The organism is Zavarzinia sp. (genome assembly GCF_041650655.1).
In the GTDB taxonomy this organism is placed as follows: Bacteria; Pseudomonadota; Alphaproteobacteria; order Zavarziniales; family Zavarziniaceae; genus Zavarzinia.
The window spans coordinates 1-53,745 of record NZ_JBAZKR010000017.1; the positions used below are offsets into that span (position 1 = coordinate 1).

General features: G+C 66.7%; 52 protein-coding genes. 18 read left to right on the forward strand and 34 right to left on the reverse strand.

The window, feature by feature from the left end:
- Positions 1 to 890 (forward strand): sterol desaturase family protein (locus WC493_RS05600; RefSeq protein WP_373063393.1); only part of this gene is annotated, 890 nt, incomplete at its 5' end.
- Here the strand turns inward: WC493_RS05600 and WC493_RS05605 are convergent.
- Positions 868 to 1,683 (reverse strand): SDR family NAD(P)-dependent oxidoreductase, encoded by an 816-nt coding sequence (locus WC493_RS05605; RefSeq protein ID WP_373063395.1) that lies wholly within the window; start codon positions 1,681 to 1,683, stop codon positions 868 to 870. The genes WC493_RS05600 and WC493_RS05605 overlap by 23 nt on opposite strands.
- Before the next feature lie 216 nt (positions 1,684 to 1,899).
- Here WC493_RS05605 and WC493_RS05610 point away from each other — a divergent pair, with 216 nt between their 5' ends.
- The gene (locus WC493_RS05610) at positions 1,900 to 3,663 is read left to right on the forward strand and encodes a methyl-accepting chemotaxis protein (RefSeq protein WP_373063397.1); all 1,764 of its coding nucleotides are present in this window, start codon (positions 1,900 to 1,902) and stop codon (positions 3,661 to 3,663) included.
- A gap of 78 nt (positions 3,664 to 3,741) precedes the next feature.
- On the opposite strand, the gene WC493_RS05615 is transcribed toward WC493_RS05610, so the two are convergent.
- The 3 genes from WC493_RS05615 to WC493_RS05625 form a co-directional block, all read right to left on the reverse strand.
- Positions 3,742 to 4,785, reverse strand: coding sequence for a DUF2278 family protein (locus tag WC493_RS05615; RefSeq protein ID WP_373063399.1), 1,044 nt, complete (start codon positions 4,783 to 4,785; stop codon positions 3,742 to 3,744).
- A gap of 4 nt (positions 4,786 to 4,789) precedes the next feature.
- Positions 4,790 to 6,802 (reverse strand): hypothetical protein, encoded by a 2,013-nt coding sequence (locus tag WC493_RS05620; protein WP_373063406.1) that lies wholly within the window; start codon positions 6,800 to 6,802, stop codon positions 4,790 to 4,792.
- A gap of 235 nt (positions 6,803 to 7,037) precedes the next feature.
- Positions 7,038 to 8,093, reverse strand: coding sequence for an AraC family transcriptional regulator ligand-binding domain-containing protein (locus WC493_RS05625; protein ID WP_373063408.1), 1,056 nt, complete (start codon positions 8,091 to 8,093; stop codon positions 7,038 to 7,040).
- A gap of 137 nt (positions 8,094 to 8,230) precedes the next feature.
- Here WC493_RS05625 and WC493_RS05630 point away from each other — a divergent pair, with 137 nt between their 5' ends.
- Genes WC493_RS05630 through WC493_RS05645 form a run of 4 tightly spaced genes read left to right on the forward strand, consistent with a single transcriptional unit; the run spans position 8,231 to position 11,005 of the window.
- Positions 8,231 to 8,701 carry a 2,4'-dihydroxyacetophenone dioxygenase family protein gene (locus WC493_RS05630; protein ID WP_373063410.1) on the forward strand — a complete coding sequence of 157 codons (471 nt, stop codon included), beginning with the start codon at positions 8,231 to 8,233 and terminating at the stop codon, positions 8,699 to 8,701.
- A 7-nt stretch (positions 8,702 to 8,708) separates the two neighbouring features.
- Positions 8,709 to 9,545: an SDR family NAD(P)-dependent oxidoreductase gene (locus WC493_RS05635; RefSeq protein WP_373063412.1), complete on the forward strand. Its 837-nt coding sequence runs from the start codon at positions 8,709 to 8,711 to the stop codon at positions 9,543 to 9,545.
- Complete coding sequence (locus WC493_RS05640) at positions 9,542 to 10,360, forward strand: alpha/beta fold hydrolase (protein WP_373063414.1); 819 nt, start codon at positions 9,542 to 9,544, stop codon at positions 10,358 to 10,360. The genes WC493_RS05635 and WC493_RS05640 overlap by 4 nt, the downstream gene beginning before the upstream one ends.
- Positions 10,361 to 10,369: 9 nt before the next feature.
- Positions 10,370 to 11,005 carry a hypothetical protein gene (locus tag WC493_RS05645; protein ID WP_373063416.1) on the forward strand — a complete coding sequence of 212 codons (636 nt, stop codon included), beginning with the start codon at positions 10,370 to 10,372 and terminating at the stop codon, positions 11,003 to 11,005.
- Here the strand turns inward: WC493_RS05645 and WC493_RS05650 are convergent.
- Positions 10,995 to 11,810, reverse strand: coding sequence for a class I SAM-dependent methyltransferase (locus WC493_RS05650; RefSeq protein ID WP_373063418.1), 816 nt, complete (start codon positions 11,808 to 11,810; stop codon positions 10,995 to 10,997). The two genes, WC493_RS05645 and WC493_RS05650, sit on opposite strands and share 11 nt — an antisense overlap.
- Positions 11,811 to 11,879: 69 nt before the next feature.
- Between WC493_RS05650 and mazG the strand changes: the two genes are divergently transcribed.
- The gene (mazG, locus tag WC493_RS05655; protein WP_373063420.1) at positions 11,880 to 12,689 is read left to right on the forward strand and encodes a nucleoside triphosphate pyrophosphohydrolase; all 810 of its coding nucleotides are present in this window, start codon (positions 11,880 to 11,882) and stop codon (positions 12,687 to 12,689) included.
- Positions 12,690 to 12,694: 5 nt separating this feature from the next.
- Here the strand turns inward: mazG and hflX are convergent, their stop codons facing one another.
- The 9 genes from hflX to dusB form a co-directional block, all read right to left on the reverse strand.
- Positions 12,695 to 14,038: a GTPase HflX gene (gene hflX, locus WC493_RS05660; protein WP_373063422.1), complete on the reverse strand. Its 1,344-nt coding sequence runs from the start codon at positions 14,036 to 14,038 to the stop codon at positions 12,695 to 12,697.
- A complete protein-coding gene (gene hfq, locus WC493_RS05665) occupies positions 14,035 to 14,289 on the reverse strand; it encodes an RNA chaperone Hfq (RefSeq protein ID WP_373063424.1) in 255 nt (84 codons plus the stop codon). Before hfq ends, hflX begins: the two co-directional genes overlap by 4 nt.
- A gap of 159 nt (positions 14,290 to 14,448) precedes the next feature.
- Positions 14,449 to 15,330, reverse strand: a complete 882-nt coding sequence (locus tag WC493_RS05670; protein WP_373063426.1) for a D-amino-acid transaminase — start codon at positions 15,328 to 15,330, stop codon at positions 14,449 to 14,451.
- 14 nt (positions 15,331 to 15,344) lie between these two features.
- Positions 15,345 to 15,737, reverse strand: a complete 393-nt coding sequence (locus WC493_RS05675) for a GFA family protein (protein WP_373063428.1) — start codon at positions 15,735 to 15,737, stop codon at positions 15,345 to 15,347.
- A gap of 37 nt (positions 15,738 to 15,774) precedes the next feature.
- Positions 15,775 to 17,172 (reverse strand): sigma-54-dependent transcriptional regulator, encoded by a 1,398-nt coding sequence (locus WC493_RS05680; RefSeq protein WP_373063430.1) that lies wholly within the window; start codon positions 17,170 to 17,172, stop codon positions 15,775 to 15,777.
- Positions 17,162 to 19,432, reverse strand: a complete 2,271-nt coding sequence (locus tag WC493_RS05685; RefSeq protein ID WP_373063432.1) for an ATP-binding protein — start codon at positions 19,430 to 19,432, stop codon at positions 17,162 to 17,164. Before WC493_RS05685 ends, WC493_RS05680 begins: the two co-directional genes overlap by 11 nt.
- A gap of 84 nt (positions 19,433 to 19,516) precedes the next feature.
- Positions 19,517 to 20,986 (reverse strand): nitrogen regulation protein NR(I), encoded by a 1,470-nt coding sequence (gene ntrC, locus WC493_RS05690; RefSeq protein ID WP_373063434.1) that lies wholly within the window; start codon positions 20,984 to 20,986, stop codon positions 19,517 to 19,519.
- Between the two features lie 31 nt (positions 20,987 to 21,017).
- A complete protein-coding gene (locus WC493_RS05695; protein ID WP_373063436.1) occupies positions 21,018 to 22,133 on the reverse strand; it encodes a nitrogen regulation protein NR(II) in 1,116 nt (371 codons plus the stop codon).
- Positions 22,133 to 23,137 carry a tRNA dihydrouridine synthase DusB gene (dusB, locus tag WC493_RS05700; RefSeq protein ID WP_373063438.1) on the reverse strand — a complete coding sequence of 335 codons (1,005 nt, stop codon included), beginning with the start codon at positions 23,135 to 23,137 and terminating at the stop codon, positions 22,133 to 22,135. The genes WC493_RS05695 and dusB overlap by 1 nt, the downstream gene beginning before the upstream one ends.
- A 152-nt stretch (positions 23,138 to 23,289) precedes the next feature.
- Between dusB and WC493_RS05705 the strand changes: the two genes are divergently transcribed.
- From WC493_RS05705 to murI, 4 genes are read left to right on the forward strand one after another with little or no spacing between them, the layout of a single operon-like run.
- Positions 23,290 to 24,459 (forward strand): bifunctional 2-C-methyl-D-erythritol 4-phosphate cytidylyltransferase/2-C-methyl-D-erythritol 2,4-cyclodiphosphate synthase, encoded by a 1,170-nt coding sequence (locus WC493_RS05705; protein WP_373063440.1) that lies wholly within the window; start codon positions 23,290 to 23,292, stop codon positions 24,457 to 24,459.
- Positions 24,459 to 24,920 carry a phosphatidylglycerophosphatase A gene (locus WC493_RS05710; protein WP_373063442.1) on the forward strand — a complete coding sequence of 154 codons (462 nt, stop codon included), beginning with the start codon at positions 24,459 to 24,461 and terminating at the stop codon, positions 24,918 to 24,920. Before WC493_RS05705 ends, WC493_RS05710 begins: the two co-directional genes overlap by 1 nt.
- Complete coding sequence (locus WC493_RS05715; RefSeq protein ID WP_373063444.1) at positions 24,914 to 25,432, forward strand: CinA family protein; 519 nt, start codon at positions 24,914 to 24,916, stop codon at positions 25,430 to 25,432. The genes WC493_RS05710 and WC493_RS05715 overlap by 7 nt, the downstream gene beginning before the upstream one ends.
- Positions 25,429 to 26,253, forward strand: a complete 825-nt coding sequence (gene murI, locus WC493_RS05720) for a glutamate racemase (RefSeq protein ID WP_373063446.1) — start codon at positions 25,429 to 25,431, stop codon at positions 26,251 to 26,253. The genes WC493_RS05715 and murI overlap by 4 nt, the downstream gene beginning before the upstream one ends.
- Here murI and WC493_RS05725 read toward each other — a convergent pair.
- On the reverse strand, positions 26,250 to 27,155 hold the full coding sequence (locus tag WC493_RS05725; protein ID WP_373063448.1) for a LysR family transcriptional regulator: 906 nt from the start codon (positions 27,153 to 27,155) through the stop codon (positions 26,250 to 26,252). The two genes, murI and WC493_RS05725, sit on opposite strands and share 4 nt — an antisense overlap.
- Positions 27,156 to 27,259: 104 nt before the next feature.
- Here WC493_RS05725 and WC493_RS05730 point away from each other — a divergent pair, with 104 nt between their 5' ends.
- Together WC493_RS05730 and WC493_RS05735 are read left to right on the forward strand one after the other, a co-directional pair.
- Complete coding sequence (locus WC493_RS05730; RefSeq protein ID WP_373063450.1) at positions 27,260 to 27,877, forward strand: glutathione S-transferase family protein; 618 nt, start codon at positions 27,260 to 27,262, stop codon at positions 27,875 to 27,877.
- A gap of 8 nt (positions 27,878 to 27,885) precedes the next feature.
- Entirely contained in the window at positions 27,886 to 28,848 is a 963-nt protein-coding gene (locus tag WC493_RS05735; RefSeq protein WP_373063452.1) for a pyridoxamine 5'-phosphate oxidase family protein, read from the forward strand.
- Here WC493_RS05735 and WC493_RS05740 read toward each other — a convergent pair.
- Genes WC493_RS05740 through WC493_RS05755 form a run of 4 tightly spaced genes read right to left on the reverse strand, consistent with a single transcriptional unit; the run spans position 28,845 to position 33,214 of the window.
- Entirely contained in the window at positions 28,845 to 29,936 is a 1,092-nt protein-coding gene (locus WC493_RS05740) for a hypothetical protein (RefSeq protein WP_373063454.1), read from the reverse strand. The two genes, WC493_RS05735 and WC493_RS05740, sit on opposite strands and share 4 nt — an antisense overlap.
- Positions 29,936 to 30,544 (reverse strand): 5-bromo-4-chloroindolyl phosphate hydrolysis family protein, encoded by a 609-nt coding sequence (locus WC493_RS05745; RefSeq protein WP_373063456.1) that lies wholly within the window; start codon positions 30,542 to 30,544, stop codon positions 29,936 to 29,938. The genes WC493_RS05740 and WC493_RS05745 overlap by 1 nt, the downstream gene beginning before the upstream one ends.
- 10 nt (positions 30,545 to 30,554) lie before the next feature.
- Positions 30,555 to 32,126, reverse strand: coding sequence for a substrate-binding domain-containing protein (locus WC493_RS05750; protein WP_373063458.1), 1,572 nt, complete (start codon positions 32,124 to 32,126; stop codon positions 30,555 to 30,557).
- A 5-nt stretch (positions 32,127 to 32,131) separates the two neighbouring features.
- The gene (locus WC493_RS05755; RefSeq protein WP_373063460.1) at positions 32,132 to 33,214 is read right to left on the reverse strand and encodes a toxic anion resistance protein; all 1,083 of its coding nucleotides are present in this window, start codon (positions 33,212 to 33,214) and stop codon (positions 32,132 to 32,134) included.
- A 196-nt stretch (positions 33,215 to 33,410) separates the two neighbouring features.
- Between WC493_RS05755 and WC493_RS05760 the strand changes: the two genes are divergently transcribed.
- On the forward strand, positions 33,411 to 35,606 hold the full coding sequence (locus WC493_RS05760) for a phosphocholine-specific phospholipase C (protein ID WP_373063462.1): 2,196 nt from the start codon (positions 33,411 to 33,413) through the stop codon (positions 35,604 to 35,606).
- On the opposite strand, the gene WC493_RS05765 is transcribed toward WC493_RS05760, so the two are convergent.
- The 11 genes from WC493_RS05765 to WC493_RS05815 form a co-directional block, all read right to left on the reverse strand.
- A complete protein-coding gene (locus tag WC493_RS05765) occupies positions 35,585 to 36,055 on the reverse strand; it encodes a type II toxin-antitoxin system RatA family toxin (RefSeq protein ID WP_373063464.1) in 471 nt (156 codons plus the stop codon). The genes WC493_RS05760 and WC493_RS05765 overlap by 22 nt on opposite strands.
- 16 nt (positions 36,056 to 36,071) lie before the next feature.
- A complete protein-coding gene (gene lipA, locus WC493_RS05770; RefSeq protein ID WP_373063466.1) occupies positions 36,072 to 37,013 on the reverse strand; it encodes a lipoyl synthase in 942 nt (313 codons plus the stop codon).
- Positions 37,014 to 37,022: 9 nt separating this feature from the next.
- A complete protein-coding gene (gene lpdA / locus WC493_RS05775; protein WP_373063468.1) occupies positions 37,023 to 38,420 on the reverse strand; it encodes a dihydrolipoyl dehydrogenase in 1,398 nt (465 codons plus the stop codon).
- Positions 38,417 to 39,073, reverse strand: coding sequence for a pYEATS domain-containing protein (locus WC493_RS05780; RefSeq protein ID WP_373063470.1), 657 nt, complete (start codon positions 39,071 to 39,073; stop codon positions 38,417 to 38,419). Before WC493_RS05780 ends, lpdA begins: the two co-directional genes overlap by 4 nt.
- Positions 39,074 to 39,083: 10 nt before the next feature.
- Entirely contained in the window at positions 39,084 to 40,349 is a 1,266-nt protein-coding gene (locus tag WC493_RS05785) for a pyruvate dehydrogenase complex dihydrolipoamide acetyltransferase (RefSeq protein ID WP_373063472.1), read from the reverse strand.
- An 11-nt stretch (positions 40,350 to 40,360) separates the two neighbouring features.
- Complete coding sequence (locus WC493_RS05790) at positions 40,361 to 41,728, reverse strand: pyruvate dehydrogenase complex E1 component subunit beta (protein WP_373063474.1); 1,368 nt, start codon at positions 41,726 to 41,728, stop codon at positions 40,361 to 40,363.
- 19 nt (positions 41,729 to 41,747) lie between these two features.
- A complete protein-coding gene (gene pdhA / locus WC493_RS05795) occupies positions 41,748 to 42,749 on the reverse strand; it encodes a pyruvate dehydrogenase (acetyl-transferring) E1 component subunit alpha (RefSeq protein WP_373063476.1) in 1,002 nt (333 codons plus the stop codon).
- Positions 42,750 to 42,935: 186 nt separating this feature from the next.
- Entirely contained in the window at positions 42,936 to 43,169 is a 234-nt protein-coding gene (locus tag WC493_RS05800; RefSeq protein ID WP_373063478.1) for a hypothetical protein, read from the reverse strand.
- Positions 43,170 to 43,294: 125 nt separating this feature from the next.
- The gene (locus WC493_RS05805; RefSeq protein ID WP_373063480.1) at positions 43,295 to 43,546 is read right to left on the reverse strand and encodes a septum formation initiator family protein; all 252 of its coding nucleotides are present in this window, start codon (positions 43,544 to 43,546) and stop codon (positions 43,295 to 43,297) included.
- Positions 43,547 to 43,708: 162 nt separating this feature from the next.
- Positions 43,709 to 44,881, reverse strand: coding sequence for an acyl-CoA dehydrogenase family protein (locus tag WC493_RS05810; protein WP_373063482.1), 1,173 nt, complete (start codon positions 44,879 to 44,881; stop codon positions 43,709 to 43,711).
- A 70-nt stretch (positions 44,882 to 44,951) separates the two neighbouring features.
- Entirely contained in the window at positions 44,952 to 45,410 is a 459-nt protein-coding gene (locus WC493_RS05815; protein ID WP_373063484.1) for a MarR family winged helix-turn-helix transcriptional regulator, read from the reverse strand.
- 222 nt (positions 45,411 to 45,632) lie between these two features.
- Here WC493_RS05815 and WC493_RS05820 point away from each other — a divergent pair, with 222 nt between their 5' ends.
- Positions 45,633 to 47,048, forward strand: a complete 1,416-nt coding sequence (locus WC493_RS05820) for an MFS transporter (RefSeq protein WP_373063486.1) — start codon at positions 45,633 to 45,635, stop codon at positions 47,046 to 47,048.
- On the opposite strand, the gene WC493_RS05825 is transcribed toward WC493_RS05820, so the two are convergent.
- Complete coding sequence (locus WC493_RS05825; RefSeq protein WP_373063488.1) at positions 46,969 to 47,871, reverse strand: sulfite oxidase heme-binding subunit YedZ; 903 nt, start codon at positions 47,869 to 47,871, stop codon at positions 46,969 to 46,971. The two genes, WC493_RS05820 and WC493_RS05825, sit on opposite strands and share 80 nt — an antisense overlap.
- Before the next feature lie 74 nt (positions 47,872 to 47,945).
- Here WC493_RS05825 and WC493_RS05830 point away from each other — a divergent pair, with 74 nt between their 5' ends.
- From WC493_RS05830 to WC493_RS05840, 3 genes are all read left to right on the forward strand, one after another.
- Complete coding sequence (locus WC493_RS05830; protein WP_373063490.1) at positions 47,946 to 48,890, forward strand: Gfo/Idh/MocA family protein; 945 nt, start codon at positions 47,946 to 47,948, stop codon at positions 48,888 to 48,890.
- Between the two features lie 77 nt (positions 48,891 to 48,967).
- A complete protein-coding gene (locus WC493_RS05835; RefSeq protein WP_373063492.1) occupies positions 48,968 to 49,441 on the forward strand; it encodes a murein L,D-transpeptidase family protein in 474 nt (157 codons plus the stop codon).
- Positions 49,438 to 49,953, forward strand: a complete 516-nt coding sequence (locus WC493_RS05840) for a GNAT family N-acetyltransferase (protein WP_373063494.1) — start codon at positions 49,438 to 49,440, stop codon at positions 49,951 to 49,953. Before WC493_RS05835 ends, WC493_RS05840 begins: the two co-directional genes overlap by 4 nt.
- Here WC493_RS05840 and WC493_RS05845 read toward each other — a convergent pair.
- From WC493_RS05845 to cysS, 3 genes are all read right to left on the reverse strand, one after another.
- Positions 49,944 to 50,810, reverse strand: coding sequence for an RNA methyltransferase (locus WC493_RS05845; RefSeq protein WP_373063496.1), 867 nt, complete (start codon positions 50,808 to 50,810; stop codon positions 49,944 to 49,946). The two genes, WC493_RS05840 and WC493_RS05845, sit on opposite strands and share 10 nt — an antisense overlap.
- The gene (cimA, locus tag WC493_RS05850) at positions 50,807 to 52,474 is read right to left on the reverse strand and encodes a citramalate synthase (RefSeq protein WP_373063500.1); all 1,668 of its coding nucleotides are present in this window, start codon (positions 52,472 to 52,474) and stop codon (positions 50,807 to 50,809) included. Before cimA ends, WC493_RS05845 begins: the two co-directional genes overlap by 4 nt.
- 2 nt (positions 52,475 to 52,476) lie before the next feature.
- A partial coding sequence (gene cysS, locus WC493_RS05855) for a cysteine--tRNA ligase (protein ID WP_373063498.1) occupies positions 52,477 to 53,745 on the reverse strand: 1,269 nt, incomplete at its 5' end.

Sequence of the window (53,745 nt, forward strand, 5' to 3'; positions counted from 1 at the left end):
CAGCGGATTGGAAACAGATCATCCTGATCGGCCTGTCGCCGGTCTTCGTGGCGGCACTCGGCGTCGAATTCTGGGTCATGAAGCGGCGCGGCCGCACCGAGCGCTTCCGTGTGGGCGCGATCCTGACCAATTTCAATGTCGGCGGCGCCTATCAGCTCTTCGAACTGTTCGGCCATGCCTTCGTCTTCATGGCGGCGATGCACTGGATCTGGGACCACCGGATCGCCGACGTGCCGGTGAACGGCTGGACCATCCTGCCGCTCTTCGTGCTGACCGAATTCTGCTACTACTGGTTCCACCGGGCATCGCACCGGATCCGCTGGTTCTGGTGCGCCCATGTGGTGCATCACAGCGAGGAGAGCATGAATCTCTCCACCGCGATGCGCCAGAGCATGCTCTATTCCCTGACCGGCTATTGGCTCTTCTTCGCGCCGCTGATGCTGCTCGGCGTGAGCCCCGAGGTCACCATGGCGATCTATGCCTGCGACCTCGCCTATCAATATTTCGTCCACACCGAAGCGGTGGGCAAGCTGCCGGCCTGGATCGAATATGTCTTCGTGACGCCGTCGCACCACCGCGCCCATCACGGTCGCAATCCGCAATATATCGACCGGAACTATGGCGGTGTGCTGATCGTCTTCGACCGCCTGTTCGGCACCTTCGTCGCGGAGGAGGAGAAGGTCGACTACGGCATCGTGCGGCAGATCCGCTCCAACAACATCCTGACCCTGAACCTCCACGAATTCATCGATATGGTGCGTGATGTGGCGCGTCCCGGACCGCTCTGGCTCCGCCTCAAGCACCTGTGGGCGCCGCCCGAATGGCAGCGCCCGGTGCCCGCCCCGGCCATGGAGGAGCAGGGAGCCGTCAGTTCAACTGCCGGCCGATGATCTTCCAGTAGCCGACCGGGAACAGGCGTTCGATGAAGCCCGCGGCCTTGGCGTCGTTGCCGACCAGCACCCGGGGCTGACGCTTCTCGACCGCACGGACGATGATTTCGCCCGCCTGCTCGGGCGGCATCTTCAGGAAGGTCTGGAACTTCTTCTGCTGGAGGTCGGCCTCGGCCTTGTCGATGGCCGCGGCGATACGGGCGTTCTTGGCGATCGAGGTGGCGATGCCGCCCGGATGCACCACGGTGACGCCGATCTTCGCGCCCTCCATCTCCAGTTCGTGGCGGAGAGAGTTGGAAAAGCCGCGCACGGCGAATTTGCTGGCCGAATAGGCGGTCTGGCCGGGCGGCGCGATCAGGCCGAACAGGCTCGACAGATTGACGATCCGGGCTTCGGCGCTCTGGCGCAGGACGGGCATGAAGGCCCGGGTCATGCGGATCACGCCGAACAGGTTGATCGACAAGAGCCAGTCGAAATCCTCTTCCGAGACCTGCTCGAAGGTGCCGCCGATGGCCACACCCGCATTGTTGAACAGGAGGTCGACGCCGGCATGATCGGCCAGCACGCGGGCCGGAAAAGCCTTGATCTGCTCGGCGTTCGAGACGTCGAGCCTGTATTGCGTGACCTTGATGCCTTTGCCGGCGAATTCCGCCGCGGTCCTGGCCAGCGCCGCCTCGTCGATGTCGGCGAGGGCGAGATGGCAGCCGCGCTTGGCCAGGGCGAGCGCGATGCCGCGCCCGATGCCGCCGGCCGCCCCGGTGATCACCGCCACCTTGTTTTTCAGATCGAACATGCCTGGCCGCGCTCCTCTTGTCGTTTCGTGCCCGTCGTGGGTCCCCATCGCATAATTGACATTGGTGTCATTTTCCAGCGGCGTTTCTTTCCTGCCCCGAGGCGACGCGAGAATCCGCCACTCCGCCACAATCGCCCCTCGACACTTTCTTAGGGTTCCCTAAAGATTCCGCGTGGTAGGCACAATCGGTCGCAAACAGGGAAGGCGGTTCACGCCATGCCGATCAAGCTGAAGCTCGTCCTCCTCGCCGTCGCCGCTTTCCTCGTCGTTGTCGCCGTCGGTGGCGTGGGGCTTCTGTCGTCCCAGCGCCTGGGCGACGCCTTGACCGAAACCGCGGTGATTTCGAAGGCGCAGTACAATTTCATGATGTCCGACATGATGCACGACGCCCTGCGCGCAGACGTCCTGGCGGCCTTCATGGAAGGGGCCGACGGGGACAAGGTGAAGGCCGACCTCACCGACCACGCCACCACGTTCCGCGACGTTCTGGCCCAGAACCGGGCGCTGCCGCTGCCGGACAAGATCGCCAAGGCGCTCGCCGAGGTTTCGCCCGCCCTCGACGCCTATATCGAGGAAGCCAATCACATCGCCGACCTCGCCCTGCACGACAGGGCTGCGGGCCAAGCCCGCGTCGCCGCCTTCCAGGCGGCTTTCGAGCGGCTGGAAGTGGCCAACGGCGAAATCGGCGAGCTGATTTCGGCTTCGGTCGACGCCGCGGCCAAGGACGCCAACGACAGTGCGGCCGCCAGCCGGGACATGATCCTGATCGGCGGCCTCGTCGGCGTCGTGCTGCTCGGCCTCGCCAGTTTCCTCAACCGGCAATCGATCGTGCGGCCGCTCTCCGCGGTGCTCGACGGTATCGGCGAGGTCACGCGGCGCAATTGGACGGTACAGATCGCGGGGACCGAGCGGCACGACGAGATCGGCGACATCGCCCGGGCGGTCGAGCAGTTGAAGGCAGCCGGTGCCGAAGCGGAACGTCTGGCGGCCGAAAACAACGCCGCCCTCCGCCGCGAGGAGGCGGAGGCGCGCGAAAGGGCCGAGGCCGAGCGCCGCCTGGCCCAGGCCGAACAGGCGCGCCTCCGCGAGGAGCAGAGGAGGGGGCAGGAACAGGCGGCGAGGGCGGAGGCGGTCGCCGCCGCCACCGCGTCCTTCGAAGGCGAGGTCGGTCAGGTGATCCGCAGCATGGTGGAGGCGGCGGGCAGCCTGGAAGCCAATTCGACCAGCCTGTCCCAGCTCTCCCAACAGACCGTGGCCCAGGCCCGGCGGGCCGGCGATTCGGCCGACGGCGCCCGTCACAGCGTCGAAGCCGTGGCCGCCGCGACCGAGCAGATGGTGGCGACCGCCCGCGAGATCGGCCGCCGGGCCCAGCAATCGGCCGATCTTTCCACCCGATCGGTCGCCGAGGCGGCGCAGACGACGGAAAGTATGCGCGGCCTGTCTGAGACGGCTGAGCGCATCACCAGCGTGCTGAAACTGATCGACGCCGTGGCGCGCCAGACCAACCTGCTGGCGCTCAACGCCACGATCGAGGCGGCGCGGGCGGGCGAGGCGGGCAAGGGCTTCGCCGTGGTCGCCTCGGAAGTGAAGAACCTGGCCGACCAGACCGCCAAGGCGACCGAAGAAATCGCCCATCAAATCGCCGAGATGGGCAGCTCGACCCGGACCACGATGGAGGCGATCGGCCGGATCGACCAGATGATCCACGACATGTCGGAAGCCTCGACCGGGATCGCCGCCGCGGTCGAAGAGCAGATCGCCTCGATCGACGAAATCGCCCGCAACATCGACCGCACGGCCGGCGACACCGCGACCGTGAGCCGCGAACTCGCCACGGTCTCCGAAGCCGCGACCACGACCGGCGTCGCCACCGGCGACGTCCTGGCGTCGTCCAAGATCCTGGCCCAGGAGGCCAAGGGCCTCAAACAGGCGGTCGACCGTTTCCTCGGCGTCGTCCAGGAACGGCGCCGGGCCGCGTGAAGGAAGTCGGCTCGATTCTCGGCGGGTTTCCGCCTCCCACGTCCTCTAGGTTGTCGAAGCCGTGACGGTGCAGGCGACTTACTGGAAAGGAACCGTGCGACCGGGCTGGCTGGCCTGGGCCTTGGTGTAGGAGACGCCGTGTACTTTGATGCCGCGGGCGTCGAGCAGCGTGATGATGCCGCCCTTATTCGACAATGCCATAGGCGGCCTGATATCGACGATCAGGGTAGCCCCGGCGGCGATCGTGCCCGAAAGGGGGGTGGCGTTCTTCTGCTTGTCCTTCAGGCAGAAGCCGGTCAGGTCGACGGGGCGATCGGACGTGTTGAGCAGCGTGACCGTCTCATGCTCCGGCGTCCGTATGTCGTTCACATAGGCGGCGATGATGCGGATCAGGCCGTCGGGGACATCCTGGGTCGGGATCGCGTCTCGATCGATCGGCGTGTGCGGCAAGCCCGGATGTTCGGGATCGGGCGCGATTGCCGGCGCCGCCGTGATGTCGTCGGAATGCCAAGCCTGCCCCTGAAACTTCAGGAAAACGCCCACCCATTGGTCGTCTCCCGGAAAGTGGAAGGCCAGCGCGCCATCCTGCCAGACGGCGTTGTCTTGATCGTGGTGATGGGGTGGGTTGCCCTGGTTCATATGAATGTCGTGGATGCCGCGACCGGGTTTGAAACCGAAATAATTGTCGGCCTTGGGCTCGGGCCCCCAGGCCGCGCCAAAGGCGTAAATCTCAGCCGTTTCATCCGACATCGCCCGTTGCACATAGGAGTCGATCTTCTCGTTGAGGTCATTATCCGGTCCGGCCGCGGACAGTGGCAAAGGTTTGAATTCCCAGGGCTGGCCAATGTTCGCACGGATGAAGTCGACCGCAGCACCGCCGGGCTTGCTTGCCAATGGAGTCAGTCCGACGGCGAGCGCCTTCCACACATCGGTGAGTGGGTGCTCGAAATGCGAACGCACGAGGAATTCCACTTCGCTACCATCATCGGAGCGAACATTGATGGCGATGCGGTAGAGCTCACCGTCGGCCGACACCAGTACTTGGTAGTGCGGTGCCTTGCCGGTGGCGAGGCGATTACCGATCGGACGCCCCTTCAACGCGGAATAATGCGAGATCGGCATGGGGTCACTCCGTGAAATAGGCGGCGAGGCGGGTCGAGACCTTCTGCTGCCATCGGTCGGTAGTATCGAGAAATCCGTCCCAACCGACCTGCGCCATGGCGGTGCCGTTCTCCTTGCCGCTTTTTTTCGCCGCGATCTCGGCTTCGGCCGCACGGAAACGATAGTGGTCATAGACGTCGAGGACATGCGTGGCATAGGCCTGCGCCAACGCCTGGTTGCCTCGAACAATGATCAGGTTCTCATCGTTGCTGTAGGAGGCCTTGAAGCCCATGTTGTGGCTGCCGAAGGCGACGACGGAACGCTCAGCATCCTGCGGATCTATGACCAGGATCTTGTCGTGAATGATGGCGCCGACGGTGCCGTTGGCGGTCAGTTGCTCATCGAGTTTGAAGTCGCCGAGTCCGCCGATCAAATTGCTATCGGTCAGTGCCGTGGCGCGCACCACCGAGACTCCGGCGCGCTGGAAAACATGGGGCGCCCAGTTCTTGCCGGTGCCGGTGTCGGCCGCCGTCTCGTAACCCCACATCGCGGCAGCGGCAGAGACGGCGCCCAAGACCATCAGCGAGGGATCGTTCAGCCCGAGATTCACGGCCTCGCTCACAATGGAATTGGTACCGCCTTGCGCAGGATAGAAGACCAGAAAGAAGATAGCGCGCTGTGCCTGGCGCATCAGCGAGAACAGGCGTGCCATGTCCGGCGGTGTTTCGGGCGGCCCCGACTTGCTGTTCGTCGGCTGCTGTTTACCCGGCATGTTGGGCGAGAACCAGACCTGAAGCGCGGCCTCGCCGGGAGGTACCGGTGTGCGATTGGCCTGCTGCAACAGCTTGCCTTGCTTAGCACCAGTCGCGCGTGCGCTCAGCGGAACCGGGACCGGCAGTGTATCGGTTAGAAGTCGATCCCAGTAATCGACGAAAGCCCCGGCGATCGTGACATCCTCGATTACCACCTCGTTGTTGCTCTGCCCGGCGACCCCAGTCCAGGTCCAATTGGCCGAGCCGGACAGCACCTTGGCGCCATGCACCCCATCGGGCATATAAGCGACGAATTTGTTGTGACCGATGTGGCCGGCGCCGTTGAACATCCGGTTGTGGAGCCGGAAGGCCGTCCCCGGCCGGTCGGCGAGAGCTCGCAACGTCGCCCGCGCCCGCTCGTTACGGGCATCGTAACGCGTGACCTTCTTGCCCTGCGCATTCAATATCGGATTTCCGTTCGCATCCTTCTGGTCGGCCGTGCCTGCATCAGACAGGATGAGGTCGATCCGTTCGGCATGGGTCGCGAGAAGCTCGACCAGTTCATCGTCTTCGAGCTCATAGAGAGCGGCCTTGAAGCGCCCGCCGGGATTCCGCTCGAAAAAATCGCGCATCAGATGGATGACGTCTCCAGCCAGGTATTCGCGCAGCCAATCGCCCTTCGTGCTGAGATGCAGCTTCAGCTCGTCGGGCTGAACCACGCCATCCTCGTTCAAGACATTGCGAAGAAACTGGGTCGACAAGATCGCGTTGGTGAAGGTGCTGACAAAGGGCGGCCGGGAGGCGGTCACATCGACTACATTCGTCCAGGCTGGCGGCGTCAGATAACAGAGGCGCCGCGGCGTGCCTTCATAGGTGTGCAAGACGTGCCGTGTGGTTCCGCGTACGACATGGCTTTCGGGAACGGCCACGACTTCCTCTAGACCTGGCCGTAGATCGCCCACGGCGCGGATTTCGTAGCGGACGCGCTCGTTCGGTACCCGGCGGCCGGAGCCGTCGCGCTTCTTGCGCAGCGTAAGATCACGCCAGGTGAATTTCTGCACCGGCCACACGGTGGTGTTCTGCGCCTGCCACTTCGAATTGCGCTGGCCCTTGAACGGGATATAAGACGCGAGTGGGCGTCGCTCCCTTACGCTGTCGTCGTCGTTGAGATATTCCCGCACCAGGCAAAAACCCAGACAGCCGGGCAGGGGCAGCGGCTCCAGTCGCCACGCGATAAATGCGACTTCGTTGTTGGCGATCGCAGTCGCCCCTCTAATCTCCGCCATCTGGTCCTCCCCAAAGACGTCGATCGCCGCACCCGAAATAGATTGCATGAAAATATTAATTACTCGCTTTAATAGAGATTAGGGCCGGCCGCGCGGCGTTGTCAATGTCCAACTATTCCGTTTATTTTCCATAATATATATTATGCGACTGCCATTAGGAGCGCATAGAGCAAAGCCCGCGACGATCGCCGCCGCCCTCTGAAGTCCCCCAGCGCTGCTGCTCTGCCTGGAGCGATCATTCGAGGCTCGTGGCTGGCGGCCCTGCCTCATGCTCCAGCTGGCGGTAGCCGCTGGGCCAATGCCCGGTTTCGCGCTTGAAGGCACGGCTGAAGTTGGCGCTGTCGGAAAAGCCGAGCTGGGCGGCGACCTGGGCGATGCGGGTGCCCGGTTCGCCCAGCAGGTCGCGGGCGCGCGCGATCAGGCTTTGCTGCACCAGGCGGCGGTAGCTGGTGCCCTCGCGGGCCAGACGGCGTTCGATGGTACGGGGCGACTGGCGGCACCGCGCCGCGATCTCGGCCAGGCTGGCCGGGCGGCCCGCACTCTCGCGCAGCAGCATGGCGACGAAATCGGTCCAGCCGTTCTCGCCGATCGGCCGCGCCCGGGCCAGCGCGGTACAGCGGGCATCGATCTCCGCCACCACCCGCGCATCGGCCATGGGCAGCGGCGTCGACAGCAGCGACGCCCCCATGACGACACGGACACCCGGCACCGCCTGCGGATCAAAGTGGAAGCGCGCCGGCAGGAAGGCGTCGTAAGGTCTTGAATCGTCTGGCTGCGGTGCCGAGAGATGAATCTCGTAAGGCAGCAGGTCCGGTCCCAGGATCAGGCAGAGCTGGCGGTGGTGGGCGACCGCCAGAAGATCGAGGAAGAAGCGCAGCGTGGCCGGCGCCATGGCTACCGCGGGCGTATAGACCGCCTCGCCCTGCCCGGCTGTCCGGCGGTAACGAAACAGGAACAGCTCGTTCATCAGGTGATAGTGGCGCGCCACCAGGCGAAGGGCGGCATCGAGATTGCGGCTGCTCATCATGCCGAGGCCGAGCAGATCGTGGGAGGTCGCCTTGATCAGCGATCCCATGTCGATGCCGGGATGCGGCCGCCCGGAAATCGCCGTGACGGCGCCGAGAAAGGCTTCCACCTGTTCGAGCGTCAGGCCGCCGTCCGCCCGCTCGAAGGTCGCCGGCCGGATGCAGGCCGCGGCGAGGACCGCCGCCGTGTCGACCCCGGCGCCACGCAGGAAATCCCGCAGCAGCAGGAAATAGCGGATCGGAATGCGGCGCTTGCTGTCGGTCATCGGGCGGAGCCTATCATGTGTCGGGAAATGACATCAAGTTGACGCCTTCAGACATTCTCTTCGAAGGCCCCCGCCGCCATCGTGGCGTCATCCCGGTCTCGGCCGGCAATCACGGCGAAACGCCGGCGGAGGAAACGATGCTCTACGAAAAAGTCGGTACCGCGGTCATCCACGACGAATCCCTGCCCTGGGTCCCCTTCACCCCCTATGCGGACAATGTCTTCCTGAAGTGCTTCAAGCTCGATCCCGTGCGGGGCGAGATCATCGTGATGATGAAGGCGCCGGCCGGCCTCCAGCTCCCACGCCACCAGCACACCGGCACGGTGATCGTCTATACCGTCGAAGGGAGTTGGAAATACAAGGAGCACGACTGGGTGGCGACGCCGGGCAGCGTGGTGTTCGAAACCGCCGCCTCGGTCCATACGCCGCAGTCGGTACAGGCGGACGGCGAGATCGTGGTGCTGAACGTCCTGGTCGGCGACCTGATCTTCCTCGACGACGACGACAAGGTGGTGGCGATCGAGAACTGGCGCACCATGATGCAGCGCTACCTCGACTATTGCGCCGCCAATGGCCTGACCCCGCGCGACCTGACCGCCTTCGAGTGAGCCGGCGATGACCGCTTCCTTCGAGGGCCGCCGGGTCCTGGTCACCGGGGCCGCCTCCGGCATCGGGCTCGCCACCGCGCTGGCCTTTGCCCGGCGGGGTGCGTGGCTCGTCGTCTCCGACATCGACGCGGGCCGCCTGACCGAGGCCGCCCGCAGGATCCGCGAGACCGGGGCGCGCTGCCTCGACATGCCGGCCGATGTCTCGTCCCTCGCCTCGATGCAGGCGCTGGCCGAGCGCGTCCACGCCGAAACACCGGCCCTCGACATCCTGGTGAACAATGCCGGGATCGGCTACCTGGGCGGCTTCGACGATACGCCGGACGAGGCTTGGCGCCGCGTCCTCGACATCAACCTGCTCGGCGTGGTGAACGGCTGCCGCGTCTTCCTGCCGGCCATGCGCAGGGCCGGCGGGCCGCGCCGCGTGGTCAACGTCGCCTCCCTCGCCGGCATCGCCGCGCTGCCCAACATGAGCGCCTATGCCGCCAGCAAGCACGCCGTCATGGGCCTGTCCGAGGGGCTCGCGCTCGAGCTCGAATTGGCGGGCTCGGCGGTCGGCGTCACCACGGTCTGCCCCGGCATCGTCAATACGGCGATCACCAAGAACCGCGCCAATGTCGCGGCCGCCATCGACGACCGGCAATTGGCCCGCCTCCAGGCCTATTACGAGGCCCAGGGCGTCGCCCCCGAGGTAGTGGCGGAAGCGCTTGTCGAAGGCGTGGCGAAAGGCCGGCGGCAAGTCCTGGTCGGCCCCTTTGCCAAGCCGATCGCCCTGCTCCGCCGTTTCGCGCCCGCTCTGGCCCGGCGCGCCCTGCTCCACGACGCGCGCAAGGCGGGCTACCTGTGACCGGCGAAATGCGGCGCATTCCGCTCGGCGCGGTCACCTTGAACGTGCTGGTGGCGGGCGAAGGCAGGCCCGTGCTGCTGGTGCACGGCTTTCCCGACAGCCACCGCCTGTGGCGGAACCAGGTGCCGGCGCTGGTCGCCGCCGGCTTCAAGGTGATCGCCCCGGACATGCGCGGCTTCGGCCTGTCGGATGCCCCGGCGGACGAGGCCGCCTATCGCCTGCCCCTGCTGGTCGGCGATCTGGTCGCCCTGCTCGACGCCTTGGAGATCCCGGTCTGCGACCTCGTCGGTCACGACTGGGGCGCGGTCGTCTGCTGGCACCTGTGTTTCGAGCAGCCGAGGCGGGTCCGGCGCTATGCCGCGCTTTCGGTCGGTCACCCCACGGCCTATGCCCGGGCCCCCCTCGTGCAGAAACTGATGGGCTGGTACATCCTGTTCTTCCAGCTTCGCGGCCTGGCCGAATGGCTGCTTTCGAGGGATCGGTTCCGGCTGTTCGGCCGCCTCACCGGGCGGCCCGACGAATTGCGCCATTGGATCGCCGACCTGTCGCGGCCCGGGCGGTTCACCGCGGCGCTGAATTATTACAGGGCCAATATCGGCCTCATTCTGCCGCAGCGCCTGCCAGCGGCGTCGCAGGACGTGCTCGGCGTCTGGAGCAGCGGCGATTTCGCCCTCTGCGAACAGCAGATGGTCCGCAGCGGCGACCTGGTCGCCGGCGATTTCCACTATCACCGGGTCGACGGTGCCGACCACTGGCTGCCGCTCGCGGCGCCGGCGGTGGTGAACCGCCTGCTGATCGACCATTTCGCCGCCTGAGGTGACGCCATGATCCTTCTTTCGCTGCTCGCCGTCCTGTTCCTGGCCGGCTTCCTGGCCTTCTGGCGCTGGCAGGTGCCGGGCAACCCGCTGAGTGCCGCGGAGACGGCGCGCTATGCCGAGGCGGTCGGCCGCAACCTCCGGATCCCGGCGGACGAACGCCAGGGCTTCGTCGAGGCGGTGCAGCGCTTCGCCGCCGCCGACGACGGCCGGCCGGTCCATATGCTGAACCTGATGCGCTACAACGCGGCGATCCGCCGGGTGCACGACCTCACCCCCTTCCCCGGTACACCCGCCGAGTCCAATGCCCATTACGAGAAACTGGCGACCGCGATGGCGCTGCGCTCCGGGGCCTATCCGCTGTATGCCGGCAATGTGGGCGACGCCAATGTGGTGGCGGGCGATCCGGCCCTGGACCATTGGAGCCGGGTCCTGGTGATGCGCTATCCCTGCCGCCGCGCCTTCCTCGACCTGGTCAGCGATCCCGCCTATGGCGAGATCGCCCATTACAAGCTGCTCGCCCTCCAGCTCGTGCTGACGCCGATGAAGGGGGAGATGGTGATCCCGGACCTGCGGCTCGCCCTCGGCGCCCTGCTGCTCGGCCTGTTCCTGGCCGCCGGCTGGCTTCAGGCCGTCATGCCCTAGGATCGAGGCGGCCGGCGAGCACGAAGATCGGATTGGCACCGCCCGGCTTCGCCACCTCGACCCGGTCGAAGCCACGGTCTTTCAGGTGGGTGGCCGCCTCGTCGGCGTCCTTGAACAATATGCCGGCCGAACTCCGCGAGACGACGCGGAGGCCGGCGGCGCCCATGTGGGCGGCCAGGCGGAGCAGACGCTTTTCAGGCGGCGCGTAACTCTCGGTCACATAGGCGGCGGCGGGAAAACGGCGTAGGCCCTCGGCCAGCCGTTCCCACACGGCGCTCACCACCGGCAACGGGAAATAGTTCATCAGCCCCTCGGTCACCACCACGAGCGGGCGCTTCCGGTCGAAGGCGCGCGTCAGCACGGCTTCCAAGGCGTTCGGCCCGCCGTCGGCCAATATGTCCAACGCCACCACGGCATGGTTGGAGGACAGACCCGGCACCCGGGCGAGCGCCGCCACCTTGTTGGCCGCCATCTGCGGCAGGTCCGCCTCGACATAGCGGAGCTCCGGGAACTGGCGCGAGAAACGACAGCCGCGGGCCGAGAGGCCACAGGCGATCTCCAGCACCTGGAGCCCGGGCAATTCCTCCATCAGACCGATCAGCAGCCGGTCGATCATCGTGTGCCGCTCGATCAGCATCTGGCGGAGATTGGTGCCGAACAGGCGCTTGCTGGCCCATTCCATGGGGCCGAGGGCCTTGTACATGAGGTCGCCGGCCGGCGTCCGCAATTCGGGGATGGAGAGCCCGTGGGCAGCCCAGGTCTCGCCCGTATAGAGGGCGGTGAAGCTGAAGGTCGATGTTTCCATATGTCTCCTCCTTCCCTCTTTTCGCCATCATACGCTGACAGGGCAAGAGCGCAGGTCTATTCTGCCGCCATGCCGACAGATCCCCCCTCGCCCGACGCCGCCGCGGCCCTGGACCAACTGTTGCGCCTGATGGCGCGGCTCCGCGATCCCGAGGCCGGCTGCCCCTGGGACCGCGAACAGAGCTTCGCGACCATAGCCCCCTATACGATCGAGGAAGCCTATGAGGTGGCGGACGCCATCGCCCGGGGCGACCTTTCCGATCTCCGCGAAGAGCTGGGCGATCTCCTGTTCCAGGTCGTGTTCCACGCCCGCATGGCGGAGGAAGCCGGCGCATTCGCCTTCGCCGACGTTGCCCGGGCGATCACCGCCAAGATGGTGGCGCGCCATCCCCATGTTTTCGGCGACGAGACGGCCCATGACGCCGCCCGTTGGGAAGAAATGAAGGCGGCCGAACGCGCGGCCAAGGCCAAGGGCGGATTGCTCGACGACGTCCCCCTCGCCCTGCCCGCCCTGCTGCGCGCGGTGAAGCTGCAAAAACGTGCCGCCCGCATCGGCTTCGACTGGCCGGACCTGGTCCCCGTGCTCGACAAGCTCGAGGAGGAGATCCGCGAGTTGAAAGCCGAGATCGCGGCGAGGTCGCCGCTCGCCCGGCTGGAGGACGAATTGGGCGACGTTCTCTTCGTCGTCGCCAATATCGCGCGCCACCTGGGCGTCGATCCCGAGAGCGCGCTCCGCTCCACCAATGCGAAATTCGAGCGCCGCTTCCGCCATATCGAGGCGCGCCTGGCCGAACAGGGCTTGGCCGGGCGCCAGGACCTCGACCTGCTCGACGCTCTCTGGGACGAGGCCAAGGCGCTCGAACGCAAGGCCGCCGAGTAACTAACTCAGTCGGGTCCGAAGCGCTTGTCGAAACGGCCCTTGTCGGCGGGGTCGAGGCCGACGGTCAGATGCGCCCTGCCCTCCTCGTCCTTGCGCGCCACCACTTCGCCATGGGCATAGAGGAAGGCGAGTGCGGCGCCGTCGGCGAGATCGACCGTGATCTCGACGAATTCCCGCTGGGTCCCCAGCTTTTCGTCGAGCACGGCGAGCAGCCGCTCCACCCCGTCGCCGGTCAGGGCCGAGACGGGCAGCACGGCCGGGATGCGCGCCGCCTGGTTGGCGAGGCGCTGGCGCTCTTCCTCTTCCAGGAGGTCGACCTTGTTCAGGACTTCGATCATCCGCTCGTCCTGCGCCTGTTCGTCGACCCCGAGGTCGCTCAGCACGGCCAGGACGTCTGCCTTCTGCGCTTCCGATTCGGGATGGGCGATGTCGCGGACATGGAGGATGACGTCGGCTTCCAGCACTTCTTCCAGCGTCGCCCGGAAGGCGGCGACCAGATGGGTCGGCAGGTCGGAGACGAAGCCCACGGTGTCGGACAGGATGATCTGCCGGCCGGAGGGCAGCTTGATCCCCCGCATAGTGGGATCCAGCGTGGCGAACAGCAGGTCGGCCGCCAGCACTTCGGCCCGCGTCAAGCGGTTGAACAGCGAGGATTTGCCGGCATTGGTATAGCCGACCAGGGCGACGATCGGATGCGGCACCTTGCGCCGGTTGCGCCGGTGCAATTCGCGCGTCCGCGTCACCGTCTCCAGCTCGCGCTTCAGGCGGGTGATCTTTTCCGAAAGGATGCGCCGGTCGGCCTCGATCTGGGTTTCGCCGGGACCGCCCAGGAAGCCGACGCCGCCGCGCTGGCGCTCGAGGTGGGTCCAGGAACGGACCAGCCGGCTCTTCTGATAGGACAGATGGGCGAGTTCGACCTGCAGCCGGCCTTCGCGCGTGGCCGCCCGTTCGCCGAAGATTTCCAGGATCAGGCCGGTGCGGTCGATCACCTTGGTCTTCAGGTCGCGTTCGAGATTGCGCTGCTGCACCGGCGACAGGGCGCAGTTCATCACCACGACGTCGATCTGGTCGATGTCGACCAGATGGCGCAATTCCTCGACCTTGCCGGTGCCGAGCCAAGTGGCCGGCCGGATCTTGTCGAGCGGCGCCTCGATCGCGTGGACGACGTCCAGCGAGATCGCCGCGGTCAGACCGACGGCCTCCGCCAGCCGGGCGGCCGGCAGGCGCAGGGCCGCACCGCCCACCTCGTCGCCCCGCGGACCGCCGCGGAGGAAGGGATGGACGACGATGGCGCGGCCCGAAGCCGGCCGATGCGCCGCTGTGGCGGCGGGGTCGTGAACCTCGCTCAACTCTCGCGCGGTGCCTCGGTCGGCTGCGGGTCGAAGAGCTGGATCGCCGCCGCGGGCATCACGGTCGAAATCGCGTGCTTGTAGACGAGCTGGATGTGCCCATCACGACGCAGCAGGACGCAGAAATTGTCGAACCAGGTGATCACGCCCTGAAGCTTCACGCCGTTGACGAGAAAAACCGTCACAGGCGTCTTGTTCTTGCGAACATAGTTCAGGAACACGTCCTGAACATTTTGGGATCGCTCGGACATTTGGGACCTTCTTATTTTTGTTGCGTCTTCATTCTGTTTTTTGACGATCCGGTGCCACTTTTGTGGTCACCGGTACTCTGGCAGCGACACACACGTTTTGCTGCACTGCACAAATTATATGGCAGGCTTGGTTTCGGATCGCAAGAAAAATCGAACCGCTCAAAATTCGACTCTCGTCGTATCCGCCCCAGCGCTGACGGCCGTCATATAATGCCGGCGAAGCCCGAGCGCTACTGGTCCCGGCACGCCCGACCCAATCTTTTGCCCGTCGATCGAAATGACCGGCGTCACGAAGGAGGTGGCGCTGGTCACGAAGGCTTCTCGCGCCGCTATCGCCTCGGCGACCGTGAACGGCCGCTCGACCACAACAAGGCCGGATTGGGCGGCGATCCGGGCGATGCTGCCCCTGGTCACGCCGGGCAGGATCGCCTGGGACAGGGCGCGGGTGACGAGGCGTCCCTCGCCATCGACGATCCAGGCATTCGTGCTGGAGCCTTCGGTGACGCAGCCCCCGGCGTCGACCAGCCAGGCTTCATAGGCGCCGGCCTCGCGTGCCGCCTGCTTGGCCAGGACATTGGGCAGCAAGCAGACGGTCTTGATATCCGGCCGGCCCCAGCGGATGTCCGGTAGGGTCAGCACGGAAACCCCCTGCCCGGCCCGGCGCTCCGCCGCGGCGAGATCGAAGGGGCGCGCCGTCATCACCAGGACGGGGCGCGGCGCCGGCACCGGAAAGGCATGTTCGCGCCGCGCCACCCCGCGCGAAACCTGAAGATAAAGAAGTCCATTTTTCAATCGGTTACGGCGCACGAGCTCACGCATTACCAGGACCAGTGCGGGGCGCGACATGGGACGGGCGATGCGCATTTCGGCGAGCGAGCGGTCGAGCCGGTCGAGATGCGGTTCGAGGTCGATCAGCCGGCCGCCGAGCACGGCCGCGACCTCATAGACCCCGTCGGCGAAGACATAGGCGCGGTCGTCGATCGAGACGCGCGCTTGCTGGTGCGGCCCATAGCGGCCGTCGACATAGGCGATGCGGGACATGATCCTCTGGGGGCCTAATCCTCGAAGCGGTTGGCGGCATCGCGGTCGCGCTCGTAGTGCCGCCTGAGCGGAAACGGCGGCAACCAGGATTCGCGGCGGATGGTCCAGCTCTCGTAGGTCGGCATCAATTGGTCGGGGGCATCGAGTGAGCCCAGGTTCACTTCGATTTCGTCGCCGGTGCGGGAAAAGACCGAAGAACCACAGCGTGGGCAGAAATGCCGCCCGGCATAGTCGCCCGTCTCGCCGTCGATGGTCACGGCCTCCTCCGGAAAGATCGCCGAGGCGTGGAACAGGGCGCCATGATGCTTGCGGCAGTCGAGACAATGGCAGAGGCCGACGCGGTAGGGCCGGCCCGCCGCGACCAGTCGGACCTCGCCACACAGACAGCCGCCGGTGAATCGGTCCATGCCCCGTCTCCTCCGAAACAGCCGATCGGGCGCCCGCTCAGGGCTGTCCGCTGCGGTCGTTGACCGCGATGCCGAGCGATTTCAGCTTGCGGTGCAGGGCCGAGCGTTCCATGCCGATGAAGGTGGCCGTCCGGCTGATGTTGTTGCCGAAACGCGCCACCTGGGCCAGCAGATAGTCCCGCTCGAAGGCTTCCCGCGCCTCGCGCAGTGGCAGGGCCATGATCACCTCGCCCTCGCCGCCGCGCAGGGTCGCAGGTCCCGCCCCGCCCACTTCGGCCGGCAGCATGTCGGCGCCGATCGCCTCTTCCGCGTCATCGTTGGCGAGGATCAGCAGCCGTTCGCAGACATTGCGGAGCTGACGCACGTTGCCCGGCCAGTCGTAGGCCTGCATCACCGCCATCGCCTCGTTGGAGATGGCGCGCGGCGGAATGCCGTTCGCCTGAGAGATGCGCTGGATGAAATGGGCCGCCAGTTCCGGGATGTCTTCCCGCCGGTCGGCCAATCGCGGCACCCGGATCGGCACCACCGAGAGACGGTGGAACAGGTCTTCTCGGAAGCGGCCGGCGGCGATTTCGGCATGAAGGTCGCGGGCCGAGGCGCTGACGACGCGGACGTCGACCTGGACCCGGTTGCGCCCGCCGACCCGCTCGAAGGTCTGGTCGACCAGTACACGGAGGATCTTGGCCTGGGTCTCGGGCGGCATGTCGGCCACTTCGTCGAGGAACAGCGTGCCGCCATGGGCCTGCTCGAACAGGCCGATGCGCGGCATCCCATCCGCACTGGCCGAGGCTTCGACGCCGAAGAGTTCCGCCTCCATCCGTTCCGGTGCCATGGTCGCGGCATTGACCACGGTGAAGGGGCCGTCGGCCCGCTTCGACAGGCGGTGCAGCTGGCGTGCCACCACTTCCTTGCCCGAGCCGGGCGGGCCCATGATCATCACCCGGCTGCCCATCGGGGCCGCCTTTTCGATCAGGCCGCGCACGGTGTTCATGGCCGAGGAACGGCCGAGCATTTCGTCCTCGAGATTGGAGCGGACCTTGAGATCCCGGTTCTCGCGCCGGAGTTCGGCGGCTTCGACCGCGCGCTGCACGAGGAGCAGCAGGCGGTCCGCCTTGAAGGGCTTTTCGATGAAGTCATAGGCGCCGCGCTTGATCGCGCCGACCGCGGTCTCGATCGTGCCGTGGCCGGAAATCATCACGACCGGCATGTCCGGATGGGCGCGCTTGATCGCATCGAGGATTTCGAGCCCGTCGAGCCGGCTGCCCTGCAGCCAGATATCGAGGATCACCAGGGACGGCAGGCGGGCGTCGATCGCGGCGAAGGCTTCGTCGGCATTGCCTGCCGTCCTTGCTTCATAGCCCTCGTCCTGGAGAATGCCGGCAACGAGTTCCCGGATGTCGGCCTCGTCGTCGACGACCAATACGTCACGCCCCATGGGCCATCCTCGCCTCGAGTGAAGTTGCAGCCGCGGCTTCGTGCCGCCAGGGGAAGCTCAGTGTCACGACGGCGCCGCCGCCCGGATTGTCGCCGAGCGCGATGCTCCCGCCGTGCTCCTCCATGATCTTGCGGACGATGGCGAGACCGAGGCCGGTGCCCTTGGTCCGCGTCGTCACATAGGGTTCGGTCAGCCGGTCGCGCTCCGCCGTGGGCAGGCCGCGGCCATTGTCGCGGATCTCGATCACGATCATGCCGTCTGTGGCGGTGAGCGTGGTCTCGACCAGCCCCCTTGGCAGGCCGCCGTCCTGCGCGGGCCGTGCCTCGATCGCCTCGACGGCGTTCTTCAGGACATTGGACAGGGCCTGGCCGATCTGCCGCGTGTCGAACAAGGCGGTCACCGGCGCCTCCGGCAACTTGGTTTCGAACACCACGCTGGAGGCCGCGACATGGCGGAGGAACACCGCTTGGCGCACCTGTTCCGAGAGATCGTCGGTCTTGAACACGGCGGTCGGCATCCGGGCGAAGGCCGAGAATTCATCGACCATGCGGCCGATGTCGCCGACCTGACGGATGATCGTGTCGGTGCACTGGGCGAACACTTCGGGATCGGTCGCGATCTCCCGCCCGTACTTGCGTTTCAGCCGCTCGGCCGAGAGCTGGATCGGGGTCAGCGGATTCTTGATCTCATGGGCGATCCGGCGCGCGATGTCGGCCCAGGCGGCGGTGCGCTGGGCGGAGACGAGGTCGGTCACGTCGTCGAAAGTGACGACGAAGCCGCGAACGGCGAGCCCGGTCCGCTCACCCACCACGCGGACGGAGAAATGCCGCCCCGCCCCGCTGCGCGCCAGATTGACCTGGCCCTGCACCTCGCGGTCGGGCCGGGCGCGGGCCTCGGCCATCAGCGGGGCCAATTCCGGCATCACTTCGGCAATCGGCTCGCCCACGATCGCGTCGGCCGTGGTGCCGAGCAGTTCGAGGGCGGAACGGTTCGGCAGGGTGATGCGGCCTTCGGTATCGACGCCCAGCACACCGGCCGAAACCCCGGCCAGCACCGCCTCGGTGAAGCGGCGACGCTCGTCGAGCTGGTGGTTGGCGTCGCGGAGCGCCCCGTGCTGGGCCTCGATCTGGCCTGCCATCCGGTTGAAGGCGCGGCCGAGCGACGCCAGTTCGTCGTCTGCCGTGCCGGTATCGACGCGCGCCGCCAGGTCGCCGGCGCGCAGCCGCTCGGTCGCGCCGAACAGCTTGGCCACCGGCTCGACCAGTTTGGTCGCGACCCAGAGGCCGGCCAGGATGGCGGTCAGCAAAATGAGCAGGCCGACGAGGACGAAGACGAAGGCGAAAGTGACCTGGATACCGAGGCGGCGCTTCTGCAACTCGTTGTATTCGGCGACCGCGGCCTGGGTCCGCTCGACATAGGAAATCACCCGCGGATCGACGAAACGGCCGACATAGAGATAGGCGTCGAGGAAGGCGTCGAGGCGGATCAGGGCCCGCACGCGGTCGTCCTCGGTATTGATGACCACCACCTCGCCGTCCGAGGCGCGCTGCATGGCGCCGCTCGGCAGACGGTCGAACTCCATGCCGAAACTGAGCGCCGTGCGCGCCAGCACCTGGCCGGTCGAATTGATCACGATCGCCTCGGCCAGGCCGCGCACCCCGGCCTGGTTCTCCAGCATCAGGCTGAACAGGTCGGGATTGCTGTCGACGGCCGAGGCGCGGCGGTTGATGTCGTTCGCCATCGCGCGGATATCGGCCTCGATCGTCTTGGCGTGTTCCTCGACATAGGCTTTGGCGATGGTCACGGAATCACCGACCGCGCCCTGCACCCGCTCGCTGAACCAGGTGTCGATGATCAGGTTGAAGAACAGGGCCGAGGCGACGCCGAGGAAGATCGTCGGCACCGCCGCGATGGCGCCGAACAGGGCGACGATGCGGACATGCAGCTTGGCCCCGGCGAGGCCGGAACGCCGCGCCCACCAGAGCCGGACCAGACGGGTCGCGACCAGACTGGCCAGCGCCAGCACGAGGACGAGATCGAGCAGCAGAAGCGGGATGATGAGGGCGGTGTTACCCTCCTGCAGGGTCGGATCACGCAGGGCGACATAGGTCGCGGTGCCCGAGGCCGCCGCCAGAAGGACGAGAAAAACCACCAACCGCCGGCTGATGTGGCCGCTGCTGATCCAGGCTTCCAGGCGTGCGGCGCGGCTCGTCCGGGGATTCTCCACGATCTCGTTGTTTTGCACGATCTCGCTTTTCAAAGGCAGACCTCCGGCCGGCACTGCGATGCCGCCCGTCAGACTCGCTTCGCTGTTGTCAGAATATCACAGCGTGACGCCGGCGCATCACTTGATACTGCGCAGGACCTGAATGTCGAGGTCGCGGATCTTCTTGCGGAGCGTGTTCCGGTTGAGCCCCAGGAGTTCGGCGGCCCGGATCTGGTTGCCCCGCGTTGCCGACAGGCTGATCTCGATCAGCGGCCGTTCGACCTCGCGCAGGATGCGGTCATAGAGCCCGGCGGGCGGCAGGCCTTCGTCATGGGCGGCGAAATAGCGGGCCAGATGGCGCTCGACCGCGACCGACAGGCTGACCGGCTCGTCCCCTCCGGCGCTGCGGAACTGCACCTCGGGCTCGATCAGCTCGGTCTTCACCACGTCGAGACCGATCACTTCCTCGGCATAGAGGGCGGCCAAGCGGCGGATCAGGTTCTCCAGTTCGCGCACGTTGCCGGGCCAGCGGTAGCGCTTCAGGAATTCCATCGCCTCGCCGTCGATCAGCTTGGCGGGCAAGCCCTGGGCGGTCGCCTGATTGAGGAAATGGCGCACCAGGTCCGGGATGTCCTCGCTCCGCTCGCGGAGCGGCGGCAGGCGCAGGGGCACGACGTTCAGACGATAGAACAGGTCTTCGCGGAACAGGCCCTGGTGGACGAGCTGGCGGAGATCGCGGTGGGTGGCCGAGACGATGCGGACATCGGTCTTGATCGGGTTGCGACCGCCCACCGTGGTATATTCGCCCTGCTGAAGGACGCGGAGCAGGCGCGTCTGCGCTTCGAGCGGCATGTCGCCGATCTCGTCCAGGAACAGGGTGCCGCCCTCGGCCTGCTGGAAGCGGCCGACGGAACGGGTGTTGGCGCCGGTGAAGGCGCCCTTTTCATGGCCAAACAGCTCGCTCTCGATCAACTCGCGCGGGATCGCCGCCATGTTGATGGCGACGAAGGGGCCGTTCCGCCGCTTGCCGTAATGATGCAGGGCATGGGCGACCAATTCCTTGCCGGTACCGGATTCGCCCGTGATCATCACGGTGAGGTCGGTGCCCATCAGGCGTGCCAGCACCCGATAGATTTCCTGCATGGCGGGCGAACGGCCGATCAGCGGTACCTTGTCGTCGCCGTCGCCGAGCGGATTTTCCTCGGACGCGGTCGAGCGCGGCAGGGTCAGGGCGCGCTGGACGACGGTGGTCAGTTCCTTCAGGTCGAAGGGCTTGGGCAGATACTCATAAGCCCCCCGCTCCGCCGCCTTGACCGCGGTCATCAGCGTGTTGTGGGCCGACATCACGATGATCGGCAGCTCGGGCCGCAGGCGCTTGATGCGCGGCAGCAGGTCGAGGCCGTTCTCGTCCGGCATCATCACGTCGGTGATGACGAGATCACCCTCCCCGCCCGAGATCCAGCGCCACAGGGTGGCGGCATTGCCGGTCGAGCGCACGTGATAGCCAAGGCGGCCGATCGCACGGTCCAGCACCTCCCGGATCGCGCGGTCGTCGTCGGCGATCAGGATGGTCGGGGTATTGCCGTCGGTTACGCCGGGCACGGGCATGGATCGGGACTCTCTCGTTACTCTGGAGACGTTACTCGGTGGCGACCGGCAGCAGGACGCGGAACACGGTGCGCCGGGGTTCGGATTCGCATTCCACCATGCCGCCGTGGTCGCCCACGATCTTGGCCACCAGCGCAAGGCCGAGGCCGGTGCCGGTCGACTTGGTGGTGACGAAGGGCTCGAAGAGATGGGGCTTCAGGTCGGGCGGCACGCCTTCGCCATTGTCCCGCACGGTGACTTCGAGCGGCAGGCGCAAGCGCCGGCGGGTGCCCGGCACCGCCATGCGGACGCCGTGGCGATAGGCCGTGGTCAGGGTGATCTCGCCGCCCTTGGCGGGCACCGCTTCGGCCGCGTTCTTGACCAGGTTGAGGAAGACCTGGATCAACTGGTCCCGGTCGCCCGAGACGGAGGGCAGCGAGGGGTCGTAGCTCTCGATGAAGCGGATGCCTTTGGCAAAGCCGTTCAGGGCGATCTTCTTCACGTGTTCCAGCACCTGGTGGATGTTCACGGACTCCCGGCTGGCGGGGCGGCGCTCGTTGAAGGCTTCCATGCGGTCGACCAGACTGCAGATGCGATCGGTCTCGTCGCAGATCAGGCGGGTCAGGTCGCGGTCGCCTTCGGCGATGCCCTGCTCGATGAGCTGGGCGGCGCCGCGGATGCCGGAGAGCGGGTTCTTGATCTCATGGGCCAGGATCGCCGCCATGCCGGTGACCGAACGGGCGGCGCCGCGGTGGGTGAGCTGGCGGTCGATCCGCTGGGCGATGGCGCGTTCCTGGAGGGCGACCAGGATCAGGCCGGACTGATCGGCGAGCGGCGTCACCTGCATGTCGACCGGGCGATAGCCGATCTTGGGCGAGCCGAAATCGACCTCGTATTCGAAGACCGAAATGCCACCCTGGCGCACCTGCTCGACCACCGCCAGCAAGGGATGGGCGAAGGGCGTCACCTGGTCGAGGCGAAGCCGGGTCAGCACCGTGGCCCCGGTGGCGAAGAACTGTTCCGCAGCCGCATTGGCGTAGCGGATCAAGCCCTGGCCGTCGACCAGCAGGATCGACTTGCCGAGGGCGTTCAGCACCGCTTCCAAGTCAATGGGCGGCAGGGCCGGAATCGGGTCCGCACCCGTCGCAACGATCGAAGACTTGGCCATCAGGCAGCAATCCGTTCCATGACCGGGGTGTAGAAGCTCCGGATCCGTTCCTTCACCGCCTCGGGGTCCTCGAGGCGGTTGATTTCGGCCCGGAAGGCCGCCGAATCCGGCAGGCCGGCCGAATACCAGGCAACATGTTTCCGCGCCATGCGCATCCCGGCGACGGCGCCGTAATGTTCCAGCATCGCCTCGTAATGCTCCATCAGAAGGGCGTAGCGGGTGGCCAGCGGCGGGTCCGGCAGGCGTTCGCCCGTCTTCAGGAAATGCATCACCTGGTTGATGAACCAGGGCCTGCCATAGGCGCCGCGCCCGATCATCACGCCGTCGGCACCGGAATCGGTCAGGATCTGCTTCGCGTCGTCGAGCGTGTTGACGTCGCCATTGGCGATCACCGGGATCTTCACCACGGATTTCACGCGGGAAATGAAGCTCCAGTCGGCATGACCGTTATAGAGCTGGCAGCGCGTCCGCCCGTGCACCGTCACCATCTGCACGCCGCAGTCTTCGGCGATGCGGGCGAGTTCGGGGGCGTTCCGGCTGTCGTGATCCCAGCCGGTGCGCATCTTCAGAGTAACGGGCAGGTGCACCGCCTTCACCGTCGCCTCGATCAGCGTGCGGGCATGGGCGAGGTCGCGCATCAGGGCGGAGCCGGCATGGCCGTTCACCGCCACCTTCTTCACCGGGCAGCCCATGTTGATGTCGATGATCGCGGCGCCGCGGTCCTCGTTCAGCTTGGCCGCCTCGGCCAGCGGCTTCGCCTCGCAGCCGGCGAGCTGGACCGACATGGGGAATTCTTCCGCGCAGTTGCTCGCCATCTTCATCGACTGGCGCGTCTGCCGGATCATGGCCTCCGACGCGATCATCTCCGAGACCACGAGCCCCGCCCCCTGTTTCTTGACAAGGCGGCGGAAGGGCATATCGGTGACGCCAGACATCGGCGCGAGAATCACGGGCTCGTCGATCTGCACGGGCCCGATCTTGATCGGGCCGATGGAGTTGGTCATTCCTTGAGCACTTTTCAAAGCTGCACGATAAACAGGCAGTCTAGGCCCATTGCTTGTGCACTGCAATGGGGAGTCCGCCGTCCCGGCATTGTTTCTGTCTTGTGGCCGTGGCGACACTAGGCCCTGGCGCCGCCCGAGGCTAGTGTCTCGGCATGAACGAATCGTCACCAGCAGCGGAAGTAGGCGTGGTCCTCGCCGCCGCGGGCAGCGGCAGCCGCGCCGGCCCCGGCGGGCCCAAGCAATATCGCTGCCTGGCCGGCAAGCCGTTGCTGCGCTGGACGGTCGAAGCCCTGCGGCGCCATGCCGCCGTCGGCCCGATCGCGATCGCCACCGATTCGCCCGCCGCCGTGGCGGAGATTCTGGCCGGGATCGAAGTCGGCCCCGTCGTCCCCGGCGGCACGGACCGCCAAGCGAGCGTGCTCGCCGGCCTCGAAGCCCTGGCCGCCCTGCCCCGGCCGCCCCGCCTCGTCCTGATCCACGACGCCGCCCGGCCTTTCGCCGCCCCCGATCTGATCGACCGCGTGCTGGCCGCTCTCGCCGCCCATGCCGGCGCCATTCCGGCCCAGCCCGTGGTCGACACGCTGAAGCGCGGCGCGGGCGGCCTGATCGGCGAGACAGTCCAGCGCGACGGGCTCTTTCGGGCGCAGACGCCCCAGGGCTTCGATTTTGCTGCGATCCTTGCGGCCCACCGTCGCCAAAGGGACGCGAAAATGACCGATGATGCCGCGGTGGCGACGGCCGAAGGGCTTGACGTCGCCCTGGTACCGGGGGACGAGGACAACGTGAAACTGACCACCGCCGAGGACATCGAACGCGCCGAGAAGCGCCTGTTCGCGGCCCTGCCGGACGTCAGAACCGGCATGGGCTTCGATGTTCACGCCCTCGGCCCCGGCGACGGTGTCTGGCTCGGCGGCGTGAAACTCGCCCACGACCGTGCCCTGATCGGCCATTCCGACGCCGACGTCGCCCTGCACGCCCTGACCGACGCCGTGCTCGGCGCGATCGGTGCCGGCGACATCGGCCAGCATTTCCCGCCCAGCGACCCGCAGTGGCGCGGCGTTTCCTCCGACCGCTTCCTGGCCCATGCGGCGAGCCTGGTGGCCGCCCGGGGCGGCGCGATCGCCCATGTCGACCTGACCGTGATCTGCGAACGGCCCAAGGTCGGCCCGCAGCGGGAAGTGATCCGGGCGCGCATCGCCGAAATCCTCGGCATCGCGGCCGATCGGGTCAGCGTGAAGGCCACAACCACCGAAAAACTCGGCTTCACCGGGCGCGGCGAAGGCATTGCCGCCCAGGCGGTGGCCACCGTGAGGCTTCCCTGATGCTGCCTGCCTGGCACCCTGCCCGCATTCTCTCCACCGGCTGTTGGGTCGGCCATCTGCCGGGACCGGCCGGGACCTGGGGCTCCCTCGCCGCCCTGCTGCCGGCCTGGTTCATCCGCCAGGCGGGCGGCCCCTGGGGCCTCGCCGCGGCCGGCCTCTTGGTCACCGTGATCGGGATCTGGGCCTCCGGCGTCTACGCCCGGGCGATGGACGTGAAGGACCCGGGCAGCGTGGTGATCGACGAATTCGCCGGCCAGTGGTTCACCCTGGTGCTGGTGCCGAACGATCTCCTGCTTTTCGCGATCGGTTTCGCGCTCTTTCGTTTGCTCGACATCCTGAAACCCTGGCCCGCGAGTTGGGCCGACCGCAACCTGCCGGGCGGCTTCGGCATCGTCGTCGACGATGTCATCGCCGGGCTGATGGGCCTCGTCCTGATGGGAGGATTGGTGGAAATATGGTGACGAGCTTGTTCCCCGACGCTCTGGAAACCCGCGCCGCTGCCTTGGTCAAGGCCGCCACCGAACGGGGCCTGCGCATCGCCACGGCCGAGAGCTGCACCGGCGGCCTGATCGCCGGCCTGCTGACCGAGATCGCCGGCTCCAGCGCCGTTCTCGAACGCGGCTTCATCACCTATTCGAACCATGCCAAAGCCGAACTTCTCGGGGTGCCCAAGGACCTGCTGTTGGCCCATGGCGCGGTCTCGGAGCCGGTCGTCCGCGCCATGGCAGAAGGGGCGCTGGCCCGCAGCCGCGGCCATATCGCCGTCGCCGTCACCGGGATCGCCGGGCCGGGCGGCGGCAGTGCCGAAAAGCCGGTCGGCCTTGTCCATTTCGCATTGGCGCGGGAGGGCGGAATCGTCCTCCATGTCGAGCGCCGCTTCGGCGACATCGGCCGCTCGGCCGTTCGCCTGGCCACCCTCGACCAGGCGTTGAAACTCCTCGAACAGGCCGTCGCCGCACCGCTCCTCGCATGACCGCTTCCCCTGCCCGCCTGCCGATCGGGATCTTCGATTCCGGTGTCGGCGGTCTTTCCGTCCTCGATGCGATCGCTGATCGCCTGCCGGCGGAAAATCTCCTCTACCTCGGCGACACCGCCCGCCTGCCCTATGGCACCAAGAGCCCGGAGACGGTCGCGCGCTATGCCGTGCAGGCCGCCGGCCACCTGGTCGAGCGGGGCGTGAAGATGCTGGTGATCGCCTGCAACACCGCCTCCGCCCACGCCATGCCGGCGCTGCGCGCGGCCTTTCCGGCGATCCCGGTGATCGGCGTGATCGAGCCGGGTGCCGCCGCCGCGGTCGCGGCAGCGCCCCGCGGTCTGATCGGCGTGCTGGCCACGGAATCGACCGTCGGTTCAGGCGCCTACCTCAAAGCGATCAAGGACTTGCGGCCAGATGCTGAAGTCCGGCAGCAGGCCTGCACGGTCTTCGTCGCGATGGCGGAGGAAGGCTGGACCGAGGGCGAGGCGGTCGAAGCCGCAGCTCGGCGCTATATCGAGCCGATCCTGAACCACGGCCGTCCGCGGCCCGAAGTCCTGGTGCTCGGCTGCACCCACTTCCCCCTGCTCGCGCAGGCGATCGCCGCCGTGGCCGGCCCCGGCGTAGCCCTGGTCGACAGTGCCTCGACCGCGGCCGAGGCGGTCGAAGCCGCCCTCGCCGCCGGTGACTTGGCGGCGCCGGTGGGGCGCGGAACCGTGCATTTCATGGCGACCGATTCCGCCTCCCGCTTCGGCCGCGTCGCCACCATCTTCCTGGGCCGCCCGGTGGCGCCCTCGGACGTCGAGATCGTCGATCTCTAGACCTGCAACACCGGATTGGTGCGCAGACGATCGACCATGAAGTCGACGAAGGCGCGAATCCGGGCCGCCGCCCGCCGCCCGTCGAGATGGACGACCTGGACGGGGACCGGCGGCGGCTCGAAATCCTCCAGCAGGTGGACCAGGCGGCCGGCCGCGACATCGGCCGCCGCCTGATAGGACAGCACGCGGACGACACCATGGCCGGCGACCGCGGCAGCCACGGCCGCGTCGGCGGTATTGACCAGCATCTGATGGGCCGGCAGCACGGGATCGAGCCCGCCGCCCGCCGCCGGAAAGAGCCAGGGACCGGGCTGCGAAGCGCTCGAAAAGGCGATGGCGTCATGCTCTGTGAGGTCCTCCGGCCGGCGCGGCGGGCCCCGCCGCTCCAGATAGGCGGGGGCGGCGCAAACGACCCGGCGCACTTGGCCGCAGCGGATCGCGGTCAACGCCGAATCCGGCAGCTGGGCGATGCGGACGGCGACATGCAGCCCCTCTTCCATCAAGTCCACCACCCGGTCGAGCAGCAGCAGGCGGCCGTTCACCGCCCTGTGCTCGGCCAGGAAATCGAAAAAGGCCGGCGCCACATGAAGGCGCCCGAACATCACCGGCGCCGTGACGCCCAGCGTACCCGCCGGCCTGCCGTGGCTGCCCGTCGCCGAAGCCTCCGCCTCCGCCACCTCGGCCAGGATACGACGGGCGTCGGCCAGGAAGCGCAGCCCCGCCTCGGTCGGGCGGACGGCGCGCGTCGTCCGCTCCAGCAGGCGGGCGCCCAAGCGGGTTTCCAAGGCAGCGATCGCCCTCGTCACCGCTGGCGGCGACAGGTTCAGGTCGCGCGCCGCGGCCGCGAAACCCTGGCGATCGGCGACCGAGACGAAGATCCGCATGGTGTCCAACCGGTCCATAGATTGTTCCGATTTCTGGAATTTAGACTTGCCGATTGTGACTATTCAGACCGGCTGCTGCAACGATCACCCTGGCATGACCGCTGAACCACCGGATCGACGCCATGACCCAGCTCCGTCTTTACGATTTCGCCTATTCCGGCCATTGCCACCGGGTGGCGCTGTTCCTTTCGCTGCTCGGCCTCCCGTTCGAGACGGTCCCGGTCAATTTGGCCAAGGGCGAACAGCGCAAGCCCCCCTTCCTGGCGGTCAATCCGGCCGGCCAGGTGCCGGTGCTGGACGACGGCGGCCTCCTGCTCGCCGAAAGCAATGCGATCCTGGTCTATCTCGCGCGGAAATATGCACCCGGCAGCGCATGGCTGCCGAACGATGCGGAAGGCGGCGCCGAGGTGGAGCGCTGGCTGTCGATCGCGGCGGGGCCGCTGTTCCGGGGCCCGGCCACGGCCCGCCTCGCCCTCAGCTTCCGGGCACCGCTCGACCTCGGCACCGCGCAGACGACGGCGGAACGGCTCTTCGCCCTGATGGAGCGCCATCTGGCGACGCGCGATTTCCTGGCCGGGCCGGGGCCGACCATCGCCGACGTCGCCCTTTATTCCTATACCGCGGCGGCACCGGAAGGCGGCATCCCGCTCGAACCCTATCCGGCGATCCGCGCCTGGCTCGGCCGGGTGGAAGCGCTGCCGGGCTTCCGCGCCATGCCGCCCTTGCCGGCGGCGGCCTGAGACCCGCCATGGGCCCGCTCTTCCACACCGGCGAACAGGAAGTCCAGCGCCGCGCCGGTACCCGCGACCAGTGCGAGCAGATCGGCCCGCATATGATCCGGGACCATATGCCGGACCAACACCGGGCCTTTTTCGCCAGCCTGCCCCTGCTCCTTGTCGGCAGCGTGGACGGCGACGGAAGGGTCTGGGCCTCCGCCCTCGCCGGCGCGCCCGGCTTTATGGAAAGCCCGGACCCGAGCGCCCTGGTGGTGCGCGCCCTGCCGCCGCCGGGCAGCCCGCTGGCGGCGACGCTGGCCCTCGGTGCCCCCCTCGGCCTGCTGGGCATCGAGCCGGAGACGCAGCGGCGCAACCGCATGAACGGCACGGTGGTCGGCCTGACCGCGCGGGGCTTCGCCGTCCGCGTGCGGCAGAGCTTCGGCAATTGCCCGCAATATATCCAGCGCCGCCGACCGACCCTGGTGGTGGCGCCGAAGACGGTCGAGATCCGCACCCTCGGCCGCCGCCTGAACCCCGGCGTGGTCGAGACGATCCGCCTGGCCGATACCTTCTACCTGGCAACCGCCTCGGCCACCGCAGGCGGGCCTGGCCTGGGCGACGGGGCCGACATGTCCCACCGGGGCGGCCGGCCCGGCTTCGTCCGGATCGAGGCCGGCGAGACGGCGGACGAATTGCTGGTACCGGATTTCCGGGGCAACGGGCTGTTCAACAGTTTCGGCAATATCGCCGCCAACCCGAAGGCCGGGCTCCTGTTCATCGACTATGCCGACGGCACCCAGATCTCTCTGACCGGCGAGGCGGAGGTGATCTGGGAGGGTCCCATGCTGGCCGCATTCGCCGGGGCGGAGCGCCTGCTCCGCTTCCGCCTGACGGCCGGCGTGATTATGCCCGGCGCCCTGCCGCTGCGCTGGAGCGATCCCGTCCCGGCGCGCCAGCTCGTGCCGACCGGCACCTGGGACGAAACGGGCTTCTAGGCGGCGAGACGGGCCAGCAGGGCCAGCATCACCCCGGCTTCGGGCATGGGCGCGATGGCGTCCAGCCGCTCCGGGATCAGGGCCGCGACATCGGGGTGGGCCGAGGCACCCGGCGTACCCAGAGGGCCGCGGAAACCATGATCAGACCAGGCGATGGCCTGCAGGTCCGGGCTGGTCAGGGCGTCGATCAGCCCGTCTGCCGGGGCGGCGAGGCTCAGCAGCGGATGGGCGGAGTAGACCGTCGGCACCGGATAGAGCGCGACCGGCTTGGCCGAGCCTTTCATCACCCGGCCCCAACGCGGCGGATCTGCGATGATCCATTCGACGAGTTGGTTCTCATAGCCGACGATCATGGGATAGGCGCCCGGCCCGCCCGCCAGGTAATCCTCGAACAGGCCGCCGGACGAATGGGATTTGTAGCCCATGCGGCGGAACAGCGTCTCGACGTCGCCCTCCACCTTGGTCAGCGTATCGGCCGTCGCCACATCGCCCGCCAGCAGGTTGGCGACCAGCCCGGCGAACATGAAGCCGGAATTCGACAGGTTGGGGTCGGTCGACACGATCCTGGCCTTGCCGAAGAGTTCGGCGACGCCGAGATCGGCCCAGGTCTTTTCCGCCAACAAGGCCTTCAGAAAGGCCAGGAGATCGATGGTCATGTGACCGGCGGCATCCGGCTTGACGATGCCGGCCTTGGCCAGCCCGTCGATCACATTGGACCAGGAATAGACCACGATCGGTGAATTCAGGATCACCTGCGCCTTGCGGACCGGGAGGTTGCTCGCCTTGGCGATCTCGACCATGACGGAAGACGACGGCCAGAGGAATTGCGGCAATTGGGCCAGGATCTCGGGCGCGCGCACCATTTCGACCGAGCCGGCGGTCCGCGCGTCGAGTTCGAAACCGGCCGAGGCCAGGGCGTCGCGCGTCTTCGGATTGGCCAGGAAGCTCTTCTTCTCGCCCCCGACAAAGCCCGCGAGCCGGGTCGGCGGGCGCAGGAAGGGCGTGTCGCGGAAATAGAGGAAGCCGCCGGTGGCCGCCACGCTGGCGCCGAGCAACCCGAGGCCGAGAGCACGCCGTGTCACCGCCATCAGCGTTTCCCCATGTCGTCACGGATTGCAGTCTCGATCAGGCGAAGCTCGACGTCGAGGTCCGCGAGGTCGCTGTCGAGCAGCGAATCCTTGTAATGGCCGAAGGCGTCCTCGAGCTTGGCGATCACGCCTTCGGTCTGGGTGACCAGGGCCGCGTCCGGCCGGCTCATCTGTTCGAGCACAGGGTAGCGCGCCGCGATCTCACCCGCCTGGGGCAGATAATAGGTGAGGAAGCGCTGCACGGCGGCGAGCCGGTTGGCGTCCTGCTCGACCCCGGCCAGGATGCCCCGCGCCACCACGGCGAGCCGTGCGACCCTGGCCTTGACGTCGGGTTTGCGGATTTCCTTCGCCACCTGATCCAGCCGGTCCACCTGGGGCAGCGCGTCGCCCAGCACTTTTCGCGCGAGGTCGAGCCGGCTCCGTCCGATCGCCGAAACGTCGATCCCCTCGAAGACCCGGCGCGGTGCGAGCAGGAACAGGAGGCCGGCGAAGACGGCGACGCCGATGCCCGCCGACACCACGAAAGGAAGCCCCGCGCCGAAGGTCAGGCCCGGCACCGTGACAGCACCGAGGAACCCTGCAATCAGCCAGTTCCGATCTTCGCTCAAGCCGCCCTCGTCAGTTGTAGCCGCGGGCCGAGCGGAAGGCGCCGGTCAGATCCTTGGCGCCGTCGAAGACGCGCGCCCCGGTGGCCCCGGCCAGGGTTTCCAATTGGCTGCGATCGGCACTGCCGAAGGTGATGCCGAAGATCGGGATCCGCTGTTCGGCGGCGCTGCGGGTGGCGAGGAAGGCCTCCGGGTCGCCCTCGCTCCGCCCGTCGGTCATGATCACGATGGCGGGCAGGAAGTCGTCGGCCGCGATCAGGGGCGCCATGCGGGCATAGGCTTCGCGGATGCAGGCATACATGTCCGTGCCGCCGTCGGCGTGCTGGCGCGAGACCTGGGACAGCAGCCGGGCCTGGTCGGCGGGCGATCCCGTGCCGTCCCAGACCCCGGCGACCCGGCCGCTGAAGGGGATCAAGAAGACCCGGTCCTTGGGCGACCATTGGACCAGGAGTTCGGCCGCCCGTTCCGGCGTGAAGAGGAAGGAGACCGCCTGGCGCAGCGCGCTCTCCCCCTCGCCCTGCATGCTGCCCGAGAAATCGAGGCAGAGCGCGGTGAGCGACGGCCGGCGCAGCGCCTCCTGATAGAGCGTCAGGGCTTTGCGGATGACCGCCGCCTCGGGCATCTGCACCGCCGTCACCAAGCGCGAGGGATCGAAGTTCCAGGCCGGTTCCGCCTTGGCCGGTGCCGCCCGGCCGAGGGCGACGCGCCGGCCGGTGGCGGCGACCCGGGCCTGCACCTCGGGCGCCAGCAGATGGGCCTGGAGCGCTTCGAAGAAATCCTCCACCTCCTTCGGCCGGCCGTGGCCGAGGAAGCCGAGGGGCGAATCCGAAATAGCGACACCGTCAGTCGGATAGATCGCCCACAGGGGCTCGATCCCCTTGGCGGCCAAGCGGTCGTTGGTTTCCTTCAGGACCGCTTCGTAATTCCACATGGCGTCATAGCTGGCGCCCTTGCTCGCCCCGTCGACATAGAGATCGCCGAGCCAGCCGCTCGAGCCCGAGGAGCGCTCGACACCGCGCAGCAGCCGCGTCACCTGGTCCAGGGTGGCGGGATCGTCGAGATCGGCCGCTTCCAACACGGCCTTGCCGCGCGCCGCCGCCAGCATGGCGAGATAGGCGGCAGCGCCCGAATTGGATTGGGTCGCCGAGGTCATGAGGAAGCGGAGATCGCCGGCCTCGACCGCCTTCAGGACGTCGGCGCTCGAAACCGGCCCCTTGGTCCAGCCCAGCGCCTCAGCCTTCGATTTCCGGACGCCGAGCACCACCGGATTCTGCGAAATGGACTGGAGATGGCTGACCCGTCGCTCCGTGTCGAAGAGGTCGATCCAGATGCTCGACGCCGGCCAGACGGCATCGACCGTCGTCTCCTGCCCACTGCGCAGCGAAAGACCGATGTCGAGCGAGCCGAGATAGGCCATCCGGCAGGTGACATGCTCTTCGGCGCAGAATTCCTGAACGATCGGCTCAAGGACCTGGTTCTCGGAGCCGGCGACGATGGTGAAATCGAACTTGGGGCCGCTGTCGCAGCCGGCCGCGGTCAGCACTGCGGCGCCGACGAGGCACGACCGCAGCAGCTTCGCGACCATGGCGCTCACCCTTTTGCGGCGGTCAGGCTGCGCTGAAGATCGCTCGTCATCGCCTCCATCCGCTGTTCGGCGACGACGCGCTTCTGTCGGCCTTCCTGTTGCACGCGCAGCACGCTGGAGATCGTGTCGATCAGGTCGCGGTTGGTCTGTTCCAGGGTTTCGATGTCGACGATGCCCCGCTGCGACTGCTGCTCGATCGCGACCGCCTGTTCCTTCATCATCTGCGACGCCTGCTTCATCATCTCGTTGGTGGCGTCGGTCACGGTCTTCTGGAGATCCAGGGCCTGTTGCTGGCGGGTGAGGCCGAGAAGCAGGATCATCTTCTGCTTCCAGACCGGGATGGTGAGCTGGGACGTCGCCTGGAGATTCTCGATCAGGGTCTCGTCACCGGATTGCACGATCCGGATCTGCGGCAGTTGCTGGATGCCGATCTGGCGCGCCTGCTGGAGGTAGAAGACGCGCTTTTCCAGCCGGTCCAGGGCCTGGACCGCATCCTGATAGCTCTGCGCTGCCAGCATGGCGTCGCCCCCGGCCGCGGCACCGTCGGCCGCCGCCTTCAGACGCTGGAGTTCGCCGGCCCGATAGGTCTCGGCGAAGGCCTTGCCGGCGGCGATGAAGGCATCGAGCTCGCCGATCGCCCGCTTGGTCTCTTCATGCAGGTCGTCGAGCACGGCGATGTCGCGCTTGAGGCGGTCCTTGTGGCGATCGAGTTCGAGCATGATGCCGTCGACCTGGCCGGCGACATCCTCGAACTGGGCCGCGAAGCGCCGCACGCGGGCTTCGAGGGAGGAGAACATACGCTCGAAGAAGCCGCCGGATTTCAGGCTGGCGGGGTCCAGCCCCCTGGCCTTTTCGATGATGTCGACCAGCAGCTTGCCGGTATCGCCCAATTCCTTGTTGCGGGTCTGGGCCAGAATCTTGTCGGCATAGGCGGTGACCGAGCGTTGCGCCCCGTCGCCGAAGGAGGAAAGCTCCGCCCGGTTGCCCAGGTCGATGCCGCCAGCGATCACCGCGACCCGGTTGGGATCGGTCGCCAGCGCCGGCACTGCGGCGCCCCCGGTCGTGAATTCCGCATCGGCCGTGGTCATGATCCGTGCCCCCTCGTCGCCGGCAATGATTGAAGCGCGATTCTATGACAGTTCGGCGACAATCGACAGCATGACCCGGAAGCCCCCACCGACACCGCCGATCCGGGGACGATTGCCGGCGGTTGTCATAGGCCGGCCACCGTACTGAAAAGATTGTCGGTAACCATCCCCTGGATTCGTTGCACAGGGGGCTTAGATGACGGGTGAGAACAGGCGTGATTTCCTGAAGAAGGCGGGCCTGCTGGCCGGCGGCGGGGCCGCGGCGGCGGCCTTTCCGGCGGCGATCCGCAATGCACTGGCGATCGATGCCAACAATGCCACCAAGTCGATCAAGGACGTGCAGCACATCGTCGTGCTGATGCAGGAAAACCGCGCCTTCGATCACTATTTCGGCACCTTCCCCGGCGTGCGCGGCTTCGCCGACCGCTTCACCGTGCCGCATCCGGCGGATCGGACGGTGTTCCAGCAGTGGAATGGTTCACGTTACATCATGCCCTATCACCTGGACCAATCCAAGGGCAACGCCCAGCGCGTCACCGGCACGCCGCACGGATGGAGCGACACCCATTCGACCTGGGACCAGGGCCGTATCTCGAACTGGACCCTCTACAAGGAGGACCAGTCGATGGGCTATTACACCGAGGCCGAGATCCCCTTCCAGCGGGCGCTCGCCAGCGCTTTCACGCTCTGCGACAACTATCATTGCTCGGTGCTGTCGGGCACCAACCCGAACCGCCTGTTCCATATGACCGGAACCAACGGCCCGACCGGCAACGGCAGCGCCCTGGTCCTGAACGACCTCTATACGACGCTGATGGGGCCTTCCTCGCAGGGCTACGACTGGACGACCTACCCGGAGCGCCTGCAAGCGGCCGGCGTTTCCTGGAAGGTCTACCAGAACATGCCGGACAACGGCGGCCTCAACGTCCTCGTGGGCTTCCGCCAGTATCGCAAGGCCAGTGAAGGGGTCGGCAATTCGCCGCTCGACGGCCTGCCCTGGTGGCCCTGGATCGAGGCGATGGACAAGAAGCAGCCGCTCTACAAGGGCGCCGGCAACACCATGCCGGACGGCGGCATGTTGACCGCCCTCAAGCGGGACGTGAAGAACGGCAAGCTGCCCCAGGTTTCCTGGATCATCCCCGAGTCCTTCTATTGCGAGCATCCCTCGTCCTCGAGCCCGATCCAGGGCGGCTGGTACATGCAGCGGGTCCTGGAAATCCTGACCTCGGACCCGGATACCTGGAGCAAGACCGTCTTCATCGTCAATTTCGACGAGAACGACGGCTTCTTCGACCATGTGCCGCCGCCGGTGGTGCCGTCGCGGAATGCCGATGGTTCATTGGCCGGGGCGACGACGATGAAAGAAGCCGATCTCTCGGCCGAATATTTCACCCACCCCGCCCCCGCGGACTATCACAGCCAGCCAGCCCCCGACGGCCAGCCCTATGGTCCCGGTCCGCGCGTGCCCTGCCTCGTCATCTCGCCGTGGAGCCGGGGTGGCTGGGTCGCCTCGGAGACTTTCGACCACACCTCGGTGCTGCGCTTCATCGAGGCACGCTTTGGCGTGCACGAGCCCAATATCGCGCCCTACCGCCGGACCGTGTGCGGCGACCTCACGTCCTGCTTCGATTTCGTGACGCCCAATACGGCGGTGCCGGACCTGCCGACCCGGACCAAGATCGCCGTCGACGCGCTTCGTATGTCGCAGGCGCTGCGTTCGCAGGTGGCGATCCCCGACGAGGCGGCCCAGGCGATGCCCGAGGTCGAAGCCCGCATCCGCCCGTCCCGTCCCCTGCCCTACGAGCTTCACGTCGACTCGAGGCCGACCGTGACAGGTATGCAGCTGGTCTTCCGCAACACAGGGCGTGCCGCCGCCGTCTTCCATGTCTTCGACCAGCTGCACCTCGACCGGGTGCCGCGCCGCTACATGGTCGAGGCGGGCAAGAGCCTCAGCGCGACCTGGGATGCCGTGGCCGACCATATGGCCTATGACCTCTGGATCCTGGGGCCCAACAGCTACCATCGCCGGGTCTCGGGCAGTATCGCGGTCGCGGGGCTCAAGGGCCGGACCAACCCGAAGGCGATCCTGACCTATGACCGGGCGGGCCGTAACGTCGTGCTCACGCTCACCAATACCGGCATCACCGCCTGCAGGTTGAGCGTGACCGCCAACGCCTACGAGAGCTTCTCGACCACGGTCGATCTCGCGGCCGGCGGCCGCCAGGCCCTGACCCGCGCGGTCGGAATCCAGGGCAATTGGTACGATTACACCGTCGCCCTCAAGGGCGAGGAGACGGGTTTCGCCCGCCGCTTCGCCGGCCGCATGGAAACCGGGCAGAACGGGATTTCCGATCCGGCCGCGGTACTGGCTCAGATCGCCGCGGTCGACTGAGCCGCGGCGGGATCGCCGTAGAGGGCATGGGCGCGGGTCTCGAAGGCCGCGACCATGCGCCTCGCGGCGTCTTCGAAGACGCCACCGATCACCTGCTGGTAGACCTTGTTGCGGAATTCGAAGTCGACCAGGAAGTCGACCACGCAACCAGGGCTACCGTCCGGCGTGGCCAGGAAGCGCCAGTGGTTCTTCAGGTAGGAGAACGGGCCTTCGGTGAAGGTGACGTCGATATTGTCCGGCGGGTTCATCGCCACCGCCGAGGTGAAGCGCTCGCGGAACGCCTTATAGCCGATCATCAGGTCCGCGATGATCAGCTTCTCGGAGCGCGCACGCACCCGGGCGCCGACGCACCAGGGCAGGAACTCCGGATATTTGGCGATGTCGGCGACGAGATCGAACAGTTGGGCCGCGCTATAGGGCAGCGATTTCACTTCGGTATAGCGCGGCATCAACTCCGTCCGGTGATCAACCCTGGGCGCGCGACTTTGCTTCGCGCGCCGCCTTCAGCTTCTGGAAATCCTCGCCCGCATGGTGGGACGAGCGTGTCAGCGGCGAGGCGGAGACCATGAGGAAGCCCTTCGCGCGCGCCATCTGAGCATAGTCGGCGAATTCCTCGGGCGTGACAAATCGATCCACCGCCACATGCTTGGGCGTCGGCTGGAGATATTGCCCGATGGTGATGAAATCGACCTCGGCCGAGCGGAGATCGTCCATCACCTGATAGACCTCGGCCTTGGTCTCGCCCAGGCCGACCATGATGCCGGACTTGGTGAAAATGGTCGGGTCCTGCTCCTTCACCTGGTTGAGCAGGCGGAGGGAATGGAAATAGCGCGCCCCCGGCCGGATGGTGGGATAGAGCCGCGGCACGGTTTCCAGATTGTGGTTGTAGACGTCGGGCTTGGCCGCCACCACGCTCGCCAGGGCGCCGTCCTTCCGCATGAAGTCCGGCGTCAGGATCTCGATCGTGGTCTTGGGCGCCGTCTCGCGGAGGCGGCGGATCACCTTGACGAACTGCTCCGCCCCGCCGTCGGCGAGGTCGTCGCGATCGACCGAGGTGATGACGACATGTTCGAGCGCCATCTCGCCCACGGCGATCGCGACATTGTTCGGCTCGTCGGGATCGACATGGGGCGGCATGCCGGTCTTGATGTTGCAGAAGGCGCAAGCCCTGGTGCAGGTGTCGCCCAGGATCATCACCGTCGCATGCTTCTTCTTCCAGCACTCGCCGATGTTCGGGCAGGCCGCCTCCTCGCACACCGTGTTCAGCTTGAGACGACGCATCATCGCGTGCGTCTCGCCGTATTCGGGGCTGGTCGGCGCCTTGACGCGCAGCCAATCGGGCTTGGGCGTGCGGATGCGCGCCTTCACCTGCTCGGTGGCGTCCTTGACGGCTGAAAGATCGTTCATGGTCATGCCCTAGATGTGAATGGCCCGGCCGTAGGCGTCAAGCACCGCTTCATGCATCATTTCGGAGAGGGTGGGATGCGGGAATACCGTGTGCATCAGTTCCTCCTCCGTGGTCTCCAGGCCCATGGCGACGACGAAGCCCTGGATCAGCTCGGTCACCTCGGCGCCGACCATATGGGCGCCCAGCAATTGCCCGGTCTTGGCGTCGAACACCGTCTTCACCAGGCCCTGGTCTTCGCCGAGCGCGATGGCCTTGCCGTTGCCGGTGAAGGGGAAGCGGCCGACCTTGACGTCGTAACCCGCCTCTTTCGCCTTCTTTTCCGTCAGGCCGACCGAGGCGACCTGCGGGTTGCAATAGGTGCAGCCCGGGATCTGTTCCTTCTTCATCGGATGCGGGTGCAGCCCTTTGATCGCCTCGACGCAGATGACGCCTTCGTGCTCGGCCTTATGCGCCAGCATGGGCGGGCCGGCAACATCGCCAATAGCATAAAGCCCCGGCACATTGGTGCGGCCGTAGCCGTCGATCTTGATGCAGCCCTTCTCGGTCGCGACGCCGAGGGCTTCGAGCCCCAGGTTCTCGATATTGCCGACCACGCCGACTGCCGAAATGACGCGGTCGACCGTGAGTTCGCTCTTGGCGCCCTTGGCGTCCTCGATCGTCGCGGTGACGCTGTCCGAACCCTTCTTCAGGCCCAGGACCTTGGCCCCGGTCAGGATCTTCAGGCCCTGTTTTTCTAGGCGCTTGCGGGCGAAGGTGGCGATTTCCTCGTCCTCGACCGGCAGGATCTGCGGCAGCACTTCGACCACCGTCACGTCGACGCCGAGCGTCCGGTAGAAGCTGGCGAATTCGATGCCGATGGCGCCCGAGCCGACCACCAGGAGCGACTTCGGCGCCGCCTCCGGCACCATGGCCTCGAAATAGGTCCAGACCAGCTTGCCGTCCGGCTCCAGCCCCGGCAGGGCGCGCGGGCGTGCGCCGGTCGCCAGGATCACATGCTTGGCGGCATAGTCGCCCACCTTGGCACCGTCCTTGGTGACCGAGACCGAGGTGGCGCCGGTCAGGGTGGCGGTGCCGTCGATCACCGTGACCTTGTTCTTCTTCATGAGGAAGGCGACGCCGCCGTTGAGCCGCTTGGAGACGGCGCGCGAGCGTTCGACGATCTTCTTCACGTCGAAGGAGATGCCGGTGGCCGACAGGCCGTAATCACCGGCGTGCTCCATGTAGTGATAGATCTCGGCCGAGCGGAGCAGCGCCTTCGTGGGGATGCAGCCCCAGTTCAGGCAGATACCGCCGAGGTGCTTCTTCTCGACGACCGCCGTCTTGAAGCCCAGTTGCGCCGCCCGGATCGCCGCGACATAGCCACCCGGCCCGCCGCCCACGACGATGACGTCGAATGTCTCTGTCATTTTATTGACCCTTCAGCATTTCCGTGAAGCAGATAGGCACCCTCAAAATCTACATAACGGTATTGGAGGAATTCCGTGTCGTCAGAGAACCTCAATTTCGCCAGAACAAGAACAGGACCATACGCTGAAATTCTTATTGCAAATCCATTGTGTCTATTATTTGCAATAATTATTTTATTCTTCCATTGAGACCCCAAAAAATATGAAACATCTTTTACAATAGACAACGTTCCATTTTTATGAGTGATGCAATATATATCGATGTCATATAATTGATTATCACTTTTAGAAATCGATATTCTATGACAAACAAAAATATTTCTCGATTCATTATAAATAACGCCTCTTTCATCACCCATTTCTGAATTCTCATCATTCTTAAATTCTACAAATTTATTACCACTTATACTTGAGTTAGAATTCATTATTGGCACAGCGCCGATTTCAAAATTTCCGAATTTTATAACACTGCCATACTTCAATCGCCTGATCAGAACATCTAAAATTCCAACAATCCTCTTTCGCAAAATAATTATTGAAAATAATACAATAATCGACCAAGAAATATTTAATTCGAGAAGCGATTTAAAAAAGGAACCTACATCAGCTACGGACGCGATCACCAATTGGCAAGACTGCAAGATCGCGTCCATCGCCTTTTCCTCACAGCATCATGGTCATCGGGTCTTCGATCAGACCCTTGAAGGCGGCCAGGAATTCGGCACCCACGGCACCGTCCACCACCCGGTGGTCGCAGGACAGGGTCACCGTCATCACGGTGGCGACCGAGAGCGCGCCGTCCTTCACCACCGGACGCTTCTCGCCGGCACCGATCGCCAGGATGGCGCCATGCGGCGGGTTGATCACGGCAGCGAATTCCTTGATCCCGAACATGCCGAGGTTGGAGATCGAGAAGGTGCCGCCCTGATACTCCACGGGTTTCAGCTTGCGGGCGCGGGCGCGTTCCGCCAGGTCCTTGGTCTCGGCCGCGATGGTGGCGAGGCCCTTGGCTTCGGCGTTGAACACGATCGGGGTGATCAGCCCGCCGTCGATCGCCACCGCGACCGCCACATCGGCGTGCTTGTGACGCAGGATCGCCTCGTCGGTCCAGGTCGCATTGGCCGCCGGGACCTTCTTCAGCGCCAGCGCAGACGCCCGCAGGATGAAGTCGTTGACCGAAATCTTGGCCGGCGACTTGGCGTTGAGCTGGGTGCGCAGCGCCAGCAGCGCGTCCAACTCGCAATCGATGGTCAGGTAGAAATGCGGGATGGTGGACTTCGCCTCGGTCAGGCGCTTGGCCACGGTCTTGCGCATGCCGTCGTTCGGGATCGAGGTGAAGGACCCCTCGGGGAACGGGAAGACGGCGGGCTTCGGTGCCAGCGGCGCGGCGACGGGGGCCGCGACCGGGGCCGGCGCGGGCGCCGCTTTGGGCGCCTTGGCCGCCGCTTCGACATCCGCCTTCACGATCCGCCCGTGGGGGCCGGAGCCCTTCACCGCGCCGAGGTCGACGCCGGCATCCTTCGCTATTCTCTTCGCGAGCGGGCTCGCGAAGACGCGGGCACCGGTCGCGGCCGGTACGGGTGCCGCCGCCGGGGCCGCGGCGGGCTTCGGCGCTTCGGCGACCGGGGCCGCGGCGGCTACGGGTGCCGCCTTGGGTGCCGGCGCTACCGCGGCCGAAACGTCCTCGCCTTCGGCGGCGATCAGGGCGATCGGCGTGTTGACGGCGACATTCTCCGATCCGGCAGGCACCAGGATCTTGGCGAGCGTGCCTTCGTCGACCGCTTCGACCTCCATCGTGGCCTTGTCGGTCTCGATCTCGGCGATCACGTCGCCGGACTTGATGGTGTCGCCTTCCTTGACCAGCCATTTGGCCAGCTTGCCCTCGGTCATCGTGGGCGAGAGCGCGGGCATCAGGATTTCCACGGCCATGATTCCCTCCCTCAGGCGCGGTAGGTGACGGCTTTGGCCGCCGCCACGATGTCGGCCGCATGGGGCAGCGCGAGCTTTTCGAGGTTCGCCGCATAGGGCATGGGCACATCCTTGCCGGCGACGCGGGCGACCGGCGCATCCAGCCAGTCGAAGGCGTTTTCCATGATCAGGGCGGCGATTTCGGCACCGATGCCGCAGGCGGCCCAGCCCTCCTCGACCGTGACCAGGCGGTTGGTCTTCTGGACCGAGCGCACGATGGTCTCGACATCGATCGGCCGGACCGAGCGGAGGTCGATCACCTCGGCGTCGATCCCCTCGCCCGCCAGGATCTCGGCCGCGGCCAGGGCGTGCATGACGCTGATCGAGAAGGCGACCAGGGTGACGTCCTTGCCGGGCCGGGCGATGCGCGCCTTGCCGATCGGCAGCACGTAATCCGCCGTCGGCACCTCGAAGCTCTTGCCGTAGAGGATCTCGTTCTCCAGGAAGACCACCGGGTTCGGATCGCGGATCGCCGCCTTCAGCAGGCCCTTGGCATCCGCCGCCGAATAGGGCGAAACCACCTTCATGCCCGGACAATGGGCGTACCAGGAGGCATAGCACTGGCTGTGCTGGGCGCCGACGCGCGACGCGGCGCCGTTCGGCCCGCGGAAGACGATGGGCGAGGACTGCTGCCCGCCCGACATATAGAGCGTCTTGGCGGCCGAATTGATGATGTGGTCGATCGCCTGCATGGCGAAGTTGAAGGTCATGAATTCGACGATCGGCTTCAGGCCGGCGAAGGCGGCACCGACGCCGAGGCCGGCGAAGCCATATTCGGTGATCGGCGTATCGATCACCCGCTCCGGCCCGAATTCGTCCAGGAGACCCTGGGTCACCTTGTAGGCGCCCTGGTACTGCGCCACTTCCTCGCCCATCACGAAGACGGCGGCATCGGCGCGCATCTCTTCCGCCATGGCATCGCGCAGCGCTTCGCGCACGGTCATGGTCACGGTCGGGCCGTCCGGCAGGTCGGACACCGGGGCCGAAGCCGGGGCGGCGTAGACCCTGGGGGCTTCCGCCACGGGGGCCGGTGCGGGCGCCGGGGCCGGGGCCGCAACGGCGGCGACCGGCGCCGGCTTCGGTGCCTCGGCACTCTCGCCCGCTTCGCCGACGACGGCGATCACCGTATTTACGGCGACATTCTCGGTGCCGGCGGGCACCGCGATCTTCAGGATGGTGCCCTCGTCGACCGCTTCCACCTCCATGGTGGCCTTGTCGGTCTCGATTTCGGCGATGACGTCGCCGGATTTGATGGTGTCGCCTTCTTTCACCAGCCATTTGGCCAGTTTGCCCTCGGTCATCGTGGGCGAGAGGGCGGGCATGAGGATGTCGGTTGCCATTGTCTTTGTCCCGTCGCTCTCAGAGAAGAATGTCCGTCATCAACTCGCTCGGATCCGGCTCCGGGCTCGTCTGCGCGAAGTCCGCGGCCTCGGCCACGATCTTCTTCACCTCGGCGTCGATCGCCTTCAGCCCCGCCTCGTCGATCAGGCCGGACGACAGCAGCAGGTCGCGGGCATGGTCGATCGGATCGTGCTCGGTCCGCATCTTCTGGACTTCTTCCTTGGAGCGGTATTTCGCCGGGTCGGACATGGAATGGCCGCGGTAGCGATAGGTCTTCATTTCGAGGAGATAGGGGCCGTTGCCCTCGCGGGCCCATTTCACCGCTTCCATGCCGGCTTCGCGGACGGCCAGCACGTCCATGCCGTCGACTTCCTTGCCCGGGATGTTGAAGCTGTCGCCGCGGCGGTGCAGCTTGGTCTGGGCCGAGGCGCGGGCCACGGCGGTGCCCATGGCATATTGGTTGTTCTCGACCACATAGATGACCGGCAGGCGCCACAGCTCGGCCATGTTGAAGCTCTCGTAGACCTGGCCCTGGTTGGCGGCACCGTCGCCGAAATAGGCGAGGCAGACATTGTCGGTCTTGCGGTACTTCATAGCGAAGGCGACGCCGGTACCGAGCGGCACCTGGGCGCCGACGATGCCGTGGCCGCCGTAGAACTGCTTCTCTTTCGAGAACATGTGCATCGAGCCGCCCTTGCCCTTGGAATAGCCGCCGATGCGCCCGGTGAGTTCGGCCATCACGCCCTTGGCGTCCATGCCGGCGGCCAGCATGTGGCCGTGGTCGCGGTAGCCGGTGATCACGGCATCGCCCTGCTTCAGCGCCGCCTGCATGCCGACCACCACGGCCTCCTGGCCGATGTAGAGGTGGCAGAAGCCGCCGATCAGGCCCATGCCATACATCTGGCCGGCCTTCTCCTCGAAGCGGCGGATCAGCAGCATCTCGCGGTAATAGGTGACCAACTCGGGTCCGGGCCCAGCCTTTACCGGCTCTTCCGATTTCTTCTGCCCTGCCTTTGCCATCGAATCCTCCGTGAATGGCGGTGCCGCCCGGCAACCATTGGCGGTGACAATAGACGGCTTCGCATGGCCGGCAACTTGCCTAAAGGCTAATTTATGCAGAAATGCATGATCCGCTGCGCCGCAACAGGCAGCTTCATGCGGGATGAAGAAAGAAATCGTCAGAATCGGCCGCTGGGCGGCAGTGGCCTATTCGGTCCAGGCTTCGGCGGGCAAGAGATTGATGATGATCTCTCGGTACACCTGCCCCTCCCCATAGGGCGCCTTGGACGAGAGGCCGGCGTCGTCTTCCGTCAGATAGACATGGGCGTGGTCGCCCCCGGCCAGGAGCTCCTTCAGCCTCGCGATCAGGAGCCCGGCGCCTCTTTCATCCAGGTGGACCTCGATCGCGTCCTGCACCTGGTTGTGGACCACGGTGATCATTGGGAGTCTCCGATCATGAAACCGATCGTCACCAGATCATCACCTCGAGCGCATCTCGAACAGGCCCAAAGGCGACGTACATCCTGGCCGCCCAGAGCCGAGGATGAAAGCGTCAGCGCGACGGATCAGGGCGTCGGACTGATGACGACGGCGTCGTTCTGATGGGCGAAGCCCAGGGTGACGCGGGCGCGTTCCTCGATCATGTCGCGGTCGAGGCTTTCGGGGCGCAGCAGGGAGACGCGGCGCTCCAGGGCCTCGCGTTCGCCCGAGACCTGGTCGAGTTCGGCCTTGGTCTCTTCGATCTCATGGCTGAGCTTCAGCCATGAGACGAGACCATAGTCGCCCTGGACCAGGTGATAGCCGAAATAGCCGGTCACGCAAGTCGCCACCGCAGGCACGATGGCCTGACGGGCGCGACGGCGTATTTCCTGGGCGAATGTCATGGGAACGAATGAATCACGAGGGGATTCCGCGGTCAAGCGATTCCGCCGGGATCCCTGGCGTTGCACAACCGGTTCACCAGGCCGGGGCGGCGGCCCTCACCCGCGGCCGGGCAGCAGGCCCTTGAACTTGGCAATGATGCCGATCATCACCTCGTCGGCGCCGCCGCCGATCGAGGTCAGCCGGCCGTCGCGGAAGCGGCGCGACACCATGGTTTCGTTCATGTAACCCATGCCGCCCCAGAACTGCAGGCAACTGTCGTTCACCTCGCGGGTCAGGCGGGCCGCCTTCAGCTTGGCCATGGAGGCGAGCACGGTGCAGTCGCCGCCCTTCACATGGGTCTCGACCGCGCCCCAGGTGAGCGCGCGCAGCGCCTCGACCTCGGTCATCAGCTCGACCAGGCGGTAGTGCACCACCTGGTTGTCGAGGATCGACTTGCCGAAGGCCTTGCGGTTCCGCGTGTAGTCGATCGTCTCCTCGATGGTCAGATCACAGCCGCCGATCGAGGACAGCGCGCCATAGAGCCGTTCCTCCTGGAATTGCAGCATCTGGTAGACGAAGCCCATGCCCGGCTCGCCGATCACGTTCCGCTTGGGCACGCGCACGTCGTCGAAGAAGAGTTCGGCCGTATCGGACGAATGCATCCCCATCTTCTTCAATTTGCGGGCGACGGTGACACCCTTGGTGCGCTTCCCCGAGTCGTCCTTCAGCGGCACCATGACGAGCGACTTGTTGCGGTGGCGGTCGCCCTCTGCCGTGTTCACCAGCATGCACATCCAATCCGCCTGGGTGCCGTTGGTGATGAAGATCTTGGAGCCGTTGATGACCAGGTCGTCGCCGTCAGCGACCGCCTTCGAGCGGATCGCAGCGACGTCGGAGCCGGCGTGGGACTCGGTCACGCCGATGCAGGCGACCTTCTCGCCCGCGATGGCCGGAGCCAGGAACTCGGCCCTGAGCTCGTCCGAGCCGAAACGGGCGAGCGCCGGGGTCGCCATGTCGGTCTGCACGCCGATCGCCATGGAGACACCACCCGAGCGGATCCGCGAGAATTCCTCCGCCGCCACCGCGGCATAGGAATAATCGAGGCCGAGGCCGCCGTAGGCCTCCGGCTTGTTGATGCCGAGCAGGCCGAGGGCGCCCATCTTGGTGAACAGCTCCTTGGCCGGGAAGATTTCCGCCTCCTCCCAGGCGTCGCACTGGGGATTGATCTCCTCGGCCACGAAGCGGCGGATGGTGCGGCGCAATTCCTCGTGCTGGGCGGTCAGTTCCATGGCTCTCCCCGTTTATAGTTCGTGAGGCGAACTATTCGGCGGAGGGCGCCACGCTGTCAAGCGACCAGATTCAGGCGATGAGATCGCCGACCGCTTCGAGGGACGCCTGATCGCGCCTTGCGTCCAGGCGATAGGCGAGAGTCACGCCCGCCTCCAGGATCGCCTCGATGTCGGCGGGGCCGATCAGGTCGGTCAGGCGGCCCGCCAAGGCGGCCTCGAAGGCGGCATGGCGGGCGAGGCCGAGTTCGGTCAGGCGGAGCTGGATGCTGCGCCCATCCGCCGGATCGGCCTCGCGGGTGATCAAGCCACGCCGCTCCATCTCGACGATCAGCGCCGAGGCTGTGGGCTTGCCGATGGCGGCTTCGAGGGCCAGTTCGCCGGCCCGCCGGGGTCCGCGCTTCAGGAACAGCAGGAAACGGTATTGCGGCACGGTCAGGTCGAATTCCCGGGCGACCAGTTCGAAATCGCGGAACAGCACCACCACTGCCCGCGCCAGCAATATGGCCCGCCGATCCGTCTCGCCCTGCATCACCCCTCCGCCAAAAAAGAACCCTCCCCCAGGCTGGGAGAGGGTTAGACCATAAAGTCAGTTCAGGGAGGAGGAAACCAAGAGACCAGATGAGAGGATCTTGCCCGCCAACCATGAAGAATTCGTAATCGGAATGATTTGACCTCGCTCAAACTCGTTGCCACTTTTGGACCAACGACGACCGAAACAGAAAACAATGGGTCGCGAAGGGGAGGCATGGGTATGAGCAGCATCGAATCGACGGCCGGCGTGGCAGCAGTGGCGGCCGACGCGCCGCATCCGCGCGTTCAGGCGGTCAAGCGCGGCATTCTCCTCGCCTATTCGGGCCCGGCCCTCGGCCTTTATGCGATCGGGCTTCCGGTCGCCGTCTATCTGCCGCCCTTCTATGCCGACGACCTCGGCCTCGGCCTCACCCTGGTCGGGCAGATCTTCATGCTGTGCCGCTTCTTCGACCTGGCCGCGGATCTGACCCTCGGCACGATCTCGGACCGCGTGCGCTCCAGCTTCGGGCGGCGCCGGCCGATGATGGCGCTCGCCGTACCGCTGATGTGCCTCGGCGCCTATCACATGTTCATGCCTTCGCCCGGGGTCGGCGTGCTCTATGTCGTCGGCTGGATGCTGGTCATGTATGCGGGCTATGCCCTCGGCGTGATCAGCCACATGTCCTGGGGCGCCGAACTCTCGCCCGATTATCACCAGCGGAGCCGCGTCCAGGGCTGGCGCGAGATGGCGGGCTCGATCGGCATGGTCGCCGTGCTCGCCCTGCCCGCGGTGCTCGAGCAGTTCGGCGACGGGTCGAAGGCCGACCGGATCGCCGCCATGGGCTGGTTCGTCATCGCGATCTTCCCCGTCGGCGTGCTGATCGCGGTCCTGCGGGTGCCGGATCCGGCCCGGGCGCATGAGAATGTCGCCCATCTCTCGATCCGCCAAGCCATGGGCACGCTGGCGAAGAACCGCCTCGTGCAGCGCGTGCTGGTGGCGGATCTCTTCGCCGGCATCGCACCGGCGGTGGCCAGCGCCCTCTATATCTTCCTGGTCGAGGCCGTGGTGCGTGAGCCGGGGATCACCGCCTCCCTCCTGCTCGGCTATTTCATTTCAGGCATCCTGGGGGTGCCGCTCTGGCTCTCGATCTCCTACCGGCTCGGCAAGCATTGGGCCTTCGCCATCGGCGCCGTGTGGAACTGCGTGATCGGGGCCTGCTTCCTCTTCGTCGGCCAGGGCGACGTGGCGCTGCTGACCGCCCTCACCCTGCTCTTCGGCCTCGGCTACAGCTCGGGCACCTTCCTCTTGCGCGCGGTGATGGCGGACGTCGCCGATGTCGACGAACTGCGCACCGGGCGGAACCGCACCGGCCTGTTCTATGGCCTGCTGACCATGACCAACAAGATCGGCTATGCGCTCGCCGTCGGCGTCACCTATCCGATCCTGGCCGCCTTCGGCTTCTCGCCCCAGGCAGCGGCCGCGGCGGTCAAGACGGGGGCGGAAATCCCCGGTGCCAACGCCCTGCTGGCCATGTATGTCTTCGTGCCCATGGCCATGAATCTGGCCGGCGCCTTCGTCATGAGCCGCTTTCCGCTCGACGCGAAAGCCCTGGCCGAGGTGCACCGGCAGCTCGCCCTGCAGCGCGATAACGCCTGAGCGCAAAACCCGCGACCTCGACGGCGAGGACGATCAGGCCGGCCACCGGCGCCGGCCTGGGGCCGAAGGAAAAGTCGAGGTCGGTCGCCAGCACGCGCAGCGGATCGATTCCCCGCAGCGCCAGGAACAGCGCCGCCTCGGCCAGCGCCGCGCCGATCGCGGCGAGCAGCGGCATGACGGCGAGCCAGGCGATGCCGCCGCCGCTCCAACGCCGCCGCGCCATGGCCCAGAAATAGATCCCGGCCGCCATCGTCGCCTCGCCCGGATCGGCCTTGGCCTGCAGGAAGAAATGCACCAGGGCCAGCACCGAGATGCCATAGACGAGACGGTGCAGCCGGCGCCAGCGTGTGGCGCCGAGACGCTTCACCATGCCGTCGGTCGAGGTCGCGGCCAGCGCCGCGAGGCCCAGCAGGGCGACGAAGCCGATGGTCAGATAGAAGCGGAGCACGATCTCCCGCCCGACCGCGAAGAGATCGAAGCCCTGGTCGCCGACATAGAGCAGGAAATGCGCCGCGACATAGGCGAAGGCGCCGACCCCGACCATGCGCCGGATCAGCACGAGGCCGGCATAGCCGAAGCCCTGACGAAGCGGCGTCAGGGCCAGCGAAAGGAGGAGGAAGCGCACGGCCCAGAGCCCGGTGCCATGGATCACGGCATTGAGCGGCCGGGGCATCAGCGCCCCGCTCGCCCATTGCACCGCGAGTACGACGCCGGGCGCCACCAGTGCCGCCAGCACCATGGCCTTGAGCGCGGAGAATCGGCCCCGCCGGTCGAGCCAGGGCCAAGCGATGGAGGACAGGCGGGAAGCCACGATGGTCGTCATGCCCTTGGGTTCGCTGCGATCGGCCGCAGGGTTACATCATTGCCTTTTCGTGCGGCGGGGGCTATCGACGCGGCATGACCGACAATGCCTCGCCCCGCCCTCTCCGCGTCGCCGTCATCGGCTGCGGCCAGATGGGCCGAAACCACCTGCGCTGCTATGCCCGCCTGCCGGGTGTCCAGATCGTCGGCGCCGTCGACCCGGCGGAGGTCCACCGGGCGGAGGCGGCCAAGGCCTTCGGCGTGCCGACCTTCGCCACGATCGACGAATTGCCGCCGGTCGATGCCGTCTCGATCGTCACCCCCTCGGTCACCCATGTCGAACTGGCGGAGCGCTTCATCGCGGCCGGTGTCCACTGCATGGTCGAAAAGCCCCTGGCGATCACCGCCCAGGACGGCCAGCGCATCGCTGACCTCGCCAAGGCGGCCGGCGTCACCGTGGCGGTCGGCCATCTCGAACGCTTCAATCCCGCCGTGGTAGCCCTGAAGGCCGCCCTGCCCAAGCTCGGCCCGATCCATGCCGTGGCGGCGCGGCGCCTGGCGCGGGCGGCCCGCATCACCGACGTCGACGTGGTCGACGACCTGATGGTGCATGACATCGACGTGGTGCTGGACCTCTTGGGCCGGCCGGAAGCGACCACGGCCCAGGTCGACGGCCTGCGCGGCCGCGACGTGCCCGGCTTCGACTTCGCCACCGCCCTGGTCGGCTTTCCCGGCGGCGTGCTCGCCTCGATCAGCGCCAGCCGGATGACGCCGACCCGCATCCGCACCCTCGAGGTCCTGGGCCAGGACGCCACCGCCCATGCCGACTATATCCACCAGACCCTGGTCATCCGCCACCCGGGCGAAGCGGGCAATTCCGCCGATACTGTGGTGCCGGTCGAGCGGCGCGAGCCCCTGCTGGACGAATTGGCCGATTTCCTGGATGCCATCCGCAGCGGCCGGCCGCCCCGCGTGACGCCGGACCAGGCGGTCAGCACCATCGCGCTGGCGGAAAAGATCAAGGCCGCGCGCCGCCTGTGACCGCCGTCACCGACCGGGTCTGGCCCCTGTCATAATGTCGTCGTCATTCCGCCATCAGGGCGGTCAACGATGACGACATGCGCTTCGCCCTTCTCCTTCTGCCCGCCTTGCTGGCGGGTCAACCGGCCTACGCCAAGGTCGACCTGATCCGGGTCGACAAATCGGAACGCAAGCTCTGGCTCTACGAGTCCGGTGCCGTCGTCCGCGAATACGACATCCGCCTGGGCAGCCAGCCCGAAGGCCCGAAACAGCGCGAAGGCGACGGCCGCACGCCCGAGGGCCGCTACCGGATCGCCGGCAAGAACCCGAATTCGGCCTATACCTTGTCGCTGCGAATCTCCTACCCGGAGGCGGCGGAGCGCGCCCGCGCCAAGGCCGTGGGGGTCGATCCCGGGGGCGACATCATGGTGCACGGCCAGCCCGACTGGCTGCCCGACTTCCTGTCGCTGCCGGGCGATTGGACGCTCGGCTGCGTCGCCGTGACGAACGAGGCGATCCGCGAGATCTACGCCATGGTCGACGTCGGCACCCCGATCGAGATCCTGCCGTGACCCCTGCCCCGGCGCTGGAAACCGAACGCCTGACCTTGCGCGGTTTCGGTGCCGGGGACACCGCCGTGCTGGGCCGCCTCGCCAGCGATCCGCAGATCACCCGTCACCTGACCACGGCACCGATGAGCCCGGCCGAAGCGACGGCGCGCGCCGAAGCCCATTGGGCGGAGAGCCATGACGGCACCTTCGGCCTCTGGGCGATCGAGGCTCGGGGCAAAATCGCCGGCTGCGCCAGCCTGAAGCCGGGCAGTGTCCCCGGCGAGGCCGAAATCGCCTATCGCCTGCTGCCCGAAACCTGGGGCCATGGCATCGCCACCGAAGCCGCCGCCTGCCTGATCCGCCACGGTTTCGAGACCCTGGGCCTCTTGCGCGTCGCCGCCGTCACGGCGCCGGACAATTTCGCCTCCCAGCGCGTGCTGGAAAAGCTCGGCCTGCAATACATGGGCCTCTGCGCCGCCTATGGCTTCATGTTCGCCCGCCTGTTCCGGCGCGGGCGCGACGATCAGTCCTGAGGCTTCGGCGGCTTCGGGTTGGGCTCGCCGCGCTGGAAGCGGCGGGTGAGCGCCCGCACGATACCGCGGAAGGTGCGGACGTCCTGCGAGGTCGGCTCGGCGCGCTGGATGAAGCTCACGATGTTGCGGATCATCGAGGGGCGCTTCTCGATCGGCTTCAGGAAATTGGCTTCGTCCAGTTCGGCCACCAGATGGTCCACGAGGCCCTGCACTTCCGCCTGGGTCGCCGGCTCGGTCTGGCCGATGCGGAGGAATTTCTCCGGCACATCGACCCCCAGCATGTGCCATTCGTAGGCGACCAGAAGCACCGCCTGAGCGAGGTTCAGCGACCAGAAGCGGGGCGAGGTCGGCACGCTGAGAATCGTGTGGGCAAGGGCGATGTCGTCGTTCTCGAGCCCCGTCCGCTCCCGCCCGAACAGGATGCCGGGCTTCATCCCCTCGTCCAGGAAGGCGCGGAATTCCAGGGCGGCACGGCGCGGCGTGACCACCGGCTTCACCATGTCGCGGTCGCGCGCCGTGGTGGCATAGAGATGCGTGAGGTCGGCGACCGCGGCGGCCGTGGTGTCGAAGACCTTGGCTTCCTGAAGGATCCAGTCGGCACCCGAAGCGGCACTGAAGGCGCGTTCGTTCGGCCAGCCGTCGCGCGGCGCGACCAGGCGCAGTTCGGACAGGCCGAAATTGGCCATGGCGCGGGCGGTGGTGCCGATATTCTCGCCCATCTGGGGCGTCACCAGGATGACGACCGGCCCCGGCGCCTCTTTGGGCCCGACGCCGATCCCCTTGGGCTTGGGCCGCGCCCCGATGCCGACGCCGAAGGGGGCGGAACCGGGCGCGCGCAGCAGTTCGTCGTCGCTCATTCGGCGGGGCCGGTGCCGGCGGGGGCGCCGTCGCGATAGAGCTTGTAGACGATGGCGTCGGTCAGGGCCTGGAACGAGGCATCGACGATATTGGGAGAAACGCCGAGGGTGGACCAGCGGTTGCCCGCGCCGTCCGCACTCTCGATCAGCACGCGCGTAACCGCACCGGTACCGGCCTGCCAGCGGTCGACATTGTTCAGGGTGCCTTCCGCCGCGGCATTGCCGAGCTGGAGGATGCGCACCTTGAAGTCCACCAGTTCGAGGTCTTCGATATAGCGCTGATATTTGCCGAGATCCTGGCGCAAGGCGGCGTCGAGCGCATTGACGGGGCCGTTGCCCTCGCCGACCGAGAGCATCTTCTGGCCGTCGACCTGCACGCGGACGATCGCCTCGGACACCGTGACCAGTTCGCGCCGCGCGTTGTAACGCCGCTCGACCAGGACCTTGAAGGAATCCACGAAGAAATAGTCCGGCACCTGGCCCAGCACACGCCTGGCCATCAGCTCGAAGGAAGCATCGGCGCCGTCGTAGGAGTAACCGAGGAATTCCCGCTCCTTCACTTCTTCGAGCAGGCGGTCGACCCGGGTGTCCTTGGGCGGCAGTTCGATGCCGACATCGCGCAGGCGCGCCAGGATGTTCGACTTGCCGGCCTGGTCCGAGACCAGGACCTGGCGCTCGTTGCCCACCGCTTCCGGCGGGACATGCTCGTAGGTCGCCGGATTCTTCAAGACGGCCGAGACATGGAGCCCGCCCTTGTGGGCGAAGGCCGCCTGGCCGACATAGGGCGCGTTCCGGTTCGGGCTGCGGTTCAGCACCTCGTCCAGCATCCGCGAGGTCTGGGTCAGCAGACGCAGACCCTCGGGCGAGACGCCGGTCTCGAAGCGCTCGGCAAAATCGGGCTTCAGGCAGAGCGTGCCGATCAGCGAGACGAGATTGGCATTGCCGCAACGCTCGCCCAGACCGTTCAGCGTGCCTTGGATCTGGCGCACCCCGGCGCGCACGGCGGCGAGCGAATTGGCCACCGCATTGTCGGTATCGTTATGGCAATGGATGCCGAGGTTGATGCCCGGCACCGCCGCGACGACGTCGGCGACGATCCGCTCGATCTCATGGGGCAGCGTGCCACCGTTGGTGTCGCACAGCACGACCCAGCGGGCGCCGGCGGCGTGGGCGGCCTTCACGCAATCGAGGGCATAGGACGGATTGGCCTTGTAGCCGTCGAAGAAATGTTCGGCGTCCAGCATCGCCTCGTGGCCCTTGCCGGCCAGATGGGCGATCGAATCCGCGATGATCTCGATATTCTCGGGCCGCGGGATCTCCAGCGCCACGTCGACCTGGAAATCCCAGGTCTTGCCGACGATGCAAATCACTTTGGCCCGGCTGTCGGTCAGCGCGGCGAGGCCCGGGTCGTTGTCGGCGCTGCGACCCGGCCGGCGGGTCATGCCGAAGGCGGTGAAGCGGGCGCGCTTCAGGGCCGGCGGCGCCGCGAAGAAGGCGCTGTCGGTCGGATTGGCGCCGGGCCAACCGCCCTCGATATAGTCGATGCCGAGGCGGTCGAGGGCTTGCGCAATGTTCCGCTTGTCCTCGACCGAGAAGTCGACGCCGCGGGTCTGCGCCCCGTCGCGCAGCGTGGTGTCATAGAGGTAGAGGCGTTCCTTGCTCATGCTCATGCCCGCTTCCACTTGGTGCCGGCGGGCGTGTCTTCCAGGATCACGCCGCGGGCCGCCAGATCGTCGCGGATGCGATCCGCTTCGGCGAAATTGCGCGCCTTGCGCGCCTGTTTGCGCGCTTCGATCTGGGCTTCGATTTCTGTCTCGTCAGGGCCTGCCGCCGCCCCTTCCGGCTGCCAGCGGAACCACTGGTGGGGCTCGCCGGCGAGCAGGCCGAGGGCGGCGCCCCCCGCCTTCAGCGTAGCGGCGGCGGCGACCAGGGCGTCGCCCGTGCCGCATTGATAGCCCTGGTTGGCGATGGCATGGAGTTCGGCGATCGCCTGGGGCGTGTTCAGATCGTCGTCCAGCGCGGCCTCGATCGCCGCCGGCACCCGGGTATCGGGCGCCACCACGCGGCCGAGATGGGCTTCCGCCTTCTCGATCAGCCCGTACCAGCGGTCGAGCGCCTGGCGGGCGCGGGCGATGCCCTCGTCGTTCCAATCCATCGGCGCCCGGTAATGGGTCGACAGCATGGCGAGACGCAGCGCCTCGCCCGGTGCCTTGGCCAAGGCATCGCGCACGACGACGAAATTGCCCAGGCTCTTCGACATCTTCTCGCCGTTCACGGTGAGGAAGCCGTTGTGCACCCAATAGCGGACGAAGGGCGCGCCATTGGCGGCTTCGGACTGCGCCACTTCGTTCTCGTGGTGGGGGAAGACCAGGTCGCGGCCGCCGCCGTGGATGTCGAAGGTCTTGCCCAGCTCCGCCAGGCTCATGGCGCTGCATTCGATGTGCCAGCCGGGTCGGCCGCGGCCCCAGGGACTGTCCCAGCCCGGAATATCCGGGGGCGACGGCTTCCACAGGGTGAAATCGGCCGGGTCGCGCTTGTAGGGGGCGACGTCGACCCGGGCACCGGCGATCATCTCGTCCCGGCTGCGGTGGGAGAGCTTGCCGTAGTCCGCCTTGGCCGGCACGCTGAACAGCACATGGCCTTCCGCCTCGTAAGCATATCCGCGCTCGATCAGACGGGCGATCATGGCGATCATATTGCCGATATGGGCGGTCGCCCGCGGTTCGGCGTCGGGCGGCAGGGCGCCGAGCGCCGCCATGTCCTCGTGAAAGGCCGCGGTGGTGCGGGCGGTGATCACGCCGATCGGCTCGCCCGAGTCCTTGGACCGCGCGTTGATCTTGTCGTCGATGTCGGTGATGTTGCGGACGTAGTGCACGCGCGCGTAGCGGCGCTTCAGCAGGCGGTAGAGCACGTCGAAGACGATGACGGGCCTGGC

Bases quoted from the DNA above. Each gene is read 5' to 3' on its own strand.
- WC493_RS05605 (WP_373063395.1), bottom strand. From the start codon at position 1,683: ATGTTCGATCTGAAAAACAAGGTGGCGGTGATCACCGGGGCGGCCGGC.
- WC493_RS05610 (WP_373063397.1), top strand. From the start codon at position 1,900: ATGCCGATCAAGCTGAAGCTCGTCCTCCTCGCCGTCGCCGCTTTCCTC.
- WC493_RS05615 (WP_373063399.1), bottom strand. From the start codon at position 4,785: ATGCCGATCTCGCATTATTCCGCGTTGAAGGGGCGTCCGATCGGTAAT.
- WC493_RS05620 (WP_373063406.1), bottom strand. From the start codon at position 6,802: ATGGCGGAGATTAGAGGGGCGACTGCGATCGCCAACAACGAAGTCGCA.
- WC493_RS05625 (WP_373063408.1), bottom strand. From the start codon at position 8,093: ATGACCGACAGCAAGCGCCGCATTCCGATCCGCTATTTCCTGCTGCTG.
- WC493_RS05630 (WP_373063410.1), top strand. From the start codon at position 8,231: ATGCTCTACGAAAAAGTCGGTACCGCGGTCATCCACGACGAATCCCTG.
- WC493_RS05635 (WP_373063412.1), top strand. From the start codon at position 8,709: ATGACCGCTTCCTTCGAGGGCCGCCGGGTCCTGGTCACCGGGGCCGCC.
- WC493_RS05645 (WP_373063416.1), top strand. From the start codon at position 10,370: ATGATCCTTCTTTCGCTGCTCGCCGTCCTGTTCCTGGCCGGCTTCCTG.
- WC493_RS05650 (WP_373063418.1), bottom strand. From the start codon at position 11,810: ATGGAAACATCGACCTTCAGCTTCACCGCCCTCTATACGGGCGAGACC.
- mazG (WP_373063420.1), top strand. From the start codon at position 11,880: ATGCCGACAGATCCCCCCTCGCCCGACGCCGCCGCGGCCCTGGACCAA.
- hfq (WP_373063424.1), bottom strand. From the start codon at position 14,289: ATGTCCGAGCGATCCCAAAATGTTCAGGACGTGTTCCTGAACTATGTT.
- WC493_RS05670 (WP_373063426.1), bottom strand. From the start codon at position 15,330: ATGTCCCGCATCGCCTATGTCGACGGCCGCTATGGGCCGCACCAGCAA.
- WC493_RS05675 (WP_373063428.1), bottom strand. From the start codon at position 15,737: ATGGACCGATTCACCGGCGGCTGTCTGTGTGGCGAGGTCCGACTGGTC.
- WC493_RS05680 (WP_373063430.1), bottom strand. From the start codon at position 17,172: ATGGGGCGTGACGTATTGGTCGTCGACGACGAGGCCGACATCCGGGAA.
- ntrC (WP_373063434.1), bottom strand. From the start codon at position 20,986: ATGCCCGTGCCCGGCGTAACCGACGGCAATACCCCGACCATCCTGATC.
- WC493_RS05695 (WP_373063436.1), bottom strand. From the start codon at position 22,133: ATGGCCAAGTCTTCGATCGTTGCGACGGGTGCGGACCCGATTCCGGCC.
- dusB (WP_373063438.1), bottom strand. From the start codon at position 23,137: ATGACCAACTCCATCGGCCCGATCAAGATCGGGCCCGTGCAGATCGAC.
- WC493_RS05705 (WP_373063440.1), top strand. From the start codon at position 23,290: ATGAACGAATCGTCACCAGCAGCGGAAGTAGGCGTGGTCCTCGCCGCC.
- WC493_RS05710 (WP_373063442.1), top strand. From the start codon at position 24,459: ATGCTGCCTGCCTGGCACCCTGCCCGCATTCTCTCCACCGGCTGTTGG.
- WC493_RS05715 (WP_373063444.1), top strand. From the start codon at position 24,914: ATGGTGACGAGCTTGTTCCCCGACGCTCTGGAAACCCGCGCCGCTGCC.
- murI (WP_373063446.1), top strand. From the start codon at position 25,429: ATGACCGCTTCCCCTGCCCGCCTGCCGATCGGGATCTTCGATTCCGGT.
- WC493_RS05725 (WP_373063448.1), bottom strand. From the start codon at position 27,155: ATGGACCGGTTGGACACCATGCGGATCTTCGTCTCGGTCGCCGATCGC.
- WC493_RS05730 (WP_373063450.1), top strand. From the start codon at position 27,260: ATGACCCAGCTCCGTCTTTACGATTTCGCCTATTCCGGCCATTGCCAC.
- WC493_RS05735 (WP_373063452.1), top strand. From the start codon at position 27,886: ATGGGCCCGCTCTTCCACACCGGCGAACAGGAAGTCCAGCGCCGCGCC.
- WC493_RS05740 (WP_373063454.1), bottom strand. From the start codon at position 29,936: ATGGCGGTGACACGGCGTGCTCTCGGCCTCGGGTTGCTCGGCGCCAGC.
- WC493_RS05750 (WP_373063458.1), bottom strand. From the start codon at position 32,126: ATGGTCGCGAAGCTGCTGCGGTCGTGCCTCGTCGGCGCCGCAGTGCTG.
- WC493_RS05755 (WP_373063460.1), bottom strand. From the start codon at position 33,214: ATGACCACGGCCGATGCGGAATTCACGACCGGGGGCGCCGCAGTGCCG.
- WC493_RS05760 (WP_373063462.1), top strand. From the start codon at position 33,411: ATGACGGGTGAGAACAGGCGTGATTTCCTGAAGAAGGCGGGCCTGCTG.
- WC493_RS05765 (WP_373063464.1), bottom strand. From the start codon at position 36,055: ATGCCGCGCTATACCGAAGTGAAATCGCTGCCCTATAGCGCGGCCCAA.
- lipA (WP_373063466.1), bottom strand. From the start codon at position 37,013: ATGAACGATCTTTCAGCCGTCAAGGACGCCACCGAGCAGGTGAAGGCG.
- lpdA (WP_373063468.1), bottom strand. From the start codon at position 38,420: ATGACAGAGACATTCGACGTCATCGTCGTGGGCGGCGGGCCGGGTGGC.
- WC493_RS05780 (WP_373063470.1), bottom strand. From the start codon at position 39,073: ATGGACGCGATCTTGCAGTCTTGCCAATTGGTGATCGCGTCCGTAGCT.
- WC493_RS05785 (WP_373063472.1), bottom strand. From the start codon at position 40,349: ATGGCCGTGGAAATCCTGATGCCCGCGCTCTCGCCCACGATGACCGAG.
- WC493_RS05790 (WP_373063474.1), bottom strand. From the start codon at position 41,728: ATGGCAACCGACATCCTCATGCCCGCCCTCTCGCCCACGATGACCGAG.
- pdhA (WP_373063476.1), bottom strand. From the start codon at position 42,749: ATGGCAAAGGCAGGGCAGAAGAAATCGGAAGAGCCGGTAAAGGCTGGG.
- WC493_RS05800 (WP_373063478.1), bottom strand. From the start codon at position 43,169: ATGATCACCGTGGTCCACAACCAGGTGCAGGACGCGATCGAGGTCCAC.
- WC493_RS05810 (WP_373063482.1), bottom strand. From the start codon at position 44,881: ATGGAACTGACCGCCCAGCACGAGGAATTGCGCCGCACCATCCGCCGC.
- WC493_RS05815 (WP_373063484.1), bottom strand. From the start codon at position 45,410: ATGCAGGGCGAGACGGATCGGCGGGCCATATTGCTGGCGCGGGCAGTG.
- WC493_RS05820 (WP_373063486.1), top strand. From the start codon at position 45,633: ATGAGCAGCATCGAATCGACGGCCGGCGTGGCAGCAGTGGCGGCCGAC.
- WC493_RS05825 (WP_373063488.1), bottom strand. From the start codon at position 47,871: ATGACGACCATCGTGGCTTCCCGCCTGTCCTCCATCGCTTGGCCCTGG.
- WC493_RS05830 (WP_373063490.1), top strand. From the start codon at position 47,946: ATGACCGACAATGCCTCGCCCCGCCCTCTCCGCGTCGCCGTCATCGGC.
- WC493_RS05835 (WP_373063492.1), top strand. From the start codon at position 48,968: ATGCGCTTCGCCCTTCTCCTTCTGCCCGCCTTGCTGGCGGGTCAACCG.
- WC493_RS05845 (WP_373063496.1), bottom strand. From the start codon at position 50,810: ATGAGCGACGACGAACTGCTGCGCGCGCCCGGTTCCGCCCCCTTCGGC.
- cimA (WP_373063500.1), bottom strand. From the start codon at position 52,474: ATGAGCAAGGAACGCCTCTACCTCTATGACACCACGCTGCGCGACGGG.